We start from the raw sequence: 46068 nt of genomic DNA on the forward strand, positions 1-46068 counted from the left end.
GACATCGCGACGTTCAGGGCCGCCCCGGCGGCGCCTCCGCCCGGCAGGGCGTAGGAGACCGCGGTGGTCACCACGTTGATGACCGACGCGGGGACGATCCTCAGGCCCGGAAGCGCCGCGCTGAGACCGGCGGCCGACGCGAGCACCGACAGCGCCGTGAGCGCCGACAGCAGGACGAGCTCGGGCGCGCTCACCCGTGTTCGCAGGATCTCGGCGACCTTCTCCAGGTCGACGAAACCGGGCAGGATCTTGCCGAAGATCGCGGCGACCACCAGCAGGGCCAGGACGCGGCCGAACCACGTCCGGGCACGTCCCCGCCCTACCCCGCCACCGTTGGTCTCCGATGAGCCGGCGAGGCCGTCTTCGGCCACCCGCGTGGTCATGCGTTCACCTCAGGGCGTCGAGGGTGGTGAGGGAGTAGCCGGCGTCACGGAGCCCGGTGATGATCGCGGGGAGCGCGTCGGCGTCCAGGGTGGTGCCGTCGTCGGGATTGGCGCCGACGTGCATCAGGACGATCATCCCGGGCGTCTTGGCGGCCAGCACGCGAGCGGTGACCTTGGCGGCGGTGACCTGCGTCCTAGCCGTCGCGTCGCTGATCTTGGTGAAGTCGGGGTGGGTGTTGCTGCGGTTCCCGATGCGGAAGCCCGACCCGGCCAGCAGGTTGGAGTAGATGGGAAAGCCGCGGGCGAAGTCGCCGACCGGGGAGAAGGTGGCGGGCACGTTCTCGCGCTGGAGGGTGGTGCGGATCGAGGCGACGCCGGAGGCGTCCCAGGCGCCGTCGAAGGTCAACGCGGCCACCTTCGCCGTGGTGGGGACCTTGGTGAAGTTCTTGCCGCGGAGCGTGGACGGCACGGCGGCGGGTGGTCCGGGGATCCAGGCTTGCTGGTCGGTGGTCCAGGTGGTGCCGGTAATGGCGCGGCTCCATAGCGCGCCGTCGCGGCCGCGGCCGACCGACACGGTCTTGCCGCCGGCGAAGGTGTCGGTGCCGGTCACGGCGACCGCGGGTGCCGAGCGGGCGGTCAGGCCGAGGGCGGTCCAGCCGCTCCAGCCGGTCCCGGGGGAATAGGTCTTGGTCTGAAGCCGGTCGGAGGCGTCGCGGACGAACACCTCGACGCGACCGCCAGCGTGCCCGGCCGCCGCGGGTGCAGCCGTGATGACCAGGTCGTCGACCTTGGTCCAGGGCTGCCAGGTTCCGTTCACCCGGATCCGCTCCCACAGGTGCCCGTCCACGCCGCGTCCGTACACGTGCGGACTGCCGCCGGCGAAGGCGACGGCCGGGCCGCCGATCAGGCGCCCGGCCACATTGAGCGGGCTGGACCAGGCACCGTCAACGAACCGCCGGTACAGCACGTTCTCCGTGGAGGCTCGGTAGGCGACGTCGAAGCCATTGCCGCTCGGCCAGCCGGCCGCGCCGGGGGTGTAGGTGGGCACGTCCACGGCCGCCGCGCCGCGTGTCGTAGCGACGGTGTGCGCCACGGCGGGCGCGGTCGCCGTCACCAGCGCCGTGGGGAGCAAGACAGCCGTGGAGAGCGCTGCGATGCGCCGCATCTTGATTCACCGTCCTTGATGGGGACTTCAGCGTCCCCCGCCGCGGTCGGCCAGGGCAGTGGACGAAGGTCCCCCGGCCGAACGCTGAAGGGCTCGTGCCCCTCGTCGCGCATGGGCCCGTCAACGCGTAGGCCTGTCGTGGAGCATCTCGTGGCCGTGGCGTGCGAGCGTGGTCCGCATGTTCATCCGCAAGGCGATGTGTTCCGGGGTCCACCCGATCGCACCTGGTGATCGGCGGGCTCAGGCGGTGGTGGGCGTTCCGGCCCGGAGCCGGTTGCGCCGTAGCATCCGCTGAATGTCGCCGGTGGTGATGATGCCCAGCAGCCGATGGTCAGAGGCCACGACCGCGACGAGGTCACCCACAACGGGGGGCAAGTGAAACAGCGTGATGACGGGGACGTCCGGGCCGACGACGCGCTCCGAAGGCAGCGGGACGCTGAGATCCCCGAGCCGAACGCGGGCGTCTCGGGGCTGTACGAGCGCCAGCCGCTCCACCGTGACGGCGCCGATCGGATCGCCGGTCACGTTCACGACCAGGAAGACAGACTGCCGTGACCGCAGCGCGACGCCCTCGATGAACGTGCCCGCGTGCTGCCAGGACCAGCCGTGGTCGGGATGCGGCGCCATGATGTCGGTGGCCCGCAGACCTTCGGCGGCCTCGCGCAGATCCGTCCAGCGCTCCTCGGCCCGCGCGGAACCGGCGATGAACCATCCGACCAGAGCAAGCCAGAGCCCGCTGAGGAAGCTCACCAGGAGAACGACCACCAGCCCGCCGACGATCATGGCCCCGCCCAGCATCCTCCCGGCGCGGGCGGCGGTACGGTTCGCGCCGGCCTTATCCCCGTGCCTGCGCCACAGCACCGCGCGCAGGATACGGCCGCCGTCCAAGGGAGCGCCCGGCAGCAGGTTGAACACGGCGATGAGCCCGTTGGTCGCCGCGATCCAGCTCAGTGACGCGATGACGGTCGCCGGGACGCCGAGCGCGGCGCCGGTCGCGGCGAACCCGGCGAAGGCCGCTGCCGCCGCCGCGCTGGTCAGCGGGCCGACGCCGGCGATGCGCAGGTCTGCGCGCGCGTTGGGCGGTTCGTCGGCCAGCTCCGCGACGCCGCCCAGCATCCACAGTGTGACGGAGCCGACCCTTACGCCGTGCCGCCGGGCGACGAACGCGTGTGCGAGCTCGTGCGCGGCGAGTGAGGCCAGGAACAGAGCCGCGGCCACCGCCGCCACCGCCCAGCGCGTCCCGGTGGACGCCGCCGGATCGGCCGCGGGGAGCACCGACCGGGCCAGGATGTCGGTGATCAGCACCATGATCACCAGAACCGACCAGTGTATCCCGAACGGGATTCCCCGGATCGTTCCCAGTCTGAAGGTCTGTTTCATCGCGCACCTCCCGCGGCACCTCCAGGCTCGCCCCGCGTCAGGCGCGCCATCAGGGCCGAATTGCCCTGTCCAGCAGAGGCCTAGGTCCGCAGGGCCCGGCGTCAGCCGGCTGCCTGCAACAGCTTGTTCGGGTCGGGGTCTTCGACCGGCATGCCCGAGCCGTCGAACACGACCGCGTCCGCCTCGGTCAAGGCCGTGCTCGACAGCCGGTAGTGGTGGAGGCACAGATGAATGTCCACGGCCTGACGGTCATGACCGTTGATCGGCAGGACCGCGACCACGGCAGGCTTGGCCGGGCAGCAGCACGCCCGGTCCGCCAGATCCGGCACCCGAGGCGGGGCAGGAGTGCGGCGCTCTTCCGGCTGCGCCATCGACTTGGTCTTACCTGTGAGCCGAGCGATGCGCTCGTGCGGAATCCTGGAAGCCATGTCCTCAGTGTTTCCCGTGCCGCTCCAGGGCGGCAGGGCCGTCATTACCCAGAACTCGGGACCAAGGGCCCGCACCGTACCGGGACGGGGAAAGGCCGGTCCTGCTCGACTGCGTCACCGCCCGGCTCTTCGGTGAGCCCGCGCACTTCATCATGCAGCACCGGCGGTTCCGGAACCTCCGGTGCCGCGTCGCAGGGAGTCCGCAGGCCGTGGCCACGTGGGTGAACGCAGGACCTTGGCCCCTGGGAAGGTCGCCGGACGCGGGGAGACGCTGGATTCATGGAAACCAAGGAGATGCTGGGCGACGAGGCGCAGTCCCTCCTCGCCCACGAGTGCGGAGCAATCTCACGAGACCGGTTGCAGCTCCCTGGGCCCGACTTCGTCGACCGGGTCCTTGCGTCGAGTGACCGGTCTCCCGCCGTCCTGCGCAATCTGCAGCACGTGTTCGACACCGGCCGCCTCGCCGGCACCGGGTACCTGTCGATCCTTCCGGTGGACCAGGGGGTCGAGCATTCCGCAGCCGCGTCCTTCGCCCCGAACCCGGCCTACTTCGACCCCGTAAACCTGTGCGAACTGGCGGTCGAGGCAGGTTGCAACGCGATCGCGAGCACTGTCGGCGTGCTGGGCGTGACCTCACGACGGTACGCGCACCGGATCCCGTTCATCGCCAAAATCAACCACAACCAGCTGCTGAGTTACCCCAACACCTACGACCAGGTCATGTTCGCCTCGGTCAAGCAGGCGTTCGACCTGGGCGCCGTCGCCGTCGGCGCCACCGTCTACTTCGGTGCACCGGAGAGCATGCGGCAACTCCAGGAAGTCCGCGAGGCGTTCGCGCGCGCCCACGAGCTGGGCATGTTCACCGTCCTGTGGGCCTACCTGCGCAACCCCGCCTTCAAAAAGGACGGGATCGACTACCACGTCAGCGCCGACCTGACCGGTCAGGCGAACCACCTGGCCGCCACCGTCGAAGCGGACATCGTGAAGCAGAAGCAGCCAGAGAACAACGGCGGTTTCCGCGCGCTGGGCTTCGGCAAGTCCGACGACCGGGTGTACGACGAGCTGACCAGCGACCATCCCATCGACCTCACTCGCTGGCAGGTCGCCAACTGCTACATGGGACGGGTCGGGCTGATCAACTCCGGTGGGGCCTCGGCTGGCGGAGGCGACATGGCCAAGGCCGTCCGTACCGCGGTCGTCAACAAGCGGGCCGGCGGCATGGGCCTGATCGTCGGACGCAAGTCGTTCCAGCGCCCGCGGCAGGAAGGGGTGGCGCTCATACACGCAATCCAGGACGTCTACCTCGACACCGCCGTCACCATCGCCTGATCGCAGGATCCCATCTGCTCGACGGGGCATCGGCGTTCGCGGCCGGTGCGGGACGGGCGGTCTTCGCAGGTAGAACACGGATGAGATCTCGAGGAGGGCCGATGAACAGCCCGGTCGTAGTTGGAGTGGACGGCTTCGAGTCGAGCCTGACCGCTGTGCAGACCGCAGCCCGTGAGGCGCAGTCGCGTGGTGTGCCGCTGCGCGTGGTGCATGCCTTCGTCTGGCCGCTTTTGCGGGTGCCGCTGGGCCCCTCGCCGCTCGGCCCGCCGACCGGCGGGTTCCGCAACATGGCCGATCGTCTCGTGAGCCAGGCGGTCGAGCGGGCACGGTCGGTGGCTCCGGAATTGCCCATCACCTCCCGGGTGGTGACTGGTGCGGCGGTCACCGTACTGGAGGAGGAGTCGCGTGAGGCCGTGCTGGTGGTGGTCGGCAGCCGGGGGCTGGGCGGTTTCAGTGGTCTGCTGGTCGGCTCGACGGCGGTGCATCTGGCCGCTCACGCCCGCTGCCCGGTGCTGGTGGTCCGCGGTGAACCGGATCCCAGCGGACCGATCGTGCTCGCCGTCGACGGCTCGGCCGCCGGCGAAGCGGCCGTCGCCTTCGCCTTCGCCGAGGCCTCGATGCGCGGCGCCGAACTGATCGCCCTGCATGCCTGGAACACATGGACCGGGCCTGTCCCCACCGGCCCGGGTGATCCGCTGCCGCTGGTGTACGACATCGGCATGCTGCGTGACGAGGAAGAACGCGTCCTGGCCGAAGCGTTGGCGGGCTGGCCTGAGAAGTATCCCGACGTCACCGTGCGCACCAGGCTGGTGCAAGCCCGCACCCGTCCGGCGCTCATCGAAGCCAGCGGCGACGCCCGGCTCGTGGTCGCGGGGGCACGCGGCCGCGGCGGTTTCGCCGGCCTCCTCCTCGGCTCGGTCTGCCAAGCGCTCCTGCACCACGCGCACTGCCCCGTCGCCGTCGTACGCGGTCGGGCGTGACCACCCCTGCGGGGATGGACCGCGGCTGACGGTCGGGCCCGCCCGTCCCCTGGGGTGGACAGGCGGCGAGCCCGTCGCATGTGCCGCAGGCCGCCGTCCTTCGCATGGCCGCTGGATCGCAGCGGTGTCCGCAGCCAGGTCAGGCGAGGCCCAGGAACAGCTTCTCCAACTGGTCAAGGTCCAGTTGAGCCTGTTCGGGGTCCGTGTCCTCCATGACGCACTTCTCCAGGCCGGTCGCGATGATCTTGAATCCGGCGCGGTCCAGTGCCCGCGACACTGCCGCCAGCTGGGCGATGACGTCCTTGCAGTCCCGCTCGTTCTCGATCATCTGGATGACGCCGCCGAGTTGTCCCTGCGCACGCCGCAAGCGTACGAGGACATCGGCCAGCGAGTCCGCCTCCGAATTTCATGTCGCCCTCCTCATGCCCACCAGGGCATGGCGCCCCGCGATCGGATCGGCCTGGGTCGGTGCCGAGCCCGCCCCGCATGCCTGAGTCTATACCCCTGGGGGTATTTGCATGGCGTCTCGAACTTCGGTTAATCTGAGGACATATACCCCGGGGGGTATATGGAGGGCTCTGTGAGAACGCCGCCTGACGAGTTGGAGAGAGGTAGTCCGATGATCGAGATCGTTCCCATCGACACCCCCACCCTGGGGGACCGCAGCTACTTCGTCACTGACGGCGAGGTCGCGTTCGTAGTCGATCCGCAGCGTGACATCGACCGCGTGCTCGCCCTGGCAGAGGAGCGGCACGCGGTGATCCTCGACGTCTTCGAGACCCACATCCACAACGACTATGTGACCGGTGGCCGGGCACTGGCCCAGGCGACGGGAGCCGCGTACCACGTCAACGCCGCTGACCCCGTGACCTTCGAGCATGACGCGGTGTCCGACGGGGACATCGTCGACGTCGGTGCGTGGATGCGCGTGCGGGTCCTGGCGACCCCCGGCCACACGTTCACGCATCTGGCCTACGTCCTGGAGGCTCAGGGCCGGGTGCCCGCGGTGTTCACCGGCGGGTCGCTCCTGTACGGATCCACCGGACGGCCCGACCTGCTCGGACCGGCCCACACCCACGACCTGGTGACCGCCCAGTACGGGTCGGCGCACCGGCTGATCCGTGAGCTCCCCGACGACGCCGAGGTCTTCCCCACCCACGGGTTCGGCAGCTTCTGCTCGGCCACCCAGTCGGGGGCCGAAGCATCGACGATCGGGCAGGAGAAGCGCACCAATCCCGCGCTCACCCTGGACGAGAAGGACTACGTGGAGACGCTGCTGGCCGGGTTGGACGCCTGGCCGGCCTACTACGCCCACATGGGCCCGGCCAACAGCGCGGGACTCGAAGCGCCCGACCTGTCGGAACCGCGTCGCGCGGACGCCGCCGAGCTGCGCCGCCGCATCGAGGCCGGGGAGTGGGTCGTCGACCTGCGGACCCGCACGGCGTTCGCGGCCGGGCACATGGCGGGAACGCTCAACTTCGGGCTGGACGGCGGCTTCGCGACCTACCTCGGCTGGCTCGTCCCGTGGGGCACACCGCTGACCCTGCTGGGCCAGACGCCCGAGGACGTCGCGGCCGCCCAGCGTGAGCTGGTTCGCATCGGCATTGACCGGCCTGCCGCGTCGGCCACCGGCGGCCCAGAACGCTGGGCGGGCGGGGAGCCCCTGGCCTCCTTCCCGAGGGCGTCGTTCGGTGAGCTGGCCGCCGTGCGGCACCACCGGCCGGTCGTGGTGCTGGACGTGCGCCGTTCCCACGAGTGGGACGACTCGCACATCGACGGCGCCCTGCACATCCCGCTGCAAGACCTGTCGCAGCGCATGGACGAGGTGCCCGGCGGCGAAGTGTGGGTCCACTGCCAGGCCGGCTACCGCGCCGCCATCGCCGCCTCGTTCCTGGCCGCCGCCGGGCGGCGCGTGGTCGCCGTCGACGACGAGTACGACGCCGGCGTCCGCGCCGGCCTGCCGGTCGTCGCGTCCGCCGCCTGACACCTGGACCGCCCGAATCGCCGATCTCCGTTCCGGGTCCCTGCCCGCACCCGGGCCCGGAACCGGCCCCCAACCGACGAAAGCAGACCGATATGTCGCCCATGTGCTCGAAGATCGACGCGGCGTCCCTACGCGACCGCGTCGCCGCCCCCGACGCGCCGCGCCTGCTGGACGTGCGCACCCCCGCCGAGTTCGCCGCGGCGCACATCCCCGGGTCCTACAACGTCCCTCTCGACACGCTGCGGGAACACCGCGCCGAGCTGCGCGGCTCCATGGACGACGTCGTTCTCATCTGCCGGACCGGCGCCCGCGCGAGCCAGGCCGAGCGGGCGCTCGTCGAGGCCGGCATGACCAAGGTGCACATCCTGGAGGGCGGAATCGTCGCCTGGGAAGCGGCCGGTGCGCCGCTCAACCGGAACGGGTCCCGCTGGGACCTGGAACGCCAGGTGCGCCTGGTCGCCGGGCTCCTGGTGCTGACCGGTGTCGTCGGCGGACTCGTCGTGCCGGGCCTGGAATGGCTGGCCGCCGCGATCGGTGCCGGCCTGACGGTCGCGGCCCTGACCAACACCTGCATGATGGGCATGCTGCTGGCCAAGCTGCCCTTCAACCGCGCGCCGGCCTGCGCCGCCGAGAGCATGGTCGCGCTACTGGGGGATCGGCGGCCGTGATGACGCTCGCGATGACCCTGCTCGCCTCGCTCGCCATCGGTATCTCACTCGGTCTGCTCGGCGGCGGGGGCTCCATCCTCACCGTGCCGATCCTGGTCTACGTGGCCGGAGTTGAGGTGAAGCAGGCGATCGCGATGTCGCTGTTCGTGGTGGGAGCGACCTCAGTGGCGGGCGTCCTGCCGCACGCCCGGACCGGCCGCGTCCGCTGGCGCACCGGGCTCCTGTTCGGCGGCGCCGGCATGGCGGGCGCCTACGCGGGCGGACGGCTGGCCGCCTTCATCCCGGGCGGCGTACTGCTGGCCGCCTTCGCGGTGATGATGGCCGTGACCGCGGTCGCGATGCTGCGCAGCCGTCCCGCACCCACGGGCGGGCACGTGGATCGCCCCCTACTCCGGATCCTGGCCGAAGGAGTGACCGTGGGGCTCGTCACCGGGCTGGTCGGGGCGGGCGGCGGCTTCCTCGTCGTTCCCGCTCTCGTCCTGCTCGGCGGACTTCCCATGCCCGTGGCGGTCGGGACCTCGCTGCTGGTCATCGCGATGAAGTCCTTCGCCGGACTGGCCGGACACCTCGCCGGTATCCACATCGACTGGCCGCTGACCCTCGCGGTGACCGGCGCGGCGGTACTCGGTGGCCTCGCCGGTTCAGGGCTGGCCGGGCGCATCGATCCGGAGCGGCTCCGGCAGGCCTTCGGATGGTTCGTCCTGGTGATGGCCGTATTCGTGGTGATCCAGGAGGCGCCGGCCACGATGCGCCACGCCGTGTTCGGCACTCCCGGCGGCTGGGCGGCCCTAGGGATTGCTGCGGTGGCCGCGACCGCCGCATTCCTGACGCACATGAGGCGGCACAGGCCACCGACCGGGCGGGGAGCGGAGCGCCCGATCCCTCCGGAACCGGTGCAGTGATGATCGGCCTGCTCAGCTCCGCAGCGAGTCCAGCGCCGCGGTGAGCCTCCCGGCAGCTTCGTCGGCGACCGGCCGGAGGCCCGGGTGCTCGCTCACCATGGCCATGACTTGAGGGTCCAGCGCTTCGACGACGGTGTCGTCACCCTCGGACCGGACCACGACGTTGCAGGGCAGCAGGAGACCGATCCGACGGTCGGCCTTCAGGGCGCGGTGGGCGAGCGGCGGGTTACAGGCGCCGAGGATGAGGTAGTCCTCAATCGTCTCGCCGATCTTCTCCTGCAGCGTGGCGCGCACGTCGACGCGCGAGAACTTCGAGGACGTCCTCGGAGGCGACGACATGGTCCTCATCGACTTCTGGGCCGGCTGGTGCGGGCCCTGCCGTTTCTTCGCCCCCTGTGTACGAGCGGGTCTCCGAGAAGCACGCCGACATCGTGTTCGGCAAGGTCGATACCGAAGCCCAGCAGGAACTGGCCGCTGCATTCCAGATCTCCTTCCATCCCGACCCTTGTGATCATCCGTGACAGGGTCGTGCTGTACGCCCAGCCCGGTGCACTGCGCGAGCCGGAACTGGAGAAGCTGATCGAGGAGGCCCGAGCCGTGGACATGGACGACGTGCAACGCCGCGAGGCGGGACACGAGCACGAGCGCAGCGCCTGAGGGGCGGCGAAGATGGTGCCGGACGACGGGATCGCCGGTGAACGGCGGTGCCCAGGGGAGTTGCCCGCCTTCGAAGTCGCGCAGCAGATGCAGGTCCGAGTGGCATGCTCCCGCGCCGCCGACGCGGATGACGACCTGCCCGGGCCCGGGTTCGGGTTCGGAGACATCGACTAGTACCGGATCGGACTTCCACTCCCGCAGCCGCAGTGCTCGCATGCTCGTCCTCCCCTACCAGGGGAATACTTCTCGCGTCACGTGCGCAATGGACGAAGGTCCCGCCCAGGCTGCGAGCCCGCACCGCGTCCGGTGGCGAGGCCGCGGCCTCGGCGCTGGGCGTCTACCAGCACAGGCTGCGTGCCTGCGCGGCCGCGATGACCGCCGACCTCGCCTACCTGGGCACCGAGCTCGATCCCGCGCTCAATGCCACCGTGCATGCCGACGGTGTGATCAGCCCGCCGGGCGCGGCTGTGGCGACGGTCGTGGTCTCGGCACGCGGAAACCTGGAGATCGCCGCGGGCACCCGCTCTGCACTGAGCCGGAGCGGACACCCCTGGGCGACCGAACCGGGACCGTCGTGCGCCCCGGGACGCGGACAGGTACCGATTCGGTGACGACGACGGTGCAGGCATCGTCACAGACGGGCGGCGACGTGGTCGACGAGATCGGCAAGGCGGCAGGTGTAGCCCCATTCGTTGTCGTACCAGCCGAAAACCTTCACGAGTTCACCGCTGGATTGGGTCAGCGGGGCGTCGAAGACGCAGGAGGCCGGGTCGCCGATCATGTCGCGGGACACGATCGGGTGGGTGTTGTACCGGATGATCCCGGCGAATGGGCCGTCGGCGGCCTGGGTGAACGCCTCGTTGATCTCCTCGGCGGTCACCGGCCGATCGAGGAGGCAGGCAAGATCGACAAGGGATCCGTCCTCGACGGGGACGCGCAGGGCCATGCCGTCGAACCGCCCCGCCAACTCGGGGATGACCGCGCCGACGGAGCGGGCGGCGCCCGTGCTGGTCGGAATCATGTTCACGGCCGCGGCACGCGCGCGGCGCAGATCCTTGTGCGGTGAGTCGAGAAGGTTCTGGTCGTTGGTGTAGCCGTGGACGGTCGTCATGTAGCCCCTGACCACCCCGAACGCGTCGTGGAGGACTTTCGCCATGGGGGCGACACAGTTGGTCGTGCACGAGGCGTTGGAGACGACGGCGTGTCGGTCCGAATCGTAGACGTGCTCGTTGACGCCCATCACGATCGTGGCGTCCACGTCCTTGCCGGGGGCCGAGAGGATCACCTTGCGGGCGCCGGACTTCAGATGCGCGGCGGCATCCTCGCGCCGCCGGAACCTGCCGGTGGATTCGATCACGATCTCGGCGCCGGCCGCGCCCCAGTCGAGGTCGGCCGGCTCACGATGGGCGGTGACCGGAATGCGGCGGCCATCGACGATCAGTGCCGAGTCGTCGTGTTCCACCGTCCTGCGGAGCCGCCCGTAGGTGGAGTCGTACATAAGCAGGTGCGCGAGCGTGGCGGTGTCGGTGATGTCATTGATCGCGGCGACCTCCTGGCCGCGGTCCAGCGCCAGGCGCAGGTAGTTGCGCCCGATGCGCCCGAATCCATTGATCCCTACTGGGATGGTCATCTCGTCTCCCATTCGGTCGGAGGGCATCGGCCCTGGGCTGTCCAGGGCCGACTTGGCCGCTACTTCCAGGCTCCGCCGAGCGGAGTGGGCGGCGTCAGGGACCTTCGTCGCGGTGAGTCCACGCTGCCGTGTGGCGAAGAGGGACTTTCGGCCCTGGAAGCACGGAGCTCCGCGGATGCTCACTGTTGGTGAGCGGGAGAAGCCCGATAGAGCGGTAGGGAGAAGTGGGCGACCACGCACCGTGCACTATGCGACGCCGTCTGAAGCGGCGCAGTACTCCTCCCCGCTTCATCTATGGATCCTCCATGTGTGCGCCCGGTGGTCATCCAAGTGTCGGCCGATGCCCGCAAGGCCGTCGAGGACGCGCTGTGGGCGCCTTCGGTGCACAACACCCAGCCATGGCGGTTCGGCTTGCACGGGGGCCCGGATCACCCTTCGCGCGGACACCGACCGCCGTCTCGACGTGGCGGATCCGGACGGCCGCGAGATGCTGATCAGCTGTGGTGCGGCGCTCTACAACCTGAGGAGCTCGCTGCGCGCGCTCGGGTACACGCCACGCGTCCGGCTGCTCCCCGATCCTGATCGCCCGCACCTTCTGGCCGACGTCGACCTGGAGTCGGGGGAGCGCCCGGACTAGCAGATCCTGCGTGAGCACGTGCAGATCCGGCGGCGCCGTACCCACCGGGGCGGGTTCCGCCCGGAACGGGTGCCCGCGGGGGTCCTGGCGGCCATACGCCACGACGCCGAGCGCGAAGGGGCCCGGTTGGTCGAGGCTATGGACGCGGACGTCAAGGGGGCCTTGGCGGCTCTGACCACGGTGGCCGAGCACGTCCAGCAGCGCACGGGGTCACATGCGGCGGAGATCGCCCGCTGGGCGCCCTCGCCCCGCACGTCCCGGACGGACGGCGTCCAGGAACGCGCCTACCCGCAACAAATCCCGCAGACCACGCCGCACTTCCCGGCCCGGGACTTCGCCCGTGGCCACGGATGGGGTGCGCCGAGCTCGCAAGACGTTGGGACGGCCCAGGCCGGGCTGACGTTGGTGCTGGTCACAGACGGCGATGCGCACCCCGATTGGCTGCGCACAGGGCAGGCAATGCAGCGTGTACTCCTGAGGGCCACAGAACGCGACCTGGCAGCAGCCTTCCACACCCAGGCACTCGAAGTGCCCGAGCCGCATGCGTTCATCAGCGCCCACTTCTGCAACGACGCTCACCCGCAGATGCTGCTGCGCCTGGGCGTCCCTCATGGGAGGAACTGGGAACCGTCCGTCGCCCGGTCGAGGAAATGATCGAGGAGACATGACGATCTCCAAGCGCCGGTTCGAGGTCGCCGGCCTCGAAGGTGAGCGGTCGTCCGACATGGACCGCGTCGAGCTTGGCGCCCGGAGCAGTGGTGAAGACGAGAGCTTCGCCGTCCATGACGAAGTTGACCGGCAGGACGGTCACAGTCCCGTCGTCCTGGGCCCACGCGATCCGGCCGACGGCCACCTGCTGGACGAGCGTGAGGCAGGTGGCCGGATCAAGGTATTGGAGTTCGTCGCTCATGGCCCTCCGTTCGTGCTCGGTGCTACCCCGTGGAGGCGCGATCCCGACCCCCTTTCCGGGCGGAGAAACGCAGGCCTCGGATGGAGGTCTTCCCAGCAGGAGGAGGTTTGGTCAGGCACGGAAGTCCTCGTTCTCGTTCTCGTTCTCGATTCGAGTGCCCGCGGTGCCGGACAGGAGCGCGGTGATGTCGGTGAGTGAGCCGATGATCGCGACGGCGCCTTGACGGTGCTCGGCGAAGCGGCAGGCGGCCTCGGCCTTGGGGCCCATGGAGCCGTTCGGCAGTTCCATCGCACGCAGCGCCCGAGGAGTGATCTGGCGGATGGGGCGGGCGTTCACCGTCCCGTGCTCGTGCATAACGGCCGGGACGTCGGTGAGGAGCAGCAGCGTGTCGGCTTTGAGTCGTTGGGCGAGCAGTGCCGCGGTGAGGTCCTTGTCCACCACTGCCTCGACTCCCTGATGATCCGGGTCGACCGGGATGCCGCCACCGCCGGCGGCGATGACCAGGCAGCCTTCGTCGACGAGCCGGGCGATGGTGGGGAGTTCGACGATCTCGCGGGGGGCAGGTGACGGGACGACCCTGCGCCAGGCAGCCCCGTCCTGCCGCACGGCCCAACCGTGTTCGGCCCGCAGCCGTTGCGCCTCGGGGGCCGAGTAGGTGTGGCCGACGAACTTCGTGGGGTGGGCGAACGCTGGGTCGTCCGGGGCGATGACGGTCTCGGTGAGCACGGCGACGACCTCACGACCGGGCATGGCCCGCCGCAGTTCCCGGGCCAGCCAGTAGCCGATCATGCCCTGGGTCTGGGCGCCGAGGACGTCGAGGGGGTAAGGCGCGGACAGTGCCGGGTCGGTGGCGCTCTCCACGGCCAGCATCCCGACCTGGGGCCCGTTGCCGTGGGTGATGATCAGTTCATTCCCGGTCGCTGCGGCGGCCAGGCCGCGCACGGCCTCACGGATGTGCCCGATCTGGACGGACGCGTCGAGCGGGTCGCCCCGGCGGAGCAGCGCGTTGCCTCCCAGGGCCGCGACGATCCTCATCGGTGCCCCTTAAGCCGTTCGGTAAACAGATCGGTGATGTGAAGGAGGTCTTTCATGGGGTCACCTCGTCGCGCTCAAGGGGGCAGCTCATGCATCGGGGACCGCCGCGGCCGCGGCCGAGTTCGCTGCCGGGGATGGTGATGACCTCGATGTCGTGGTGGCGGAGCATGGTGTTCGTGGTGACGTTGCGTTCGTAGGCGATGACGACTCCGGGTGCGATGGCCAGGACGTTGTTGCCGTCGTCCCACTGCTCGCGTTCTGCGGCTCGGACGTCCTGCTGCGCGGTCAGCACGTGGACGCGGGACAGGCCCAGCGCACGTGCGATCGCCGGGAACAGTGCCTCGTTCTCGTGCACCAGCACCTCGCGGCCGTGGGCGTGGCCGGGCGACAGGGTGTGGGACCGCAGCGGCGGCAGCTCTGGATAGGCGGTGAAGGTGTCGGGGCCGACCATTGTCATGACGGTGTCCAGGTGCATGAACGCCCGCCGCTTGGGCAGTTGCGCGGCGATCACATGGCGTGCTCTGCCGGCGGTGAACAGCCGCTGGGCGAGCAGTTCGATGGCCTGCGGGGTGGTGCGCTCGCTCATCCCGACCAGGACGGCGCCGTTGCCGAGGACGTGGATGTCGCCACCTTCCAAGGAGGGAAGGGTGAAGTCCGCGCCCGGGTACCAGACGGGGACGGTCTGCTCGGTGAACATCGGGTGGTGCCGGTAAATCGCGGCCAAGTGGAGGGTTTCGCGGCGCCGCGCGGGTTTGGCCATCGGGTGAAGGGTGATGCCGTCGTGGATCCATGCGGACGGGTCGCGGGTGAACAGGTGATTGGGCAGCGGCGGCAGCACGAAGTCGCCGTCGCCCAGGGACGACAGCAAAAGGCTGTGGGCGGGTAGGCCGAGTTCGGCTTTGGTGAGCCCGCCGATCAGGTGCCCGGTGAGCGCGGCGGGGTCCATGTCCTCCAGCACGTCGCGGACCGGTCCGGCCGCCGTCGGACCGAGTGCGATGTCGGATGCGGTCTGGTCGAGGACTCGGGCGCGGGCATCGTCGATCTTGAGGGTCTCGGCGAGTAGGTCGGCCAGGTAGTGCACCTGGACGCCGCGTTCCCGCAGGGTGTCGGCGAACACGTCGTGTTCCTGGCGGGCGCGCTTGGCCCACAGCACCTCGTCGAAGAGCAGGTCGTCCTTGTTGGCGGGGGTGAGGCGGAGCAGTTCCAGGTCGGGGCGGTGCAGCAGTACCTGCCGCAGCTGCCCGACCTCGGAGGAAACGGTGAACACGGGGTGCCTTTCCCTTAGGCGGCTTGGGCAGGTGGTTCGGGCTCGCCGGTCTGGCTGGCCCGGACGGCGGTGCGCTGGTCGCGATACTTCAGCCAGGCGTAGACGGGCATCCCGGCGAAGATCAGCAGCGTGCCCTTGTAGACGACCTCGTAGCCGGCGCCGGCGATGGCCCACACCGAGTACCCGAAGGCCAGCAGCGCGATGACGGCGTCACGGGCCAGGCGCCCGCCGGAGAACGCGGCCCGGTCGGTGGCCAGCAGCACCAGGTCGGCGGCGGTCGCGTAGGCGTAGGGAATCACGGTGGTGAGCGTGGCCAGCAGGATGATGAAGGTGAACTGCTCGACCAGGCCGGCGTTGTAGTTCATGACCATCAGCCCGGTGACCAGGACGCTGGAGACCACCAGCCCGACGATGGGAGTCCCGTCCCGTCCGGTGCGGGCGAACACACGGGGGAACAGCCCGTCCCGCGCGGCGGCCAACGGAATCTGGCCCTGCAGCAGGATCCATCCGTTGAGCGCGCCGAACGCGCTGATCACCGCGCCCGCCGCGACCAGGTCGGCGGCCCATCCGCCGAACGCGGCGTCGGCGGCGTCGGCGAACGGCGCGGTCGAGGTGGCCAGTGCGGCGGCGGGCACCAGTCCGAGGACCGCGACGGTGCCGAGAATGTAGATGAGCGCGGTCACGGCCGTTCCGGCGACGGTGGCGCGCGGGATGTTCTTCTCCGGGTTCTCCACGTCCTCGGCGGGGACGGTGGCCGACTCCAGCCCGATGAACGACCACAACGTCAGCGCGGCCACGGCGGTCACCGCGCCGAACGCGCCCTGGCCGCTGGCATTGAACTCACCGAAGTTTCCGGACTTGACGAAGAAGATCCCGCCGACCGCGATCAGCAGGAGAGGCACCAGCTTGATGATCGTGGTGGCGACCTGGACGGCGCCGCCCTGGCGGATTCCGTAGGCGTTGACCGCGGTCAGCAGCCAGATCGCCGCCAGGCCGACCCCCGCCGCGAGGACCTTGTCCTCACCCAGCGCGTCCCAGAAGTGCGCCAGATAACCGACGAACGCGACCGCGATGGCCGCGTTTCCAGCCCATATCGCGATCCAGTAGCCCCACGCGGTCTGGAACCCGACGAAGTCGCCGAACGCTTTGCGCGCGTAGGCGTACGGGCCGCCCGTCTTGGGGTAGGCGCGGGCGAGCCGGGCGAACACCAGCGCCAGCAGGATCGCTCCCGCCGCGGTGAACACCCAGGCGACCAGGCTGATCGGCCCGTACGCGGCCAGCGAACTGGGCAGCAGGAACACGCCGGATCCGATCATGTTGCCCACCACCAGGGCGGTGGTCATCCACAGCCCCAGTCTGCGGCGAGCCGGTTGCGCAGTCATCAGCGCCTCCTCTCATCGACGGCGTCACCGCCGCGTTCTCAGCTGATCACCACGCCCTCAGGCTGGGCGCCGGGCGTCCGTCCCCCGGTCAGCGGACCAAGGTCCTCTCCTGCGGGCCCCACCGGACCCGATTCGGGCATGCGGTGCCCGGCGCGTCGGGTCCGTTGTCACTCATACGGGCGCACGGCGGCGACGGGGCCAGCGGGCGTGATGGATCACGCCGTGACTCACCGACCCCAGCGAGGTCGACCGCCCCAAAGCCGGCGACCAGGAGGCCGTTGTCGGCCCGCCCCGCATCATGTGGCCCGCGGCCGCAAACGAGCGGCTTGGCGGAGGTGGCGGCATGGTCGCTGGCGGCCGAGCGGTCGGTTCCGAAGGGAGGACCGTCGTTCATGCGGGGGACAAAGGCGTCTCTTGGGGGTGGGCCTGTCAAGGCGGGGCGATGGGCGCCATGTCATTTGTCATCCGACGCACAGCCGTTCCGTCCTGAGTCGGTGCACAGGTTCGGCGAGGCTGCGCGTTCCTGCTTGCGGCCATTCCAACTGGGGCCTGCTGCCTTCGGTGCCGCCCGAGGGTCGAAGGTCCCTCCCGTTGTGGACTGATGCCCCTCTTGGGCGGGGCCGCTCGCGAGCAAGGCTGGTGATGCGCGAAGCCGCTGGAGAAGCTGAGAATGGGGGAAGGCATGGACGCAGAGGCCATCACCGGTGTCGTTGCCGGTTACGACGGATCGCAGAACGGGATTCGGGCCTTGGATTGGGCCGTCGGCGAGGCCCAGAGCCGCGGTCTGCCGCTGACCGTCATCCACGCGTGGGAGGCATTCATCGGGAGCCCGGTGGCCATGCCCGTGGTGGATCTGCGGGCCGTGGCGCAGGAGACCCTGGACGGCGGTGTCGAGCACGTCCGCAAGCAGGCTCCCGACCTGCCGGTGCGGGGCGTGCTCGAATGCGGACGGCCGGCCGCCGAGTTGATCGAGGCGGGGCAGAGCGCCGCCTTGCTCGTGCTGGGACCACGGGGCCTCGGCGGGTTCGCTGGCATGGTGCTGGGATCGGTCAGCGCTCAGGTGGTCGCACACGCTCAGTGCCCGGTGGTGATCGCCCGCGGTGACCCGGGGCGGCGCCCGGAGGTCGAGCCGGGGCGCGTTGTGGTCGGCGTGGACGGTTCACCGGCGTCGCGGGCAGCACTGGCGATGGCGTTCGCCGAGGCCGAACTGCACGATTCGTCCGTGCATGCGGTGGCGGCATGGGAGTCGGTCCCTGTGAAGGGCCTTCCGCCGCTGGCGGACGAGGCCGGAATACGGAAGGCGGCCAGGGAACGGCTGGACCAGTTGATGCTTCCCATGCGCGAACTCCACCCGGGGGTGGAAGTGCGGGCCGAGGTCGTGCTCGGGCCACCGCGAGGAGTCCTGCTGGACGCCTCACAAGGCGCGCGTCTACTCGTCGTCGGCTCGCGGGGACTGGGCGGCTTTCGCGGCCTGCTGCTCGGATCGGTCAGCCATGCCCTCGTCCAGCACGCGACCTGTCCGGTAGCGGTCGTCCACGCGCCCCAAGACCCGGACGACTAGCACGTCCCCCGATGCCACCGGTCATCAGCGGACATGCCCCTGAAGCTGGGCGTCAGTGGGCGGCGGCGTCAGGGGCCCATACGCCGACTGTCGAAGTCCGCCCACGCGTCGTCCCAGAGCCGGCAGCGCCGCCGGTCGTAGCGTTCGCCGTGAGGCTCTGGCGCATTTTCTAGCCCGCCGCTTCAACCGGCTCGCGATCGTCGCCGAACATGCCACGGTAACGGCGGACGCCGGAGATCTTCCCGTGCTGCGCCGCCTGCTCTACCAGTTCCACGCCTTGGCAGAGGCGATGTGGAAAGTGCAGCTGGGACTGCAACCGCATAACCCGTATCCTGCGACCGAAGTCGGCCTCGTAGCCGTCACCGATGCGTGATGGGCAGGTCGCCCGGCCCGCGAGGCACAGTGATGCGTCGCACCGTTATTCACCGTCCTTCGTGGTTCTTCCAGCGTCTGCCGCCGCGCTCGGCCAGGGCAGCGCGCGACGTCCGACGCCGTCAGAGCCAGTCGCGGTGCTTGAACACCGCATACAGGACGCCGCAGACGATGGCCATGAGCGCCAGCGCGAACGGGTAGCCGAGCAGCCAGTGCAGTTCGGGCATGTGGCGGAAATTCATCCCGTAGATCGTGCCAACCAGGGTCGGCGCGAACAGGATGGCCGCCCACCCGGAGATCCTCTTGACCTGCTCGTTCTGCGCGTATCCCGCTTCGGACAGGCGTCTCATCTCCTCGTTCTGCGCCTGGCCGACGAGGGCGGCGTTGACCGTCAAGATGTTCTGGAGGTTCTGCCGGAAGCCGTCCACGCGTTCCACCACGATGGTGGCGTGGTCATGGATGTCGCGCAGGTACCGGTGTATCTCCTCGTCGATGCCGCGCTTCACGAACTCGGCCGACACCTCGGCCAGCATCGGGATCAGCGGCCGGGCGGCGCGGTGGAACTCGATGACCTCGCGGGAGAGTTCGTAGATGCGCCGGGACACGGCAGGCTCGCCGTCGAAGACCTCGGTCTCGATCTCGTCGATCGCGTTCTGCAGTCCGGCGATGACGGGTGCGTAGCCGTCCACGGCCGCGTCGAGGATCGCGTACAGCACGGCCTGGGGCCCCAGGGCCAGCAGTTCGGGCTCGGCTTCCAACTCCCTGCGCACGGAGGCAAGGTCGGGCGACTCGCCGTGCCGCACCGTCAGCACGAAGTTCTCGCCGATGAACGCGTGCACCTCTCCGAAGTCGACCTCCTCGGTCCGGTCCAGGTACCGGGCGGTGCGCAGCACCACGAACAGGTTGTTACCGTACCGTTCCAGCTTGGGACGCTGGTGCGCCACGATCGCGTCCTCGATCGCCAGCTCGTGCAGGCCGAACCGCTCGGCCAGCGACCACAGCTGGGCCTGCGACGGGCGGTCGAGCCCGATCCAGGCCATGGCCCCGTCGCCCATCGCCGCCAGTTCGCGGTAGGTGTCGGTCAGGCTCGCCGGGGACCGGCGGCGGACGCCCTCCACGTAGATGCCGCTGTCCACCGGGCCGTCGGTGTCGGCCCAGTACGGTTCCGCCGGACGGGGATGCATCATGTGCTCGGGTGCGAGCTGCTCTTCGCCTCCCGGTTCGCCGGGCCGGAGGGGCCGCTGTTTGAGCGGCCGCACACGCCGATCGACCACCAGACCTCCACATGGGACGGGCCTCGCCGTGGGGTTCTCCACGCCAGTGTCCATAGTGTCGCTGTCACCCCTCGATGCCGTCGGCGCCGCGCGGGCGGTCATTCGGTGGTGACGGCGCGGATAATGCCGATCTCTGGCGGCGCGGCGGCCGGGGAACACCCTGGCTAGGACGCAGGCCAGAGCCGCGGCGGCCAGGAAGCCGAGCTCGCCGTGGGCGACGAACTTTTAGCCGCTGGCCAGGTGGGAGACGTCTGGGGACGCGCCGCCATCCGACATGCATCCGTCGACATTGTCATCGCAGATCATTCGCCTTTTGCGAGTGGGACTTCCGGCCCTTCCGGGCTCTCGGTCGCCCTCGGACGATGAAGATGAACCGCCATTGAGGGAGGCCCGCCATGAAGGCCAAGGAATGGGGCGTGGAGCTCTACATCGCCGAAGACGGCACGGACACCGCCGCGCGCGCCGTCCTTCTCAGCGGCAGTGAGAAGAAGACCACTGGACATGGCCGCGCACGCCGCAACCCTGTTGACCGCAAGGTCCCGGAGATCGGCGACGAGCTCGCGGTGAGCCGGGCGCTGGCCGATCTGGCCGACCGGCTCCACCAGATCGCCAGCGAGGACATCGCCCAACTCGCGGGTCCGCAGTGAACACCGACCTGGACGGCTCCGGTCCTCAGGGCCGGGCCGTCTCGACCGGGTCGCCGGGCCTTCAATACCTCGGGCTCGTGGCGGTCGCAGCGGTGGTGACGTCCGGTGCCCTGCGGCTCGGCGTTGCGCCCCTCCTCGTGCTGTTCTGCGTGATCGCGCTGGCCGTCCTGCTCCTCATGACGAAACTCGCGAGCGTCGTCCACGACGCCAGACGAGCCCGGGACTGACGTCGCCGAGGCGCCGGTTGCGGCGTCGGTGAATGGGGTGACGGAGACGCGGCTGGACAGCTCGTCCGTCCCGGCGGGTTTCATCACCCTCCGCAGTGCCTCCGAGGGATCTGCCACCGGCCGACCGCCGTCTCTACGCCGAGTCGATCGCGTGCCCGGAGCGCGGGCCACTGCTCGTCGGCACCCCGGCGAGCAGCGGGACGAGGACGTGCTGACCGCCGCCGCGGCGGCGCTGTCGAGTGGCACTCGGTCGAGTGTCGGTGTCAATGATTCGCCGACGGGTCAAGCCGGTCGATCTGAACGATGACCAAGTGGGTGTACTGACTGCAGTAACAGCGCCACAGCCGGTGACGACGGGGGGGGAGATTCGAGGCCTGACCAGGATCGATGGAGGCCCGGATCGAGCCGCCGATCAGACGGCGAGCAGACGGAGGGACGAACCCGGGCAGAACCGGCGGGCGGCATACCGGGCGAAATTTGTGTTTGCCCTGGTGAGGGGTGGTGGGTCGCGTGGGACTCGAACCCACAGCCTACGGATTAAAAGTCCGAAATTGTCGTGTCGGAACGGGTTGCACACTGGCATTGCATGCCGAACCGTCCGCATCTCGCCCGATTTCCCTGCTGTTCAATGTCACTGCATGCCGATCCGTTTCGAAACCGCCGAGCCGACAACGAGCCGCCATGGACCGTTGGTGATCTCGCGGGTTGCTTGGCGGCGGTCTTTCGCCTGGCCTGCACGGATGAAGCTTCCGGCAAGTGCAGGGCCACCGGTGACGAGGTCTACAGGCAAAGCACGGACCCGCATCAAGAATTGGAACAACGCGGCGCGAGCCATGTCCTGCGGTCGCCTCCAGCCACCGCGTCGCCTTGGGCGTCGGGCCCCGCCGCGCCGACCAGGCTCCCGCCCCTCTAGGCATGGCCGGCGCGGGTGCCGCCTTCGTGGGTGGCGTACAGATCAGGGTGCAAGTTCGTCGCTGACCCAGGCGGCCCTCAGTGGTTGGTTTCCACACTTCGGGAATCGGCCCTACCCGAGAGTCGGGATTAGCTCAGGTCGTCCTCGCGCAAGAGGTCCTGCATCCGTTTCACCAGTTGTTCGAGTTGGGCATGGACGTCCGGCCCTTCGTTCGGCGCCGAACGATCGCTGACCCGAGAATTCGGCTGAGGAGGCAGCGACGCATAGGCAACGCAAATCGGTTTTTCTCCCTCCTCGTTGAGCCCAGACCGTTCAGGCTTCGTGCGCTCGATGGGAAGAGGCTCGAAATCTTTACGCTCGATCATCCCGATGTCCCACTCGATCACGCGTTCGTACACACCCTCGGACACAATCAGGGCGAAGTCGCCCTGTTCGAAACGCGCTCGGAGGGCAGGAGCATCGAGCAGGCGGAAGAGGAGGTTCAAGTCGGGACCGACCACACGATGATCATCATGGATGAGGTCTCCGGTGTGAATCGCCATCCGCAGGCGCAGTTGCTGCTTTGTGGAAAGCGCTTTGTTAATCTGCCCCAGTCGCTTACTGATCTCGGGAGCCAGAGAGATGAAAAAGAGCGTGTCTCATGTGGGCTGTTTGGCGAGTTTCTTGTACAGGTGATGGCGGCTGCCAGGACGAGGAAGGCGTTGAACAGGTGGCCGTGGCGTTCGTAGCGGAGGCTCAGCGAAGAAGAGATTGCGGCAGCACTGGCAAAGGACAAGGCATGGCTCGGGCGTGTCAACTTCGGCAAGGCCGTAGAGCGGGCCGCAGCCGAGCATCCGGACATTGCCAACAACTTCCTGGCTGTCGGTGGAAAGTCGATGCCGGACTTCGTCGGCCTTAGAAACCTCCTCATGTACGAAGTCACGACCAACTCGTCAAGCGCATTCTTTCGTCATATAAACCGGCCTTACGTCGATCCTCGCTACTACATCGACTATCGTCAGGTACCCTTCGGTAGCGGACGGTTGCCGCGGACGGCCCACGTGGAGCCGAAGTTTCCCTAGTGATAAAGGTATTGCCATGATCGTTCGGCGCGGCCAGGTCATCGTCGGCCAGCGCGCAGGTGCAGGAACATCCATCGAAGGGATGTTGATCGAGGAGTGTGAGATCACCGGCTGCAGAATCGATCTACCTGGAGACCCGCGCCAGCGGCCTCGTTTCACTAGGCTCACACTGGTCAACAATGTTATTGACCAGATGGCGGTACAGGGAGCACTGATCGAAGATTCGACGGTCGACGGTGTTCGAATGCTTAGTGATCGACAACTTTTCGTGATAGCTGGCTGTGTCTTTTGCCACGTCACGTTTCGCGGGACGTTCCATGTGACCAACGTGCTCGGTGATCTGCTCGACTCCGCCCCTAATTCGACGAAAGAAGCCTATCGAGAAGCGAACACTTCCTTTTATCAGAACCTGATAAAAGCGGGCGACTGGGCTCTCGATATATCCGAAGTGCAGGGGGAGGTCAGTATACGTGGGATCCCCTCCCAAGTGATTCGTAGAAACCCTGAGACTCAGATCGTTATGACATTCGAGCAGGCGCTTCTTGGGGAGTGGCGCACCATTCAAGGTGTCATGGAAAGCGTTATCGGGGTGAAAATTGGCATGTTGCTGGACAATGGATGGCCTGACGTGATCCTTGCGACGGGGAGGCACCGGACACGTTTTGTGGACGAACTCAAAATACTTCGGGAGTTGCAGCGGGCCGGTGTGGCACAACTCGATTAGGCTCGGGGGTGTCCCAATGGGATTCGAAAGCGGCTTGGGCCGCCTGAGCGGTGATTTTTTGGGCGGGTTGGTAGGGCTGCTCGTCGCGGAGCATAGTACGGCAGTCCGAGATCGTGATCTGTGTGGACCGGCAGGCGCTGTAACGTGAGACAGCCGCCCGGTGATCTTGATGTGTGACGATCAATGATCTGGGGGCGGCTGCCGCCGCCATGGTAGAGGCTGAGGCGGTCGATGGCCATCTTGATGACCTGATGGCGGACATGGCCAGGTGTTTTCGCAGGTGGGAACCCCGCGCCCAAGCCCGCAAATATGTACGCGCGTTGATGAGCGATCTGCCGCGCAAGAACTGCTGGAGCATCGCCGAACACGCCGGGGACACCACGCCCGGCAGGATGCAGCACCTGCTGGGCGGCGCCAAATGGGACACGATGGGCGCGATGGTCGCCGTCCGGACACTGGTGTGCCAGCGGCTGGACGACGGCGACGCGGTCGTGATCCTGGACGAGTCCGGGCAGGAGAAGAAGGGCACCGACACCGTTGGCGTCAAACGCCAGTACGTCGGCTGCGCGGGCCGGGTCTCCAACGCCATCAACGTCGTGTACTGCAGTTTCGCCACCGCCGCCGGACACGCCCTGGTCGGCGCCCGCCCGTATCTGCCCCGCGAGCAGGCCGCCGGCCCCGACCGCCGCGAACGCGACCGGGTGTCCGAACACGTGGTGTTCGCGACTCCCTGGATTTTCTGGGCTTTCATCACCGGCTCGTCAGATCCCGAGGCGTCAACGGCAGACGTGGCTTTGTGTTCCTCGCGCGCTGGCCCACCGACAGGGCCATGCGGCACGCCCGCGACCGGATCCGGGAGATCACTGACCGGAGCAGGCTGCCGCGACGCAGGGGAAGCCGTGGATGGTGTATCGCTGAGGCTCAGTGACGCTCTGGTCTTGTGCTCGCACTCGTCGGTGGCGACCTGGAGAGACCGTTGGCAAGGTGCGCCACGCCGAGCGCCGAACTGGCGTTGGCCCGGGGGGCTCGTCCAGGATGATGTTCAGTGTTTTTAGACGTCCGTTCGCCGTATCAACGTTTTCGATTGTCAGGACGGGGCGGAGCGCCAGCAGGTCTCGGGGCTTCGCCGTGGCGGAGCAAGTAATAGGCAACGTTCATTTGTGGGGCTGGACCGGGCGTGGTCCAGCCACGGGCAGAGGGGATCGGGCGCGATCCCGGAGGGGTGAGGCATACGGTCGAGGTAGGCAAGTCGGTGTCGGGTTCGGGGGTACCGCGGAGGCGGCGTTCGGTTCGGTCGCAGCAGCGGAGTCGGTCGGTGAGGATCGCGCTGTCGGAGCAGGAGTATGCGGTTTTGGCGGCTGCGGCGGCGAACGAGGGGCTGGCGTTGGGGGCGTTCGCTGCGCAGGCGAGTTTGGCGGCGGCGCAGGGGCGAGTGGTTTCGGAGTACGCGGTGCTGCGGGAGGCGTTGGCGGCGGTGTTGTTCGCCGCCGGGCAGGTGCAGCGAATCGGCGTGAATCTCAATCAGGCCGTTGCGGCGTTGAATTCCGGTGAGCTGGTCGAGCAGCTTCGCTGGTACGTGCAGGCGGCGGCGCGCAGCATTGACCGACTCGATGAGCTGGCTCAGGAGTTGCGGCATCGGCTCCCGTGACCGGTCGGCCGGGGGTCGTGGTTGATCGGGAAGATCCGTCGCGGAGAACGTGTCCAGGGGCTGCTGCGCTACCTGTACGGTCCTGGCCGGCACGAGGAGCATCGCGATCCCCATATGGTGGCGGGCTTCCGGAGCGCGCCGGAGCTGGAACCGGGTGTGCGGGCGGATGGGAGCCGGGATTTTCGGCGTTTGGACGCGCTGCTCACGCAGCCGTTGGCGCTGCTGGGGGAGCGGAACTATCGGCAACCGGTGTGGCATCTTCCATTGCGGGCGGCGCCCGAGGACCTGGTCATGTCCGATCAGCAGTGGGCCCGGATCGCTCATGAGGTGATGGACCGGGTCGGGCTCGCTCCGGACGGGGACTTCGGTGCGGTCCGGTGGGTGGCCGTCCGGCATGCCGCCGACCATGTCCACATCGTGGCGACTTTGGCGCGCCAGGACGGCGGTCGGCCCGATGTGTGGAACGACGGCTACCGCGTCCGGGACGCTTGCCGCGCGGTCGAGCAGCGGTACGGGTTGCGGCGGACGGCTCCGGCGGACCGGACGGCGGCGCGGCGGCCGAGCCGGGGCGAGATCGAGAAAGCCGCCCGACACGGCCGGCCGCTACCGTCCCGCACGCTTCTGCGGCGCACAGTCCAGACGGCGGCGGCCGGAGCCAGCAGTGAAACGGAGTTCTTCCGGCGGCTGCGTGACGAGGGTGTCCTGATCCGCTGGCGTTTCAGCGAGCGGACGGCCGGCGAGATGACCGGCTACGCCGTCGCCCTCCCCGACGATCTGAACGGCGATGGACGTCCCGTTTGGTACGGCGGCGGGAAGCTCGCTGCCGACCTCACTCTGCCCAAGCTTCGCCGCCGGTGGACGGGCGCGGACGGGTCCGTCCGCGCTTCGTCCCCGTTCCGACCGCTGGATGGACGGCATCTGTCCGAGCGGACGAGACGGGCCGTGCTGCGGACGGTCGTCCGCCGCGCGGTGGACGAGTCGGCGACGACCAACGAGTTCCTCGACCGGCTCCGGGGCGAGGAGCTTCTGGTCAAGCTGCGCTACAGCCAGATCGTTCACGGGCAGATCACCGGCTACGCCATCGCTTTCGCCCCTGAACACGATGGCGAAGAGCCCACGTGGTATCCCGGCAGCCGTCTCGCCGATGACCTATCACTATCCCGTCTCCGCCAGCGCTGGGCCACGCCTCTCGCGCACCGCGAGCCGACCGCCGACCACGATGAGCTGACGCCGGAGGAGCGCCAGGCGTTCTACGACGACGCATCCCGCGCCGCCGCCTTCGCCACCGCCGAGATCCGGCGGCACCTTGTCACCAACCCGCATGCCGCACAGGACGCCTGCTGGGCAGCCTCTGATGCCCTCCACGTCGCAGCCCGAGCCACCGGCAACCGTCACCTCCACCGTGCCGCCGATGCCTACGACCGCGCGGCCCGCGCCTCCCACGGCCGCATCCCCTTTCCGACTCCGGCGGGCAACGCGCTGCGCACCACAGCCCGCCTGCTCGCGCTCACTGGCACAGCGAAGGACCGAACGGTGGTGTCGATGATGCTGCTCATCGCCAACTTCATCACCCTGCTCGATACCCTCGCTCAGCTGCGCCACCTTCAGGGACGTCACGCCCAGGCCGACGCCGCTCGAAGGGCCGCCGCGCACACGCGACAAGCACGACCAGCAGGCCATGCCCCCGCACCCACGCCGGCCGGCCCGAACGCACAAGCGCGCCTGGCCATGGCCGCCTTCCCGAATGCGTGGGCTCCGCTGCCGCAGAATGCACAGAGCAGAACAGCGCCGTCGGCTCCTACGGGCCCAGTCCGCCCCGGTCGACGACGGCCGTGATCGAACGGCTCTCGATCGCGACGCCTGCCAGCCTCATCTCAGGGAGGGGCTGCTTCTCGCCTGTCGCTCATCCGGGCTCTCGGAGCTGGAGGATGGCGCGCTCGCAGGCTTCCGGGTCGGCGGTGTGGAGCAGGTCCAGAAATCCGTCCAGGTCGGACGCCGAGATCAGGACGCGCCTCGTCGCCCTCCAGATCCCTTCTCGATCCAGCGTGATCGACCATTCCGGGAAGAGGTACTGCAGTAGCAGCAACGTGACTCGCATCGTCTCGTCACCGGAGCGTGGTCCCAGCGCTCTTTGCCTTCCATCTCGCATGATCAGGGCAGCTTGGCCCAGACGACCTTGCGGTCTCCGGCGAGGCGTTTGACTCCCCACTCGTGCACGAGCTCCGCCATGAGCTGCAGACCGCGGCCGGAGGTGGCGGCGTCGTTCTGGGGCTGGACGGTGGGATGGCCCGTACCGGTATCCGATACCTCGATCACTGGTTGCCCATCGTCCGGGTCGAGGAAGAGCCGGACGACGATCGGGCCTTCGCCGTGCCTGTAGGCGTTCGTGGTCAGCTCGCAGACCACGAGGCGGCCTGTGTAGTCGTCGGTGATGCCCCAGCCGGCGAACTGTTCGGCGAGGAACCGGCGCGCAAGGCGTGGTGCCTGATCGGTGGAATCGAGGACGAGCGTCGGGACTTCAGGAGCTTGCGGTGCTGCGTACATCGGCACGACCTTCGCTGCCAGGACGGTTTTCGGTAACTCACCGCACAGACTGAACTCCGCCGCGTAGCGTTACCACCGAAGCGCCCCAGCACACACGTGGCGCTGACGATCGCTGGTAGGTGGGTTCCCCTCGCTCACGTGGAGGCGAAGCAGTGGCCGCACGCAAACCGACATCGAAGACCGTCTCCTTCGGCGCAGAGGTCACGCGCCTCCGAGAAGAAGCAGGGCTCAATCGGACGGAACTCGCAGCACGGGCAGCAGTCACCCGCAGCTACATCTCGCAGGTCGAGTCCGGACGCACCAAGTGCCGCAGGGACTTCGCCGAACGACTGGACAAGGCGCTGGACTCGGGTACCGCCCTGGTCGATGAATGGGACGAAGTCCTGCGTTCCAGCAGCTACCCGAAGTTCTTCGCAGACTTCCCGCGAGCCGAGGCGTCCGCTGACTCGCTGCGCGCGTTCGAGACCAGGATTGTCTACGGGCTCCTCCAGACCGAGCCGTACGCGAGAGTGATCCTCGGCAACGATGAAGCCGTCCTCGACCGGCTGCGGCGTCAGAGCACCCTCACCAAGCCGAATGCCCCCACCGTGTTCGTTGTGCTGGACGAGTCCGTCCTTCTCCGCGAGGTCGGGTCGCCAGAGATCATGCGCGAGCAGTTGGAGCATCTGATCGAGATGTCGGAGCGTGAGAACGTCACGATTCAGATCGCTCCGATTGGCTACCAGCGGGATGCCCGGGCCGCCTTCACCATCGCCACGCAACCCGACCGCAGCGAGGTGGCGTACATCGAGAGCAGTATCGGCGGCGAGACGACTTTGGAGCCGAAAGACCTCACGATCGTCAGTGAGATCTTCAGTAGGCTTCAGGCGGAGGCGCTTTCGCCGAAGGCGTCGGTCGAGCTGATGCGGAAGGTTGTGAAAGAGCGATGGACGTGACCTGGCGCAAGTCGTCGTGCAGCGGTGAGGCCGGAGACAACTGCGTCGAACTGGCCGACCTCGGCGAGGCCGTGGGCATCCGCGACAGCAAAGACCCGGCCGGCGCCAAGCTCACCCTGCGCCGCGACGAATTCGCGAGCCTCCTGGCGACTCTGAAGCGCTAACGCCCGGACATGACACCGAGGAAGCCCCGGCCCGCGAGGGACCGGGGCTTCTGTTGTTTGCCCTCTGTCGGCACACGCCGTAAGCAGGCCAGGGAATCGGGGTGCCGCGAGGCTTCGTTGCTGATCGACGCGTAAACGGGCGCCTCGGCGCGGGGGCAGGGCCGGAAGTAGCCCAGGGGAGGCGGCCGGGTTCCATGAAGGACCCGGCCGCCGTGAGATGACCTCGCGGCGCCGACCCGCGGGGCCGCCCGTGCGGGTGATCGAGAGGACTCGGGATCGATCGCGGGTCGCCGAGGGGCAGACGGACCGACGGCGGGACGTGTGAACATCCGGTGGGCCGGAGCGGGCGGATGCCCGGTCTTCCTGGTCCCGTGTGAACCGGTCGAGTGCCGCGAGGGGCGGCCGAGTTCACTAACGAACGGCTAACAAACGATCAAGAGGCCGGTCCTCCGGGTGGAGGAAACGGCCTCTGAGCTGGTGTTTCTGTGTCGGGACGGCGGGATTTGAACCCACGACCCCTTGACCCCCAGTCAAGTGCGCTGCCAAACTGCGCCACGTCCCGGTGCCCGCTTGAGCGGGCTTGATTACTGTAGCGCAGTCTGCGGGGTCGTGCGTACTGAGATACGGGCCCGCGGATCTCTGGTAGGCAGGCCTGATGGTGTCTTTGCGGGCAGGGCTGGCCGGGCTCGTCTGCCTGGGGCTGGTGTGCGGGTGCGGGGGCGGGGGAGGGGCTCGGGCGGTGAGTGAGAGTCCTGAGGCCGGGAGGTCGGCGTCGGAGACGCCGGAGGCTTCTCGGGCCGTTGTGCGGGTGCCGGAGGGGGTTCGGGCGTCCTTTGTGGTGTTCGATCGGGTGGCCGGGCGCGTGGTGGTGGAGCGGCGGCCGCAGCAGACGTTTCGGTCGGCCTCGCTGGTGAAGATCCTGATGGCGCTGGACTACATGCGCGAGCATCGGGTCTCGGCGGATGACCGCGCGTTGATGAGGGGCATGCTGAGGTCGAGCGACGACGGGGCGGCGACCGAGTTGTGGCGGCGGGGCGGGCAGAAGGAGATCATCGAGCGGATGGTGCCGCGGGTGGGGTTGCGGGAGACGGCGCCGCCGCCCGCGGACAAGCCCGGGTTCTGGGGGTACACGGCGCTCAGTGCGCGGGATGTGGTGCGGACGTACCGGTATCTGCTGGAGGAGGCGCCGGAGGCGCACCGGGAGTTCGTGCTGGAGCAGTTGCGGAAGTCGACGCGGTGCGGGACGGACGGGTTCGATCAGACGTTCGGGATTCCGCGGGCGCTGGAGCGTCCGTGGGCCGTGAAGCAGGGGTGGTCGGGGTTCGGGGACGCTCCGGCGGGGCCGTGCCGGGGGGCGCGGCCGGCGGCGTGGCGGCCGGATCTCGGGCTCGGGCGGCCGGTGCTGCACACGACCGGGCTGGTGGGGGAGCGGAAGATCGTGGTGGTGCTGACGCTGCATCCGGCGGGGACGTCGTTCCGGACGGCGGCGGCGCGGATCACGGTGCTGACGGAGCAGGTGTACCGGGCAGGGTGACCTGGGTCACATGGCGGGGAACGGTTGTCTCCCTGAAGGGTCACCGGAAGCGGTGGGCGAGCGGTGGCAACGGAAAACCCGGGCAAAGATCTGGACTGTTTACTCGGTTCTGGGCGAATAGTCCTTCGCTGACGTATGTAGCTTTTTTCTCCCAGGGCATGTGACGCCGAACGGGGGTCAGGGTTGGCGGAAGCGGAGGGCGCCTTCGGGCAGCCCGGGGTGCACGCTGCGGACGTGGACGACCTGCGGGACGCCGCGCATGACCGCGCGGTGCTGTCCGAGGCGCGGGTCGTGCTGGCGCGGCGGCTCGGGATTCCTACGGGGGAGGCCCTGCAGCATCTGATCTGGCTCGCCCGGGACCTGGACATGGAGCTGTCCGAGGCGGCGTCCCTGCTGGTGAAGGACGGCGGCGCCGGGCAGGTGGGGGCCGTGTTGGCCGGACGCCGCGCGCCTCGCGCCGAGGGAGGCACGGCGGAGCGGCAGGCGGTGCTGTCGGAGGCCGAGGAGGTCCTGCGCCGGGTGACGGCCGAGGACACCGCGGGAGACGCCGAGATGCTCGCCGGGGTGCCGGACGATCCGATGGCGCGGGCGGTGCTGGACGCGACGCTCGACTCGTCGGCCCATCTGATCCCGGTCAGGGGGGCGGACGGCAATGTGACGGACTTCCTCTTCGCCGACCTCAACGGCGTCGCCCGGGACATGTTCGGGCGCGGCAGGGAGGAGTTGCAGGGGCTGCGGCTGCTGCAGACGGAGCCGGGCGCGGTGCTGAGCGGGCTCTTCGACGATTACGTGGAGGTGCTGGAGTCCGGCAATCGATTGGAACGTTCCTCTTTCCTTTACTCCACCGCCCAGGGCGGCCTGTCCCGCTCGTCCCGGGTGAGCGTGCGGTGCGTCCGGGTGCCGACCGGCCTCTGCACGACGTGGCGGTACCACTACGCCGAGGACCGGACGGTGCGGCGGCTGGAGCGGGTCGAGCGGCTCGCCCTGATGGGGTTCGGCGAGTGGGACCTGGCGACCGGGGACGCGGACTGGACGCCGCAGATGCTCGCCAATTACGGGCTCACCTCCGACCAGGTTCCGCCGATGCCGCAGGATCTTCCGAAGGTCGTGGCGGAGGACGATCTCCCGCTGGTCGAGGAGGCCGTGCAGACGATGTTCTCGCGGCGGGAGCCGGTGGAGGCCGAGCACCGTGTGATCGGCCAGGACGGGACGCCGCGGCACCTGTGGATCTTCGCCGAGCCGGTACTGGGCGACTCCGGGCTGCCGGTCTCGATCAACATCGTCTCGCAGGACATCACGCGGCGGCGCGGGGTGGAGCGGGCGCTGGCGGAGACGCGGCGGCAGATGCTGAAGCAGCAGGAGCGGATGGCGCAGGAGCGGCGGGTGGCGGTGACGCTGCGCCGTGCGATCCTGCCGGACGAGGACGAGTCGGAGCGGCTGCCCGGCCTGGTCAGCTCGATCCGGAGCCTGGCGGCGGAGAGCACCGCCCGCATCGGCGGGGACTGGTACGCGACCCGCGTGCTGCCGGACGGGCGGGCGTTGTTCGCCATCGGCGACGCGGCCGGGCACGGGCTGCCCGCGGCCGCGGCGATGGCGCGCAGCCGTAACGGGCTGCTGGGCCTCGCCTGCACGGGGGAGCCGGCGGGACGGCTGGTGGGGTGGCTGAACGAGCTGGTGAGCACCATGGATCCGCCGGCGACGGGGACCGCCGTCGTCGGCCATTTCGACCCGGCGCGCCGCGTCATGGAGTGGACGTGCGCGGGGCATCCGCCGCCGATCCTGATCCGGGACGGGCGGGCGGCGCCGCTGGAGGTCTTCCGCGACCCGATGCTCGGCGCGATGCCGGGCTGGGAGTACACGATGATGACCACCCGCCTCGACCCCGGCGACATGCTCTTCCTCTACACCGACGGCCTGGTGGAGCGCAGGGACGCGGATCTGGACGAGCGGATCGCCCGCCTCACCGACATCCTGCGGGACTGCTCGTCGCGGCCGGAGACGGTGCTGGACGAGGTGCTGGCGCGGATGGAGCATGACCGGGCGGCGGACGACACCACCCTCTTCGCACTGCGCGTGGAGTGACGAGAACCATCTTTGACCTGCGAAAATATCATCGTGTGACTTAGGTCTCCCGTGAGGGGGCCGTGACCGGCCGGCATGTGGCGCGACGCCGTGTGCCGGCCGTCGCCGTCCGCGGGTTCTTTACCTTTTCCCTGGTGGGCGGGAGCCCCCTGTGGAAAGGGGCTGAGGGGCTGTCGCCGAATGATCGGGAAGACATCCGGCCCTGACACTGTTGGTGGTGTCTTGGAAGGCCTTTGAGCAGGCAAGACGGAGTTTTGTCGGTGATTTGCTTTCCTTGAGAAGGTTGGTACCTTCGATTCGAATCCCGCAACGCACCCCATGCGTTGCCACCGGCCGTTCCATGTACACGGCCGAGGATCGCGGAGCGGAACCCGCACGCGATGCGCGCCACAGATGCGCGCCACCTCATCGAGATCAGTCGCTGAGATCAATCCGAAAATCCAGCACCGCTTCCGCGGTGCGAGGCCGAGTCCGTCCCGGTCCACTCGACCGGTACGGAGCCGGGGACCCAGGTTCCAGGGGTGAATCGGCGCGCCCGAGAGTCGCGCCGTAGGGCTACTTCCATGCCCGAATCCGTCAGCTAACCCGGTAGGCGTCATGGGAGACAAGGAGATTCCCTGCATGACCGGTCGCTTTGATCGACTTTCCCTGAACAACATCACGGCCACCCTGAACGGGTTCACGGCCGAGGACAAGGCCGTCGGCGTCGCCGTCAGCGCGGTGCTCGCCGGAGCCGTCGGGCTCGCGGTCTTCAACCCCCTCACCGGTGACGCGGTGGCCGAGACCCCCGCCCAGGCGGCGGCCGCCGTCGCCGAACAGGGCACCGTCTCGTCGAACGAGTCCGCCGAGCGCTCCGCCGCCGACTACCTCGAGGCGGGCTACAAGGTTCCGCCGCGCGCGGTGAAGGCCTCCGAGGTGCTCGACCTGGCCGAGGAGCAGGTCGGCATCAGCGAGGGCCGGGACAGCCAGACCAAGTTCCACGAGTGGTACGTCTCGACCCCGCACGCCAAGGCCACCGCCCAGCGCGACGGCGGCTTCTCGGTCGACGCCTACAACGGCGCTCAGTGGTGCGACATGTTCGTCTCGTGGCTCGGCGCCCAGACCGGCGTCAAGAACATGGGCTGGGACGCCTACACCGTCCAGCACGCCTCCTGGTTCGAGGACACCGGCCGCTGGGGCAAGAAGGCCAAGCCCGGCTCGGTCGTGTTCTTCGACTGGGACAAGGGCTCCAGCATCAGTGCCATCGACCACGTGGGCATCGTCGTCAAGGACAACGGCGACGGCACCGTCAGCACCATCGAGGGCAACACCAACAACGCGGTGCAGAAGAAGGTCCGCGACAAGTCCCTGATCGTGGGGTACGGCTACCCCGACTACGCGGCCTGATCCATCCCGAGACCCGCGATCGGCGCACTCGCGCGCCGATGATCAGAAGGCGCCCGGCATCCCGCCGGGCGCCTTCTGGCGTTCGTGGCCGATCTGCCCCATGTCTCCGCCGAAGGCGGGTAATACCAACCGTTGACAGGCTTTGATCGCCCTTGGACCTTAGCGCGGCGTTCCTGGAAAGGAATCCTGCACGCGCGTCCGTTCGGCGCATGGAAGGGAGGACCCGAGAGCAGAAGGCCGGATCGGACGCCACTGCCGGAGGCCTGGGGGCGTCCCCCGGAACTCCAAGCCGTGAAGAGGAAGCCCATGCGCCCGGATGTCAGTGTAGTGGTGATCGCCTACAACGACGCGCGGAGGCTGCCGCGGGCCGCCGCGTCGTCACTGGGGCAGTCGCTGGGGTCCGTCGAGACGGTCATCGTCGACGACGCGAGCACCGACGGCACCGCGGAGGCCGCCGACCGGCTCGCCGCCGCGCATCCGGGGCGGGTCAGGGCCGTCCACCTGCCGTCGAACTCCGGGGGCTGCGGCCGCCCGCGCAACACCGGCATCGAGGCCTCAACCGGCCGGTACGTGATGTTCCTCGACAGCGACGACCTCCTGGACCGGCACGCCTGCCTCAACCTGCTCGGCACTGCCGAGGACACCGGCGCCGACATCGTGTCGGGCCGGTGCGACCGGGTCCTCCTCGACCGGCCGCGGGACGCGAAGGGACGCGTCCGCCCCTGGTATCCCCGGCTTTACGAGCGGCGGGCCGTGTACGGGTCGCTGAGCGAGAATCCCGATCTCCTCTACGACACGCTGTCGACCAACAAGGCCTACCGCCGGGGCTTCCTGGAGGAGCAGGGGCTGCGGTTCGTCGAGGAGCTGTACTACGAGGACCTGCTGTTCACCGCCGAGGCGTACCTGGCGGCGGGCTGTACCGCGCTGATCCCGCACCGGGTCTACACCTGGCTGGTCCGGGAGCCGGCGGCGGCGCCGTCCATCTCCAACAGGCGCGCCGAGCTGGCCAACTTCGCCGACCGGCTGGAGATCCACCGGCGCATCGACATGCTGTTCGCGCTGCGCGGCGCCCACGATCTCCGGCGGGCCAAGGACGTCAAGTTCATCAACCACGACCTGCTGCTCTACATGCGGGAGCTGCGCGGCCGCGACCGGGACTACCAGGCGGCGTTCCTCGACCTGGCGGCCGGCTATGTGGCCGAGCTGGACCCCCGGGCGTTCGAGGAGGCCAATCCGCTGTCCGCGATCGCCGCGTACCTGGCACGTGAGGGAGACCACGCGGGGGCGCTCGCCGCCGCCGAGTACGTCCCCGGCAGCCGGCCCGAGCTGCGCGCGCGGCTCGTGGAGCGGGACGGACGGGTCTTCTGGGGCGCCGGCCGCCCCCGCAGGACCCTCGGCCGCCGCATCCTGGACGTCACCGGCCTCGGCTTTCATCAGCGGCCGCTGAAGGAGCTGTGCCCGGGCAACACGGTGACGCGGCTGGAGATGCGCGCGGGACGCGTCCGGATGGCCGGGGACGTGCTCAACCCCCTGAACCGGATCCCCGCGGACGCCGAGCTGTCCGGCACGCTGGAGTTCTGCGACCGGCGCAGGCCGTCCCGCAGGGCGCGTGTCCGGGCGGCCGTCCGGCATGAGGGCGACCGGCTCGCCTGGCGGGCCGAGTTCGACCCGGCGAGCCGGATCCGGCCGATCGGGTTCATCGACCCGGTGTGGGACGTGCGGCTCCGCCTGCGGGTGGACGGCGAGGACGTGGTGACGAGGCCCGGCGCGGGACGGGGCTCGCCGCCGCTGGACGGCGTCCTGCTGCCCGTCCGGCCCCGGCTGACGCGGCTCGCCGCCGACCGGCTCCGTTCGCGCGTGTCCGGGCGCGGGCAGCTGGCGTTCGTCCTGGAGGCGGGGAGCCCGGGGGCGCGGCTCACCGGCGCGGTCGTGCGCCGCGCCGCCGTGTCCCCTGCCGGGCGGGCCGCCCGGCGGCGTGCGGGGCGCCTGGTCCGGCGCGTCCGCCGGACGCTCACCTCGCGCGGGACCAAGATCGTCGTCTTCAACCGGGTGCTGAGCCGGCTGCCCGTCCGGACGGGCCTGGTGGTCTTCGAGAGCCACATGGGCAAGCAGTACTCCGACAACCCGAAGTACATCCACCGGGAGCTGCGCCGGTCGGGCCGGCCGGTGCGGGCGGTGTGGTCGTACGCCTCGTCCCCGAAGGGGTTCCCCGGCGACGCCAGGCTGGTCCGGCGCGGCTCGTGGGCCTATTTCCTGGCCCTCGCGCGCGCCGAGTTCTGGGTGGACAACCAGGGCTATCCGGACCGCCTCCGCAAGCGGCGCGAGACCACCTACATCCAGACCTGGCACGGGTCGGCGTTCAAGCTGATGGGCGTTGACCAGCCGCGGCTCAAGAGCGCCCCGGCCGCCGAGCGGGCGCGGCTGCGGCGGATGGTGGAGCGCTTCGACTGCTTCCTCGTCCGGTCCGGGCACGACGTGGAGACCCTGTGCCGGGGCCTCGGTGTCCGCTCCGAGCTGCTCCCGGCCGGCTATCCCCGCAACGACCCCCTGGTCAACGGGGTGGACGGCGATCCGGAGCTGGCCGCCGAGGTCGCCGACCTGCGGGACTCGCTCGGGCTGGACGACGGCCGCCGCGCCGTCCTGTACGCGCCGACCTTCGCCACCGGCCCGGGCGGGCGTCCGGTCGGCGTGCTGGAGCCGCCCATCGACCCGGAGGTGTTCGCGCGGGAGCTGGGGGAGCGGTTCGTGCTGCTCATCCGGCCGCACTACCTGTGCCGGGCCGACCTCCCGCCCGGCGCCCGCGCGGTCATGCGGGACGCCGGCGCCGTGTCCGACGTCACCCCGCTGCTGCTGCTCGCGGACGCGCTGATCACCGATCACTCCTCGATCATGTTCGACTTCGCGCTGCTCGACCGGCCGATCATCCTGCACCTCCCGGACGGCAAGGACCTCACCCCCGGCTACTTCGACCTGGCGCCGCACGCGCCCGGGCCGATCACCCGCACCGAGGAGGAGCTCGTCGCGGCGCTCGCCGGCCTGGACGAGGCGGAGCCGCTCCACGCCGGCCGGCGCCGCGCGTTCGCCGCGCGCTTCGGCGAGCACGACCGGGGCACCGCCGCCCGGACGGTGGCGGACCGCTACTTCCCGCCCGCACGCCCGCAACGCCACAGGGGGAACAGGAATGGCCGCACCGCGTGACGTCTTCATCGTGTGCAACAACACCGACGGCATGGGCGGACTGCAGCGCTGGGCGCACCACATGGCGCGGCTGATGGCGGGACGCGGCGACCGCGTCACGCTCGTCGGGATCACCCGCGGGCCGGAGTCGTACCACCACGGCCGCGACGGCTCCTACGCCGTCGAGGTGCTGCACGAGGAGTGGCGTCCGCCCGCGATGGCGTGGCGCCCGAAGAGGCTCCGCCAGCGGATCGACGTGCGCGCACGCGGGCGGGACCTGTGGCGGGCGATGGCCCAGCGGCGCGGCGCCGCCCGCCTGTCGGAGCTCTTCGCCGCGGCCGGGCCGGGCTCGGTCGTCATCGTGGGGCAGGTGTGGGCGATGGAGTGGGTGAGGCTGGCCGACACGTCCGGGCTGCGCGTCGTGGGCATGAGCCACGAGTCGTTCGCGGCCACCCGCGCGTCGTCGCGGTACCGGCGGGTCAAGGAGCACTACGCGGACGTGGACCGGATGCTGGTCCTCACCGCCGAGGACGCCGACGCCTGGGCCAGGGACGGCATGACCAACGTGGACTACATCCCGAACGCGCTGCACGTCACCCCGAGCGTCCATCCCACGCTCGACCTTCCCGTCGTCGCCTGCGTCGGCCGCCTGTCGTACGAGAAGGGCGTGGACATGATGCTGGAGGCGTGGGAGCGGGTCGCGGCGCGCCGTCCCGGCTGGCGGCTGCACGTCTACGGCGGCGGGCCGGACGAGAACCAGCTGCGCGAGTGGGTGGACGCCGCGGGGCTGTCCGGCTCGGTGGAGTTCCGGGGCGTGGTCGCCGATGTCGAGGAGGCGCTCGTCGAGGCGTCGGTCTTCGCGCTGCCGTCGCGGGCCGAGGGCTTCCCGATGTCGGTGCTGGAGGCGATGGCGTACGGGCTGCCCACGGTCGCGTTCGACTGCGCGCCGGGCGTCCGGACCCTGATCGAGGACGGCCGGGGCGGCGTGCTCGTCGAGCCGGGCGACGTCGCCGCGTTCGCCGCTGAGCTGGACCGCCTGATGGGGGACCCGGAGCTGCGCCGCGCCGTGGGCGCCGAGGCCCGCGCGTCGGTGCTGCGGTTCCATCCGGACGCGGTGCTCGCCCGCTGGGACAGGCTCTTCGATCTCCTCCACCGCACCCTGCGGCCCGCGGGGGAACCGGTGAGGGACATGCCGAAGCGGCCCGTGCCGGCCACCGCGGCCTGCACGACGGACGGCACCGCGGAGGGCGCCATGGAGGGCGCCGCGGACGGCGCTGCGGAGGGCGAGGCCGGGCGGACGGCGGCGCGCGTCCCCGGGCCGGCGGACGGCCCCGCGGCGGAGCGGGCGGCGGAGCCCGCACCCGGGGGGTGATTCTTTCTAACAACTGTTTGGTAGAGTTCGCGGCGTGAACCAGAACGAGTCCCCGGCGGACCGGGCGTTCCGCGCCGAGGTCCGCGACTGGCTCGAGGCCAACCTGTCCGGCGAGTTCGCGCACGCCCGCGGGCTCGGCGGGCCCGGACGCGAGCACGAGGCGTTCGAGGAGCGGCTGGCCTGGGAGCGGCACATGGCCGCCGCCGGCTGGACGTGCGTCGGCTGGCCCGAGGAGCACGGCGGTCGCGGCGCGACCGTCGAGCAGCAGGTGATCTTCCACGAGGAGTACGCGCTGGCCGACGGGCCCGCCCGGGTCAACCACATCGGCGAGAACCTGCTCGGACCCACGATCATCGCGTTCGGCACCGACGAGCAGCGCGCCCGGTTCCTCCCGCCGATCGTGGCCGTCGAGGAACTGTGGTGCCAGGGGTACTCCGAGCCCAACGCCGGCTCCGATCTCGCCAACGTGCAGACCCGCGCCGAGATCGGCGGCGATCACTGGCTGGTCAACGGCCAGAAGGTCTGGACGTCGCTGGCCCTCGAATCGGACTGGTGCTTCCTCGTCTGCCGCACCGAGCCCGGATCCTCCCGCCACCGCGGGCTGTCGTACCTGCTCGTCCCGATGAAGCAGGACGGCGTGGACATCCGGCCGATCGTGCAGCTCACCGGAACCTCGGAGTTCAACGAGGTCTTCTTCGACGGCGCCCGCACCGACGCGGGCAACATCGTGGGCGCGCCCGGCGAGGGCTGGAAGATCGCGATGGCCACGCTCGGGTTCGAGCGGGGCGTCGCGACGCTCGGACAGCAGGTCGGGTTCCGCCGCGAGTTCGAGGGCGTCGCCGAACTGGCACGCCGCACCGGCGCCATCGGCGACCCGCTGCTGCGCGACCGTCTGACCAGGTCGTACATGGGCCTGGAGATCATGCGGCTGAACGCCGTGCGGACCATGGCGGGCGTCGCCGCCGGGGCGCCCGGGCCGGAGTCGTCCATCTCCAAGCTCGTCTGGGGCACCTGGCACCGCGAACTGGGCGAGCTGGCCATGGACGTCCTCGGCGCCGCCGGCATGGTCGCGGACGGCGAACCCTACGATCTGAACGACTGGCAGCGGCTGTTCCTGTTCTCACGCTCCGACACGATCTACGCCGGGTCGAACGAGATCCAGCGCAACATCATCGCCGAGCGGGTGCTCGGGCTCCCCCGGGAACCGGCCGCAAGCAGGGAGGCACGCGGATGACCCCGCCCTACGTACCCGGGCACGGGCTGCTCGACGACCGCGCCGTCGTGATCACCGCGGCGGCCGGGGCCGGGATCGGCGGCGCCACCGCGCGCCGCTGCCTGGAGGAGGGCGCCCGCGTCCTGATCTCCGACGCCCACGAGCGGCGCCTGACCGCGTCCGCGCAGGAGCTGGAGAAGGAGTTCGGCGCCGACCGGGTCGCCTCGCTGCCGTGCGACGTGACGTCGGAGGAGCAGGTCCAGGCCCTCTACGACCTGGCCGTGGAGCGCTTCGGGCGCATCGACGTCGCCGTCAACAACGCGGGCCTCGGCGGGACCGCCGACCTGGTCGACATGACCGACGACCAGTGGGGCCGCGTCCTCGACATCACCCTCACCGGCACGATGCGCTGCACGCGCGCCGCCCTGCGGATCATGCGCGACCGGGGCTCGGGCGTCATCGTCAACAACGCGTCGGTGATCGGCTGGCGGGCGCAGAAGGGGCAGTCCCACTACGCCGCCGCCAAGGCGGGCGTCATGGCCCTCACCCGCTGCAGCGCGCTGGAGGCCGCCGACTTCGGCGTCCGCGTCAACGCGGTCTCACCGTCCCTCGCGATGCATCCGCACCTGGTGAAGGTGACCTCCGAGGAACTGCTGGACGAGCTGACGCGCCGCGAGGCGTTCGGCCGGTACGCGGAGCCGTGGGAGGTGGCCAACGTCATCGTCTTCCTCGCCAGCGACTACTCGTCGTACATGACGGGTGAGGTCGTCTCCGTCTCCTCTCAGCACGCATAGGGAGAACGATGAGTCCACGAAGGCGCGACGCCGAGGGAACCGCCGCCGCCCGCGCGGGGCGGCGGGCCGAGCTGCTCGCCACGGCCGCGGAGGTGTTCGCCTCCCAGGGGTACTCGGCCACCACCGTCCGGAAGGTGGCCGACGCCGCCGGCATCCTCGGCGGCAGCCTGTACTACCACTTCGACTCCAAGGAGGCGATGGCCGACGAGATCCTCTCGACCTTCCTGGACGAGATGTGGGCCTCCTACGACCGCGTCCTGGAGGCCGGGCTCAGCGCGCGCGACACCCTGGAGGGCATCGTCGTCGAGTCGTTCCGGTCGATCGACCGGCACCGGCCCGCCGTCGTCCTCTACCAGAACGAGTCCAAGCACCTCGCGACGAGCGAGCGGTTCCACTACCTGCACGAGTCGCGGCGCAGGTTCGAGGAGATGTGGCTGTCCCTGCTGGAGAGGGGCGTGGAGGAGGGCGCGTTCCGCGCCGACCTCGACCCGAGCCTCGTGTACCGGTTCATCCGCGACACCGTCTGGGTCGCCGCCAACTGGTACCAGCCCGGCGGGCGGCTGTCCGCCGACGACATCGCCAAGCAGTACCTCGCCATGTTCCTCGAAGGGATCCAGGCGAGCCAGGTCCGTACCAGCTAGGTCCGTACTAAGGAGGACCCCATGGCCGAGGCATACATCGTCGACGCGGTCCGCGCTCCTGTCGGGCGGCGCGGCGGCGGCCTGTCCGGCGCGCACCCCGCCGACCTCGGCGCGCACGTGCTGACGGCGCTGATGGACCGCACGAAGGCCGACCCGGCAGCGGTCGAGGACGTCGTGTTCGGCTGCGTCGACACCCTCGGGCCGCAGGCCGGCGACATCGCCCGCACCTGCTGGCTCGCCGCGGGGCTGCCCGAGGAGGTCCCCGGCGTCACCGTCGACCGGCAGTGCGGCTCGTCCCAGCAGGCCGTGCACTTCGCCGCTCAGGCGGTCCTGTCGGGGACGTCCGACCTGGTCGTGGCGGGCGGCGTGCAGAACATGTCGCAGATCCCGATCGGGTCCGCGATGACGGCCGCCGCGCCGCTCGGCTTCACCGAGGGGCCGTTCGCCGGCTCCAAGGGCTGGACGCGCCGCTACGGCGACGCCGAGGTGTCGCAGTTCAACGGCGCCGAGATGATCGCCAGCGACTGGGACATCTCCCGCGAGGAGATGGAGGCGTTCGCCTACGAGTCGCACCAGCGGGCCATCCGCGCGATCGACGGGGGACGGTTCGAGCGCGAGATCGCCCCCTACGAGGGCGTCGCCGCCGACGAGGGGCCGCGCCGCGACACCACCCTGGAGAAGATGGCGGGCCTGAAGACCCTCGTGGACGGCGGGCGCCTCACCGCGGCCGTCTCGTCCCAGATCTCCGACGGCGCCGCCGCGCTCCTCATCGCGTCCGAGCAGGCCGTCAAGGACCACGGCCTCACCCCGCGCGCCCGCATCCACCACGTCTCCGCGCGCGGCGAGTCCCCGATCCGGATGCTGTCCGCGCCGATTCCCGCCACCGCGTACGCGCTGAAGAAGACCGGCATGACGATCGGCGACATCGACGCCGTCGAGATCAACGAGGCGTTCGCGTCCGTCGTGCTCGCCTGGCTGAAGGAGACCGGCGCCGACCCGGCGACGACCAACCCCAACGGCGGCGCCATCGCCCTCGGCCACCCGCTCGGCGCGACCGGCGCCCGCCTGATGACCACCCTCCTGCACGAGCTGGAGCGCACCGGCGGCCGCTACGGCCTCCAGACCATGTGCGAGGGCGGCGGGCAGGCCAACGTCACCATCATCGAGCGCCTCTGACGATGGACGTGTTCGAACCGGCCCGGCTCGGGCCGCTCACCCTGCGCAACCGCGTGATCAAGGCCGCCACGTTCGAGGGGATGACGCCGGACGCGGTGGTGACCGACGACCTGATCGAGTACCATCGCCGGCCCGCCGCCGGGGGAGTGGGCATGACGACCGTCGCCTACTGCGCGGTCGCCCCGGAGGGACGCACCGAGCGGGGCCAGATCTGGATGCGGCCCGACGCCGTCCCCGGCCTGCGGCGGCTCACCGACGCCGTCCACGCCGAGGGCGCCGCCGCGTCCGCGCAGATCGGCCACGCCGGGCCCGTCGCCGACGCCGGCTCCAATCAACTGCCCGCCATCTCGGCCGGGAGGTTCTTCAACCCGCTCGGCATGCGTTTCACCAAGGTCGCCACCGCCGGGGACATCGAGCGGATCACCCGCGCGCACGCCGAGGCCGCCCGCCTGGCGATCGAATCGGGCTTCGACGCCGTCGAGATCCACTTCGGGCACAACTATCTGGCCAGCTCGTTCCTCAGCCCCCGCCTCAACCGGCGCAAGGACGCCTACGGCGGGCCGATCGAGAACCGCGCCAAGGTCGCGCTCGGCATCGCCCGCGCCGTCCGCGACGAGGTCGGCGACCGCATCGCCGTCACCGCCAAGCTCAACATGCGCGACGGCGTCCGCGGCGGCCTGGAGATCGACGACAGCCTGTACGTCGCCCGCCGCCTCCAGCAGGACGGCACGGTCGACGCGCTGGAGCTGACCGCAGGCAGCTCACTGCTCAACCCGATGTACCTGTTCCGCGGCGAGATGCCCATCCCGGAGTTCGCCGCCAGCTACAAGCCGCTGATGCGCGCCGGCATCCGCATGTTCGGCAAGAGGTTCCTGCGCGTCTACCCCTACCAGGACGCCTACCTGCTCGAACACGCCCGCAAGTTCCGCGCCGAACTCGACCTGCCGCTGATCCTGCTGGGCGGCATCACCGATCGCGAGACCATGGACAGGGCCATGGCGGAGGGCTTCCAGTTCGTCGCCATGGCGCGCGCCCTGCTCCGCGAACCGGATCTGGTGAACCGCATCGCCGCCGACCCGTCCACACCGTCCCTGTGCATCCACTGCAACCGCTGCGTCCCCACGATCTACAAGGGCACCCACTGTCCCGTCATCCCGGCCTGACCGGGAGGATGGGGCGATGATCGATATCGCGGGGTGGGCGCCGGAACCACGGGAGACGGTCGAGGTCATCGACCCGGCGCCGTCGATGGCGCTGGCCGGTGTGCTGGACGCCGAACCGCCCGGGGAGGAGCTGCCGCCGCTGTGGCAGTGGCTCCACTTCCTCGAACGGCCCGCGCAGCGCGAGCTGGGCGCGGACGGTCACCCCCGCGAAGGACGGTTCCTCCCGCCGATCCCCGACCGGAGCAGGATGTTCGCCGGCGGGCGGTTCCGCATCCATCAGCCCCTGCGCGCCGGGGACACCGTCACCCGGCGCGACGAACTGGCCTCCACCGCCCTGAAGAACGGGCGAAGCGGCGAGATGCTGTTCGTCACCGTGCGGCACACGTTCCTGCGCGGCGGCGTGGAGATCGCGGTGGAGGAGCAGGACCTCGTCTACCGGAGCGGCGGCGCCGCCTCCCGTCCGCCCGAGGTGTCGTTCCAGGCGCCGGAGGCGGACGCGCCGTGGACGTCGCCCATGGCCGCCGACCCGGTGCTGCTGTTCCGGTTCAGCGCGCTGACCTACAACGCCCACCGCATCCACTACGACGAGACCTACGCGACCGAGGTGGAAGGGCACGGCGGCCTCGTCGTCCACGGGCCGCTGCTCGCGATCCTGTGCCTCGAACTGCCGCGCCGGGCGGGCCTGAAGGTGACGGAACTGTCGTTCCGTGCCCGCAGGCCCGTCTACGCGCGGCAGCCGTTCGTCGCCGCCGGGTCCCCGGACGGGGACCTGTCCATCGAGGCCCCGGGCGGCGTCACCGCGATGACCGCCACGTTCGCCTAGGCGGCGGTGACGGGCGTCTCCGGGACGGCGGGCCCGCCGCGGCGCTCCGCCGCGATCTGCAGCACGTACCGCTTGATCTCGTCGGCGACCTCCTCGCGGCCCCAGCCCAGCCGGGGCGCGAGAAGCTCCGCCACATGGGACGCGGCGGCGATGCCGCCGTCCCACTCCTCGATCGAGACGCGCAGGCGCCGGGCCAGCACGTCCTCCAGGTGCAGCGCCCCCTCGTGCGTCACCGCGTAGACGGCCTCGGCGGACAGGTAGTCCTCGGCGCCGGGGACGGGCGCGCCGAGCACCGGGTCGTCCGCGACCAGGTCCAGGACCTCGCGGGCGCACGACCCGTACCGGTGCAGCAGGTGCTCGACCCGCGCGACGTGCAGGCCGGACTCGGCGGCGAGGCGGCGCCGCTCGTTCCACAGCACCTCGAACCCGACCGCGCCGAGGATCGGCAGCCGGCCGGTGACCGACGGGGGGACGGCGTCGTCCAGGCCCTCGGCGACCACGTCCACCGCGTCCCGCGCCATCACCCGGTAGGTGGTGAACTTGCCGCCGGTGACCACGACCATTCCCGGAACCGGTTCGGCCACGGCGTGCTCGCGCGACAGCCGGGTCGTGTCGTCCATCTCGCCCGACAGCAGCGGGCGGAGCCCCGCGTACACGCCCTCGATGTCGTCATGCGTCAGCGGGGTCCGCAGCACGGCGTTCGCCTGGTCGAGCAGGTAGCCGACGTCGGTGTGGGCGGCTACGGGCTCCTCCGGGCCGTCCTCGTGCGGGGTGTCGGTGGTCCCGACCAGCCAGTGCCGGCCCCACGGGATGATGAACAGCACGCTCTTGGACGTCCGCGTGATCAGGCCGGTGTCCATCGGGATCCGGTCGCGCGGCACCACCAGGTGGACGCCCTTGGACGCCCGGACGCCGAACGAGGCCCGCGACCCGGTCATCGCCTGCGCGCCGTCCGTCCACACACCGGTGGCGCACACCACGCGCCGGGCCCGGACGGCGATCTCCCGTCCGCCCTCCAGGTCCAGGACGTGGGCGCCGGTCACCCGCTCGCCCTCGCGCAGGAACCCGGTCATCTCCGCACGGGTGGCGACCTTCGCGCCGTACTGCGCGGCGGTCCGGGCGACCATCATCGTGTAGCGGGCGTCGTCCACCTGCGCGTCGTAGTACTGGATCGCGCCCACCAGCGCGTCCGACCGCAGGGCCGGGGCCTCCCGCAGGGCGCCGCGCCGCGTCAGCTGCCGGTGCCGGGGGAGCGCGCGGGCACCGCCCATCGAGTCGTACAGGGTGACGCCGGCGCTCACGTACGCCCGCTCCCACACCCGGTTCCGCAGCGGGTAGAGGAACTGGACGGGCCGCACCAGATGCGGAGCGAGCCGGTGCAGGAGCAGGCTCCGCTCCCGCAGCGCCTCCCGGACGAGCCCGAAGTCGCGCTGTTCGAGATAGCGGAGCCCGCCGTGGATCAGCTTGCTGGAACGGCTGGACGTCCCGGCCGCCCAGTCCCGCGCCTCCACGAGGGCGACGGACAGGCCCCGCGAGATCGCGTCGAGGGCCGTGCCGGCGCCGACGATGCCGCCGCCGACGACCAGGACGTCGAACTCGGTGTCGGCGAGGTCGCGCAGGGTGTCCTGGCGGTACCGCGGTCCGAGGGCTACGGATGTCACTGCTTGCTCCCGAAGAGAGATCGGTCAAGTGTCCCGCCGCCGGGTTACGGCGAGCCGTCGTCCAGGGGTCGCGCAGGACGACGGCTCGCCGCGACTCGGTTGACCGGCCGTCAGCCGAGCTCGACCCAGTCGAGAGTGCGGTCGACGGCCTTCTTCCAGCCGGCGTAGCCGGTGCGGCGTTGTTCGTCGGTCCAGGTGGGGTTCCAGCGGCGGTCTTCGTTCCAGTTCTGGCGGAGTTC

At 70.0% G+C, this 46068-nt stretch carries 46 protein-coding genes, 2 tRNA genes, 1 pseudogene and 1 riboswitch (1 of these 50 only partly in view); of the genes and pseudogenes, 30 read left to right on the forward strand and 19 right to left on the reverse strand.

The window, feature by feature from the left end:
* The 4 genes from AB0C35_RS26245 to AB0C35_RS26260 all read right to left on the reverse strand — a co-directional run.
* On the reverse strand, positions 1–383 hold the 5' end (the start) of the coding sequence (locus AB0C35_RS26245) for a lysylphosphatidylglycerol synthase domain-containing protein (RefSeq protein ID WP_358460780.1). 4414 nt of this gene lie to the left of the window's left edge; the window shows 383 of its 4797 coding nt (coding positions 1–383); the start codon lies at positions 381–383; its stop codon lies off the left edge, out of view.
* A gap of 4 nt (positions 384–387) precedes the next feature.
* Positions 388–1548, reverse strand: a complete 1161-nt coding sequence (locus tag AB0C35_RS26250) for a polysaccharide deacetylase family protein (RefSeq protein WP_358460783.1) — start codon at positions 1546–1548, stop codon at positions 388–390.
* A gap of 240 nt (positions 1549–1788) precedes the next feature.
* Positions 1789–2928, reverse strand: a complete 1140-nt coding sequence (locus tag AB0C35_RS26255) for a site-2 protease family protein (RefSeq protein WP_358460786.1) — start codon at positions 2926–2928, stop codon at positions 1789–1791.
* A 101-nt stretch (positions 2929–3029) separates the two neighbouring features.
* Positions 3030–3356, reverse strand: a complete 327-nt coding sequence (locus tag AB0C35_RS26260) for a hypothetical protein (RefSeq protein ID WP_358460789.1) — start codon at positions 3354–3356, stop codon at positions 3030–3032.
* A gap of 279 nt (positions 3357–3635) precedes the next feature.
* On the opposite strand from AB0C35_RS26260, the gene AB0C35_RS26265 reads away from it, so the two are divergent.
* Positions 3636–4685: a class I fructose-bisphosphate aldolase gene (locus AB0C35_RS26265; protein WP_358460791.1), complete on the forward strand. Its 1050-nt coding sequence runs from the start codon at positions 3636–3638 to the stop codon at positions 4683–4685.
* Between the two features lie 101 nt (positions 4686–4786).
* Positions 4787–5665, forward strand: a complete 879-nt coding sequence (locus AB0C35_RS26270) for a universal stress protein (RefSeq protein ID WP_358460794.1) — start codon at positions 4787–4789, stop codon at positions 5663–5665.
* Between the two features lie 139 nt (positions 5666–5804).
* On the opposite strand, the gene AB0C35_RS26275 is transcribed toward AB0C35_RS26270, so the two are convergent.
* A complete protein-coding gene (locus AB0C35_RS26275) occupies positions 5805–6053 on the reverse strand; it encodes a metal-sensitive transcriptional regulator (protein ID WP_358460940.1) in 249 nt (82 codons plus the stop codon).
* A gap of 231 nt (positions 6054–6284) precedes the next feature.
* Between AB0C35_RS26275 and AB0C35_RS26280 the strand changes: the two genes are divergently transcribed.
* From AB0C35_RS26280 to AB0C35_RS26290, 3 genes are all read left to right on the forward strand, one after another.
* A complete protein-coding gene (locus AB0C35_RS26280; protein WP_358460797.1) occupies positions 6285–7649 on the forward strand; it encodes an MBL fold metallo-hydrolase in 1365 nt (454 codons plus the stop codon).
* 101 nt (positions 7650–7750) lie between these two features.
* Entirely contained in the window at positions 7751–8317 is a 567-nt protein-coding gene (locus tag AB0C35_RS26285) for a rhodanese-like domain-containing protein (RefSeq protein ID WP_358460800.1), read from the forward strand.
* Entirely contained in the window at positions 8317–9219 is a 903-nt protein-coding gene (locus tag AB0C35_RS26290) for a sulfite exporter TauE/SafE family protein (RefSeq protein WP_358460803.1), read from the forward strand. Before AB0C35_RS26285 ends, AB0C35_RS26290 begins: the two co-directional genes overlap by 1 nt.
* A gap of 12 nt (positions 9220–9231) precedes the next feature.
* On the opposite strand, the gene AB0C35_RS26295 is transcribed toward AB0C35_RS26290, so the two are convergent.
* Positions 9232–9558, reverse strand: coding sequence for a DUF302 domain-containing protein (locus tag AB0C35_RS26295; protein ID WP_358460806.1), 327 nt, complete (start codon positions 9556–9558; stop codon positions 9232–9234).
* On the opposite strand from AB0C35_RS26295, the pseudogene AB0C35_RS26300 reads away from it, so the two are divergent.
* The 3 genes and pseudogenes from AB0C35_RS26300 (at position 9557) to AB0C35_RS26310 (ending at position 10487) form a co-directional block, all read left to right on the forward strand.
* A pseudogene (locus tag AB0C35_RS26300) lies at positions 9557–9876 on the forward strand (thioredoxin domain-containing protein). The gene AB0C35_RS26295 and the pseudogene AB0C35_RS26300 overlap by 2 nt on opposite strands.
* 12 nt (positions 9877–9888) lie before the next feature.
* Positions 9889–10050, forward strand: coding sequence for a hypothetical protein (locus tag AB0C35_RS26305; RefSeq protein WP_358460809.1), 162 nt, complete (start codon positions 9889–9891; stop codon positions 10048–10050).
* Positions 10051–10247: 197 nt separating this feature from the next.
* A complete protein-coding gene (locus tag AB0C35_RS26310) occupies positions 10248–10487 on the forward strand; it encodes a hypothetical protein (protein ID WP_358460810.1) in 240 nt (79 codons plus the stop codon).
* Between the two features lie 20 nt (positions 10488–10507).
* Here AB0C35_RS26310 and gap read toward each other — a convergent pair whose 3' ends face one another.
* Positions 10508–11506: a type I glyceraldehyde-3-phosphate dehydrogenase gene (gene gap / locus AB0C35_RS26315; RefSeq protein WP_358460812.1), complete on the reverse strand. Its 999-nt coding sequence runs from the start codon at positions 11504–11506 to the stop codon at positions 10508–10510.
* 463 nt (positions 11507–11969) lie between these two features.
* On the opposite strand from gap, the gene AB0C35_RS26320 reads away from it, so the two are divergent.
* Positions 11970–12143: a hypothetical protein gene (locus tag AB0C35_RS26320; protein WP_358460814.1), complete on the forward strand. Its 174-nt coding sequence runs from the start codon at positions 11970–11972 to the stop codon at positions 12141–12143.
* 550 nt (positions 12144–12693) lie between these two features.
* On the opposite strand, the gene AB0C35_RS26325 is transcribed toward AB0C35_RS26320, so the two are convergent.
* From AB0C35_RS26325 to AB0C35_RS26340, 4 genes are all read right to left on the reverse strand, one after another.
* Complete coding sequence (locus tag AB0C35_RS26325) at positions 12694–13053, reverse strand: pyridoxamine 5'-phosphate oxidase family protein (RefSeq protein ID WP_358460816.1); 360 nt, start codon at positions 13051–13053, stop codon at positions 12694–12696.
* Positions 13054–13164: 111 nt separating this feature from the next.
* On the reverse strand, positions 13165–14088 hold the full coding sequence (locus AB0C35_RS26330) for a carbamate kinase (RefSeq protein WP_358460818.1): 924 nt from the start codon (positions 14086–14088) through the stop codon (positions 13165–13167).
* A 52-nt stretch (positions 14089–14140) separates the two neighbouring features.
* Positions 14141–15355, reverse strand: a complete 1215-nt coding sequence (locus AB0C35_RS26335; protein WP_358460820.1) for an arginine deiminase — start codon at positions 15353–15355, stop codon at positions 14141–14143.
* A gap of 14 nt (positions 15356–15369) precedes the next feature.
* Positions 15370–16737, reverse strand: coding sequence for an amino acid permease (locus tag AB0C35_RS26340; protein ID WP_358460822.1), 1368 nt, complete (start codon positions 16735–16737; stop codon positions 15370–15372).
* A gap of 682 nt (positions 16738–17419) precedes the next feature.
* Here AB0C35_RS26340 and AB0C35_RS26345 point away from each other — a divergent pair.
* Together AB0C35_RS26345 and AB0C35_RS26350 are read left to right on the forward strand one after the other, a co-directional pair.
* Positions 17420–18298 (forward strand): universal stress protein, encoded by an 879-nt coding sequence (locus AB0C35_RS26345; protein WP_358460824.1) that lies wholly within the window; start codon positions 17420–17422, stop codon positions 18296–18298.
* Between the two features lie 244 nt (positions 18299–18542).
* Positions 18543–18671: a hypothetical protein gene (locus AB0C35_RS26350; protein WP_358460827.1), complete on the forward strand. Its 129-nt coding sequence runs from the start codon at positions 18543–18545 to the stop codon at positions 18669–18671.
* 121 nt (positions 18672–18792) lie between these two features.
* Here AB0C35_RS26350 and AB0C35_RS26355 read toward each other — a convergent pair whose 3' ends face one another.
* Entirely contained in the window at positions 18793–19944 is a 1152-nt protein-coding gene (locus AB0C35_RS26355) for a magnesium and cobalt transport protein CorA (protein ID WP_358460830.1), read from the reverse strand.
* A gap of 395 nt (positions 19945–20339) precedes the next feature.
* Between AB0C35_RS26355 and AB0C35_RS26360 the strand changes: the two genes are divergently transcribed.
* Positions 20340–20591, forward strand: coding sequence for a DUF1876 domain-containing protein (locus AB0C35_RS26360; RefSeq protein WP_358460833.1), 252 nt, complete (start codon positions 20340–20342; stop codon positions 20589–20591).
* Positions 20588–20818, forward strand: a complete 231-nt coding sequence (locus AB0C35_RS26365) for a hypothetical protein (RefSeq protein ID WP_358460836.1) — start codon at positions 20588–20590, stop codon at positions 20816–20818. Before AB0C35_RS26360 ends, AB0C35_RS26365 begins: the two co-directional genes overlap by 4 nt.
* Before the next feature lie 499 nt (positions 20819–21317).
* Here the strand turns inward: AB0C35_RS26365 and AB0C35_RS26370 are convergent.
* The 3 genes from AB0C35_RS26370 to AB0C35_RS26380 form a co-directional block, all read right to left on the reverse strand.
* A tRNA-Ser gene (locus AB0C35_RS26370) sits at positions 21318–21437 on the reverse strand.
* A gap of 12 nt (positions 21438–21449) precedes the next feature.
* Positions 21450–21653, reverse strand: coding sequence for a hypothetical protein (locus AB0C35_RS26375; protein ID WP_358460839.1), 204 nt, complete (start codon positions 21651–21653; stop codon positions 21450–21452).
* Positions 21654–21859: 206 nt separating this feature from the next.
* Positions 21860–22273, reverse strand: coding sequence for a hypothetical protein (locus tag AB0C35_RS26380; RefSeq protein ID WP_358460842.1), 414 nt, complete (start codon positions 22271–22273; stop codon positions 21860–21862).
* A 535-nt stretch (positions 22274–22808) separates the two neighbouring features.
* Between AB0C35_RS26380 and AB0C35_RS26385 the strand changes: the two genes are divergently transcribed.
* The 4 genes from AB0C35_RS26385 to AB0C35_RS26400 all read left to right on the forward strand — a co-directional run bounded on the left by AB0C35_RS26385 (position 22809) and on the right by AB0C35_RS26400 (position 27000).
* Positions 22809–23516 (forward strand): hypothetical protein, encoded by a 708-nt coding sequence (locus AB0C35_RS26385; RefSeq protein ID WP_358460845.1) that lies wholly within the window; start codon positions 22809–22811, stop codon positions 23514–23516.
* Between the two features lie 173 nt (positions 23517–23689).
* Positions 23690–24571, forward strand: a complete 882-nt coding sequence (locus AB0C35_RS26390; RefSeq protein ID WP_358460848.1) for a transposase — start codon at positions 23690–23692, stop codon at positions 24569–24571.
* 260 nt (positions 24572–24831) lie between these two features.
* On the forward strand, positions 24832–25164 hold the full coding sequence (locus AB0C35_RS26395; protein WP_358460851.1) for a hypothetical protein: 333 nt from the start codon (positions 24832–24834) through the stop codon (positions 25162–25164).
* A gap of 21 nt (positions 25165–25185) precedes the next feature.
* Positions 25186–27000 (forward strand): hypothetical protein, encoded by a 1815-nt coding sequence (locus tag AB0C35_RS26400; RefSeq protein WP_358460854.1) that lies wholly within the window; start codon positions 25186–25188, stop codon positions 26998–27000.
* Positions 27001–27067: 67 nt separating this feature from the next.
* Here the strand turns inward: AB0C35_RS26400 and AB0C35_RS26405 are convergent, their stop codons facing one another.
* Together AB0C35_RS26405 and AB0C35_RS26410 are read right to left on the reverse strand one after the other, a co-directional pair.
* Positions 27068–27262 carry a hypothetical protein gene (locus AB0C35_RS26405; protein ID WP_358460857.1) on the reverse strand — a complete coding sequence of 65 codons (195 nt, stop codon included), beginning with the start codon at positions 27260–27262 and terminating at the stop codon, positions 27068–27070.
* Positions 27263–27315: 53 nt separating this feature from the next.
* A complete protein-coding gene (locus tag AB0C35_RS26410; RefSeq protein WP_358460860.1) occupies positions 27316–27708 on the reverse strand; it encodes an ATP-binding protein in 393 nt (130 codons plus the stop codon).
* A 152-nt stretch (positions 27709–27860) separates the two neighbouring features.
* Here AB0C35_RS26410 and AB0C35_RS26415 point away from each other — a divergent pair, with 152 nt between their 5' ends.
* Together AB0C35_RS26415 and AB0C35_RS26420 are read left to right on the forward strand one after the other, a co-directional pair.
* Positions 27861–28643, forward strand: coding sequence for a helix-turn-helix transcriptional regulator (locus tag AB0C35_RS26415; protein WP_358460863.1), 783 nt, complete (start codon positions 27861–27863; stop codon positions 28641–28643).
* Positions 28634–28807: a DUF397 domain-containing protein gene (locus AB0C35_RS26420; protein WP_132054668.1), complete on the forward strand. Its 174-nt coding sequence runs from the start codon at positions 28634–28636 to the stop codon at positions 28805–28807. Before AB0C35_RS26415 ends, AB0C35_RS26420 begins: the two co-directional genes overlap by 10 nt.
* Positions 28808–29295: 488 nt before the next feature.
* Here the strand turns inward: AB0C35_RS26420 and AB0C35_RS26425 are convergent.
* A tRNA-Pro gene (locus tag AB0C35_RS26425) sits at positions 29296–29369 on the reverse strand.
* 288 nt (positions 29370–29657) lie between these two features.
* Here AB0C35_RS26425 and AB0C35_RS26430 point away from each other — a divergent pair.
* The 11 genes from AB0C35_RS26430 to AB0C35_RS26480 all read left to right on the forward strand — a co-directional run bounded on the left by AB0C35_RS26430 (position 29658) and on the right by AB0C35_RS26480 (position 44168).
* Positions 29658–30341, forward strand: a complete 684-nt coding sequence (locus AB0C35_RS26430) for a hypothetical protein (protein WP_358460866.1) — start codon at positions 29658–29660, stop codon at positions 30339–30341.
* 183 nt (positions 30342–30524) lie between these two features.
* Complete coding sequence (locus AB0C35_RS26435) at positions 30525–32423, forward strand: SpoIIE family protein phosphatase (protein ID WP_358460869.1); 1899 nt, start codon at positions 30525–30527, stop codon at positions 32421–32423.
* A 453-nt stretch (positions 32424–32876) separates the two neighbouring features.
* Positions 32877–33034, forward strand: a riboswitch (cyclic di-AMP (ydaO/yuaA leader).
* Positions 33035–33044: 10 nt separating this feature from the next.
* On the forward strand, positions 33045–33809 hold the full coding sequence (locus AB0C35_RS26440; RefSeq protein ID WP_358460872.1) for a CHAP domain-containing protein: 765 nt from the start codon (positions 33045–33047) through the stop codon (positions 33807–33809).
* A gap of 306 nt (positions 33810–34115) precedes the next feature.
* Positions 34116–37007 carry a CDP-glycerol glycerophosphotransferase family protein gene (locus tag AB0C35_RS26445; RefSeq protein ID WP_358460875.1) on the forward strand — a complete coding sequence of 964 codons (2892 nt, stop codon included), beginning with the start codon at positions 34116–34118 and terminating at the stop codon, positions 37005–37007.
* Entirely contained in the window at positions 36991–38358 is a 1368-nt protein-coding gene (locus AB0C35_RS26450; protein WP_358460878.1) for a glycosyltransferase, read from the forward strand. The genes AB0C35_RS26445 and AB0C35_RS26450 overlap by 17 nt, the downstream gene beginning before the upstream one ends.
* A gap of 34 nt (positions 38359–38392) precedes the next feature.
* Complete coding sequence (locus tag AB0C35_RS26455) at positions 38393–39592, forward strand: acyl-CoA dehydrogenase family protein (protein WP_358460881.1); 1200 nt, start codon at positions 38393–38395, stop codon at positions 39590–39592.
* Positions 39589–40365 (forward strand): SDR family oxidoreductase, encoded by a 777-nt coding sequence (locus AB0C35_RS26460; protein ID WP_358460884.1) that lies wholly within the window; start codon positions 39589–39591, stop codon positions 40363–40365. Before AB0C35_RS26455 ends, AB0C35_RS26460 begins: the two co-directional genes overlap by 4 nt.
* 8 nt (positions 40366–40373) lie before the next feature.
* On the forward strand, positions 40374–41006 hold the full coding sequence (locus AB0C35_RS26465) for a TetR/AcrR family transcriptional regulator (RefSeq protein WP_358460887.1): 633 nt from the start codon (positions 40374–40376) through the stop codon (positions 41004–41006).
* Positions 41007–41027: 21 nt separating this feature from the next.
* Complete coding sequence (locus AB0C35_RS26470; protein WP_358460890.1) at positions 41028–42182, forward strand: acetyl-CoA C-acetyltransferase; 1155 nt, start codon at positions 41028–41030, stop codon at positions 42180–42182.
* Positions 42183–42184: 2 nt separating this feature from the next.
* On the forward strand, positions 42185–43345 hold the full coding sequence (locus tag AB0C35_RS26475) for an NADH:flavin oxidoreductase (RefSeq protein ID WP_358460893.1): 1161 nt from the start codon (positions 42185–42187) through the stop codon (positions 43343–43345).
* Between the two features lie 16 nt (positions 43346–43361).
* Positions 43362–44168, forward strand: a complete 807-nt coding sequence (locus AB0C35_RS26480) for a MaoC family dehydratase N-terminal domain-containing protein (RefSeq protein ID WP_358460896.1) — start codon at positions 43362–43364, stop codon at positions 44166–44168.
* Here the strand turns inward: AB0C35_RS26480 and AB0C35_RS26485 are convergent.
* On the reverse strand, positions 44165–45829 hold the full coding sequence (locus AB0C35_RS26485; RefSeq protein ID WP_358460899.1) for a glycerol-3-phosphate dehydrogenase/oxidase: 1665 nt from the start codon (positions 45827–45829) through the stop codon (positions 44165–44167). The genes AB0C35_RS26480 and AB0C35_RS26485 overlap by 4 nt on opposite strands.
* Between the last annotated feature and the right edge of the window lie 239 nt (positions 45830–46068).

The organism is Spirillospora sp. NPDC048819, from assembly GCF_040650055.1.
Lineage (GTDB): Bacteria > Actinomycetota > Actinomycetes > Streptosporangiales > Streptosporangiaceae > Spirillospora.

Coding starts and splice junctions, on each gene's coding strand:
- AB0C35_RS26250 (WP_358460783.1), bottom strand. CDS start 1,548: ATGCGGCGCATCGCAGCGCTCTCCACGGCTGTCTTGCTCCCCACGGCG.
- AB0C35_RS26255 (WP_358460786.1), bottom strand. CDS start 2,928: ATGAAACAGACCTTCAGACTGGGAACGATCCGGGGAATCCCGTTCGGG.
- AB0C35_RS26260 (WP_358460789.1), bottom strand. CDS start 3,356: ATGGCTTCCAGGATTCCGCACGAGCGCATCGCTCGGCTCACAGGTAAG.
- AB0C35_RS26265 (WP_358460791.1), top strand. CDS start 3,636: ATGGAAACCAAGGAGATGCTGGGCGACGAGGCGCAGTCCCTCCTCGCC.
- AB0C35_RS26270 (WP_358460794.1), top strand. CDS start 4,787: ATGAACAGCCCGGTCGTAGTTGGAGTGGACGGCTTCGAGTCGAGCCTG.
- AB0C35_RS26280 (WP_358460797.1), top strand. CDS start 6,285: ATGATCGAGATCGTTCCCATCGACACCCCCACCCTGGGGGACCGCAGC.
- AB0C35_RS26285 (WP_358460800.1), top strand. CDS start 7,751: ATGTGCTCGAAGATCGACGCGGCGTCCCTACGCGACCGCGTCGCCGCC.
- AB0C35_RS26290 (WP_358460803.1), top strand. CDS start 8,317: ATGACGCTCGCGATGACCCTGCTCGCCTCGCTCGCCATCGGTATCTCA.
- AB0C35_RS26295 (WP_358460806.1), bottom strand. CDS start 9,558: ATGTCGTCGCCTCCGAGGACGTCCTCGAAGTTCTCGCGCGTCGACGTG.
- AB0C35_RS26305 (WP_358460809.1), top strand. CDS start 9,889: ATGGTGCCGGACGACGGGATCGCCGGTGAACGGCGGTGCCCAGGGGAG.
- AB0C35_RS26310 (WP_358460810.1), top strand. CDS start 10,248: ATGACCGCCGACCTCGCCTACCTGGGCACCGAGCTCGATCCCGCGCTC.
- gap (WP_358460812.1), bottom strand. CDS start 11,506: ATGACCATCCCAGTAGGGATCAATGGATTCGGGCGCATCGGGCGCAAC.
- AB0C35_RS26325 (WP_358460816.1), bottom strand. CDS start 13,053: ATGAGCGACGAACTCCAATACCTTGATCCGGCCACCTGCCTCACGCTC.
- AB0C35_RS26330 (WP_358460818.1), bottom strand. CDS start 14,088: ATGAGGATCGTCGCGGCCCTGGGAGGCAACGCGCTGCTCCGCCGGGGC.
- AB0C35_RS26340 (WP_358460822.1), bottom strand. CDS start 16,737: ATGACTGCGCAACCGGCTCGCCGCAGACTGGGGCTGTGGATGACCACC.
- AB0C35_RS26345 (WP_358460824.1), top strand. CDS start 17,420: ATGGACGCAGAGGCCATCACCGGTGTCGTTGCCGGTTACGACGGATCG.
- AB0C35_RS26360 (WP_358460833.1), top strand. CDS start 20,340: ATGAAGGCCAAGGAATGGGGCGTGGAGCTCTACATCGCCGAAGACGGC.
- AB0C35_RS26375 (WP_358460839.1), bottom strand. CDS start 21,653: ATGGCTCGCGCCGCGTTGTTCCAATTCTTGATGCGGGTCCGTGCTTTG.
- AB0C35_RS26380 (WP_358460842.1), bottom strand. CDS start 22,273: ATGGCGATTCACACCGGAGACCTCATCCATGATGATCATCGTGTGGTC.
- AB0C35_RS26385 (WP_358460845.1), top strand. CDS start 22,809: ATGATCGTTCGGCGCGGCCAGGTCATCGTCGGCCAGCGCGCAGGTGCA.
- AB0C35_RS26405 (WP_358460857.1), bottom strand. CDS start 27,262: ATGCGAGTCACGTTGCTGCTACTGCAGTACCTCTTCCCGGAATGGTCG.
- AB0C35_RS26410 (WP_358460860.1), bottom strand. CDS start 27,708: ATGTACGCAGCACCGCAAGCTCCTGAAGTCCCGACGCTCGTCCTCGAT.
- AB0C35_RS26420 (WP_132054668.1), top strand. CDS start 28,634: ATGGACGTGACCTGGCGCAAGTCGTCGTGCAGCGGTGAGGCCGGAGAC.
- AB0C35_RS26440 (WP_358460872.1), top strand. CDS start 33,045: ATGACCGGTCGCTTTGATCGACTTTCCCTGAACAACATCACGGCCACC.
- AB0C35_RS26445 (WP_358460875.1), top strand. CDS start 34,116: ATGCGCCCGGATGTCAGTGTAGTGGTGATCGCCTACAACGACGCGCGG.
- AB0C35_RS26450 (WP_358460878.1), top strand. CDS start 36,991: ATGGCCGCACCGCGTGACGTCTTCATCGTGTGCAACAACACCGACGGC.
- AB0C35_RS26460 (WP_358460884.1), top strand. CDS start 39,589: ATGACCCCGCCCTACGTACCCGGGCACGGGCTGCTCGACGACCGCGCC.
- AB0C35_RS26465 (WP_358460887.1), top strand. CDS start 40,374: ATGAGTCCACGAAGGCGCGACGCCGAGGGAACCGCCGCCGCCCGCGCG.
- AB0C35_RS26470 (WP_358460890.1), top strand. CDS start 41,028: ATGGCCGAGGCATACATCGTCGACGCGGTCCGCGCTCCTGTCGGGCGG.
- AB0C35_RS26475 (WP_358460893.1), top strand. CDS start 42,185: ATGGACGTGTTCGAACCGGCCCGGCTCGGGCCGCTCACCCTGCGCAAC.
- AB0C35_RS26480 (WP_358460896.1), top strand. CDS start 43,362: ATGATCGATATCGCGGGGTGGGCGCCGGAACCACGGGAGACGGTCGAG.